This window comes from Acinetobacter sp. 243_ASPC (assembly GCF_001054715.1).
GTDB lineage: Bacteria > Pseudomonadota > Gammaproteobacteria > Pseudomonadales > Moraxellaceae > Acinetobacter > Acinetobacter soli.
This window is the reverse complement of record NZ_JVOR01000007.1, coordinates 1-57,671: the sequence shown is the minus strand read 5'-3', so window position 1 is coordinate 57,671 and position 57,671 is coordinate 1. Positions and strand designations below refer to the sequence as shown.

The following is a 57,671-nucleotide window of genomic DNA, read 5'->3' as shown; positions in this document are numbered from 1 at the left end:
CCGCTTCTAATACGGCCACATCCAACAGGTTCTTAAGCCCCGTTTGGTAATAACTGTTTAAGAATGCCTGCATTAATACGGAATGCGATTTTTTACCAAGCACATCAACATGATGCGAAAGAAAGATTTTATCTTGCGTTAATGTGCCTGTTTTGTCTGTACACAGCACATCCATGGCACCAAAATTTTGTATAGCATCTAGTCGTTTTACAATCACTTTTTTACGCGATAAAAACACTGCTCCTTTTGCAAGGGTTGACGTCACAATCATGGGAAGCATTTCAGGCGTTAAACCCACCGCAACAGATAAAGCAAACAGCACAGCCTCACCCCAATCCCCTTTGGTGAAGCCATTGATAAACAAAACAATCGGTGCCATTACCAACATGAAACGGATCAGTAACCAACTGACTTTATTTACCCCTAGCTGAAAAGAAGTCACTGCATAATCAGTTGCCGTCACGCGGTGCGCCAGCGCACCAAAATAAGTTTGAATGCCTGTACTCATCACCACTGCACGCGCTGTTCCAGAGACAACATTGGTGCCCATAAACAGTAAATTGTCGAGTTCTAAAGGAGAATTTATGTCTGATGTATGTGCAGTTGCATATTTCTCCACAGGCATCGATTCACCTGTCATGGCTGCTTGCGAAACAAATAAATCTTTTGCCGTCAAAATTCGACAATCGGCTGGAATCATATCGCCAGCTGAAAGTAAAATAATATCGCCAGGCACCAAATACTGAATCGGTATTTCAAATTGAATACTTTTTAATTGCTTCACCTCAACGCCATAACGTTGCTTGATCAAAATCTGATCTTGAGTATTGACGTTATGGCGCAGCACCATAGCGGTATTGGTCACCATTGCTTTAAGCGACTCAGCAGCCTTGTTGGATTTTGATTCCTGCCAGTAACGTAATAAGGTCGATAGTGACACCATAATAGTGATGATTAATCCACCAGTGAAATCATCAGTTAAAAAAGCAACAAGCGCTAAAAGACTAAGTAGCACATTAAATGGATTACGATAGCAATACCATACATGCTGCCACCAAGTAAGTGGCTTTTCCTGAGCAACTTCATTCAAACCATGTGTCTGTTGCTGTTGATACGCGTGCGCTTCTGTTAAACCATCTTGCGCTGTATGTAATTTTTCTAAAAGCTGACTCATTTCCATTTGAGCATTGGCCTTCAGCTGTTGCGATAAAGCCTGTCCAATTTCTTTGGCATAACTTGATTGATGCATTTCTTTAAAAGAACGATGTCGCTCAAAAAAACGCTTGAGATGAAATGTTTGCAAAAATCGAGTAAATAGACGTTGCCATAGATCATATTTCATAAAAGATCTCCTTTTTTCAGGCATACGAAGTCGTGACTTTTTTTATGTAAAAAAGCCGTTTGTTTAGAGATGTGTTTACAATGTAAAGAAAATAAAAATTAAGGCGTAAAGCTCAGGCCAAAGCCAAACCATCGCTGTCGAAAATCTTGTAAGCGCTGGCCAAATGAAAACTCTAAACTCAAAACATCTGAAAAAACATGATGTATAACAGCTTGAGTAAATGGCGCCTGACGGTCTTGATTAAAAAACTCTAAACTGATTCCTGTATTTTGGGTGAGCCCAATATCCATTGCTGTGCTCCAACGCATCAAATCGTCATGCGATTGCACCTTTTGATAGCCAATATTGCTATACAAGTGGATGTGTCCATCATTGAGTGAAACAGCAGAAGGAAAATTGAGAAACCAAGCTCGTTGGTCCCCTACCGGTGAATCATTTTTTGTTGTGCCAAGGCTTGCGGCAAGCCCCCAGCGTTGCATGGGCACCAATACCGATTTAATTTGCGCAGACCATGCTGTCGAGTTGGCTATGGCAGAGGTGTTCGCATATCCAAATGATGTTTCTACACCTTTCACTACTTGGCAGGCTGTATTGAATTGTGAAACAGTTGCTGATGGCTTAGATGCCACAACAGAAGTCTCAAGCTGGCAATGGGCATACGCTGTGATCTCAGGATCATCAGTATTTAAAAGCGGGCTTGCGTGTACATATTGCACAAACAAAATACATAGCCACGCACATAAGCATTGCATGCTCAAGAGTTTTAGTAACGAAGCATGTAACCACATAGGCTTCTCCCAGATCACAGGAGGCCTAAGCAAGAAGACGACATTCTGCCCAGCAAAAAATGCAGACGGATAAGAAGAACATGATGAAAAATGATAAACAGGCTATCTCATTGCAAGATAGCCACCCTAAATGTGTACTAACTTGCTCAGAGAATAACGCGCTTAACCGTTTGACAGCACAACCTCGAACAACTTCCCACTTAGGGTCTCCTCGTATTAAATTTGCACGTATTATATTTCTCTAAAATTAATTTACAAGACGTGCATTTAAAAATTTTAGCGGTCTATAGCTCGCGAACCACTACGGTTTTGGCCATTTTGTCATGCCAGCCTTGCTTCTTGCTATCAAAAGCGATCCAGAAAAAGCCCAAAAATAAAACCAAAGTAGATGGAAAATAACCAATATAGCGCAAAATAGCTTGCCCCCATGTTAAGGGATGTCCCGTTTGTTCATCGAGTACTTTTAAGCGCATCAGACGTTTTCCTGGCGTTCCTTTTAAAAAAATCCAAAACAAAATGGAATAAATAAATGGAAAAACGTAGTTGATGATTGCATCAAACCAAGGCGAAGATTGTCGATCACTTAATCCAGTCGAAAAGATCAAATCCATATCGCCATGGTAAAAAATCCAAGCCGCAGGAATCACTGCAAGCATAATAATCAAGGTATCAATAATTGTTGCACCTACACGCAACCAAAATCCCGCATATTCATATTTATAGGTCATGATGATGTCTCATTATTGTGTTTTAGATTTTTTAAACTAAAAATGATCATTATTTCTTATTTGTGCAGACCTCAAAATGCTTTAGACACATGTTGAGGTCTGTTTACAACTTATATTGATTGTACAATTTCAGGATAAATTCCGGTTCCTTCTGGCCACGGCGTGAGTAACTCAAAACCTGTCTCAGTCACCGCCACCATATGTTCCCATTGTGCAGATAAAGATTTATCTGTGGTTACCACAGTCCAGCCGTCACTCAATTCTTTCACATGCTGCTTGCCCGCATTCACCATCGGTTCAATGGTAAATACCATCCCCTTTTGCAATACCATGCCCTGATTCGGTTGACCATAGTGCAGAATATTCGGCTGTTCATGATAGACCTTTCCAATTCCATGACCGCAATATTCACGCACAATGGAATAACCTTCAGTTTCGGCAACTTTTTGAATGGCATGACCAATGTCGCCCAAAGTAGCGCCAGGTTTGACACTGAGTATTCCGGCACGCATCGCATTATAAGTGGTCATCACCAGTTTTTTTGCTTCTGGCTGTACATCTCCCACCAGATACATGCGACTGGTATCGCCAAAATATCCATCTTTAATAATCGCAACATCGATATTGATAATATCGCCATCTTGTAAAATTTTACTTGGCGATGGAATACCATGACAGACTACCTCATTGACTGAGGTACAGATGGTCTTGGTAAAGCCGTGATAGCCGACATTTGCTGGAATTACGTTCAGCGTATTTACAATAAAATCATGACAACGTTGATCAAGCTCATCTGTACTCACGCCAGGCTTTACAAATTGACCGATCATTTCAAGCACTTGAGCAGCCAAACGCCCAGATACACGTAGATGTTCTAAGTCTTGCTGGTCTTTAATCGTTACAGTTGATGCACGCATGTAATTACCCTCGGTCGTATCCGACTTATTATACTAGTTTTGAGAATCATTAACATAACTATCATGGAATGGTTCAATTTCCAATTCGGCACATCACAATAAAAACTCAAAATAGATCAATATTTGCACATTTAATGTAAATTTGATGAATAAATGAATAAAAATTTTATTCGCAATAAAAGTTTGAAATTAAAAATGTTGGCAAAGATATCAAGTATATAAATTAAACAGTGTGCTTTTTTACTAAACAATCAGGCAGCAAATAGGTGTTTTTATTAATTTTTAAGCCATTCGAATTGCACAAAAATGGCTCCTTTTGCTCTAAAATTCGCGCTTCTTTACTGCGTCTCACCTTTTTTATGACTAGTCTTCGTACTTCAGATATTATTGCATTGGGGTTTATGACCTTTGCTCTATTTATTGGGGCTGGCAATATTATCTTCCCACCGATTGTTGCACAACAAGCAGGTGAACACGTCTGGCTGGCTGCTGCAGGATTCTTGATCACCGCAGTGGGTCTACCAGTCATCACGATTATGGCCTTGTCTCGTATGGAGGGTTCAATCGCGATGATCAGCTCACCGCTTGGACGTGTTTTCAGCTTAATTTTGACCGTTGTGTGTTATCTGTCTGTCGGTCCACTTTTTGCTACTCCACGAACTGCCACTGTTTCGTATGAAATTGGCTTTTCATCGTTTTTTGGCACATCTGCAAGCAGTTTGCTGATCTACAGTATCGTGTATTTTGCTGTAGTAACTTTGGTTTCATTGTATCCAAACAAACTTCTCGATACCGTTGGCCATGTATTGGCACCTCTTAAGATTTTCGCGTTGGCGATTTTAGGTATTGCTGCGGTTGCAATTCCATCAGGTTATATCCCACCAGCCATCAACAACTACGTCACCAACCCGGTGTCGGAAGGTTTTGTAAATGGCTATTTGACTATGGATACTTTAGGTGCACTGGTTTTTGGTATCGTCATTATTCAGGCGATTTACTCGCGTGGTGTAAGTGATCCGAAACTGGTTACACGTTATGCTATCATTGCCAGCATTATTTCTGGTATTGGTTTAACACTGGTTTATTTAAGCTTGTTTAAACTCGGCTTAGGTAGTCATGAAGTTGCACCAAATGCGAGCAACGGTGCTGTGATTTTGCACGCTTATGTGCAGCATGCCTTTGGAAACCTAGGTACTTGGTTTTTATCTGGCCTGATTTTCCTTGCCTGTATGGTGACCGCGATTGGCCTCACCTGTGCATGTGCTGAGTATTTTGCGCAATTAACTAAACTTCCTTACAAATTATTTGTATTTGTGCTGGTCGGTTTCTCGCTCATTATCTCAAATCTTGGTTTGACTAAACTGATTGCGGTGTCGGTACCGGTACTGACTGCAATTTATCCACCTGCAATTGTGGTGATTATGCTGAGTTTCTTCTGGAAATTCTGGAAAAAACCATCCAACGTTGTAGGCTCTGTGACTGCATGCTCATTCTTGTTTGGTATTATAGAAGGCTTAAAAACAGCCGGTTTCACAGATGCACTTCCATCGTTTGTGCAGCATTTGCCACTCAATGAGCAAAATTTAGCATGGTTGATCCCATCTTTAGTGGTACTCGTCATTTCTATTGTGATCGATAAAGTGAAAAATTAATCGTTTTCACCCATCGTTAATGTAAGCGCGTGCTTTATCCAAGCCGCATCTTGCAATCAATAAAAATGCCGTCGTTTTTACCCAAAACAGGCATTTTTTATTTGATACTGATAAAAATTCTAAAACTGTCTTTTCTGGCTCATTTTTTGCTTAACAACAATGAAGCATCTACGTGACACTTTTGTCGAATATTGATCGCGTTATTCCTATCGTATACTGAAGCTACACTTTAAGATGCTTTTAATATTTTCGAGCTAAATATTATTATTTTTCTTGAATAATGATGCAGTGTATTATCATTTTTGTATATCAAGTGAAAAAATAATAGTATCAACTCTTGAAATAGAATCTAAATCGCAGTACAACAAATGATATAGCAATTCGCTACTGTGATTTAAACGTAAATAAACATGGGAGGGGTGGAGATGTCATCAATACATTTCAATAAGCAAGTCTTCATTAACACTCTGAAGACCTCAAATATGGTCGTATATGGAGTAACCACGTTTGCTCTAATGCTTACGATCATGTTTCAAGGCATGATTAAGGGTAACTTAAAGCCCGAATACTTTGGCTATGCCTTGATCGTATCTTTCGCCTTCTGTGTCTGGGCTTTCGTCGACCATAAGTTTCGAAAACTGGGTGCCGAAAGAGCCAAATCTAAATTAGAGAAAATGGATGAGTAATCATCCATTTTTTTCATCTGTTTGAACTTAAATTACTTACTCACTTTTATTATTTTTATTTTTTGACCATTTTTGCCAATTGCCCTTCTCTCTTATTTAATCTTATACGTTCTATTCAAAATATCATGACTTATCGCTTTAAAATACGTTCAATTACTCGCATCATTACTCCCGCTTAATACTTGCGTTTAAAGTCACCCACTTTTATAGCCGCATCCGCTTACTAAATCAATTTGACGAATTATATGTAACTTGCAGAAAAGTTTCTATTTTTGTTTGAGCTTTTGACTAAAAAATAAGTGAGTTGGTACTTTATCATATCGATAATTTTATGAAGTTCTGTTAAAGTTTCACCGGAAGCTAAGTCCTATTTTTAAGTTTAACTTGATTTAAAATGACGATGAATTGGCTTCTTTTTTATATCCTGAGCATTTCAAGGTCTTCATTAAAATTATCAAAGGAAGCTTTATGTTAGTACTTGAGCCCCAACATGTTCACATGCATCAACATGCTGGTGATAAAGCAGAAGCGCTACAATGTTTAATAAATATTCTGGTTGAAGACCAACTCGTAACTGCTGAATATCTTTCTGGACTTGAGGCACGTGAAAAGCAAAGCGCGACATATTTGGGTCAAGGGATTGCGATTCCACATGGAACACCACAATCACGAGAATTTATTTTAAGCACAGGTGTTCGTTTAGCACATTTTCCAGACGGTGTTGTCTGGGACGGTGAAAATGTTATTTACTTGGCTGTGGTTATTGCAGCAAAATCAGATGAACATTTGCAGGTTTTACAAATTCTGACGCGTGCGTTGAGTAAAGATGTACATGAGTTGGTTAAGTCTGCTACAACAGCAGAACAGATTATCGAAATTTTACAAGCACAGCCCCAATCATTGGTCTTGCATGAAAATTTAATTCAAACCGATACACAGGTTGACGATATCGAAGACTTCTTCTGGAATGCAAGTAAGCTTCTCAAACAACAAAAATTGGTTGAACCTGGTTTTATTAGTCAACTTAATCCTAAAAATACGATTCAAATTCAAGATGATCTTTGGTCAATTTCAGGTTCAGGTTATGTAAAACAACCTGCCGTGAGTATTGTGAAAGCTAAACAACCATTGGCTTTTCAAGGCAGTACCATCAAAACCCTGATTTGTATTGCTGAAAATGAACAGCTCGATACACAACAATTTAACCGCTTGATGGATGTGCTGTTTCAACCACAAGTACAACAACAGCTAGACGATGAGCAATCTAGCAATCAAATTGCCAAACTTGTTGGTGCAGAAACGATTCCAGACTGGCCTTCACGCAATATTTTACTTGCCAATGCCCATGGTTTACATGCACGCCCGGCAACACAACTGGTAAACCTCACCAAAACCTTTAGTGGTGATCTTCAGGTATCAGTTGATGGTGGTAGTTTTGTTTCTGCAAAAAGCCTGACTAAACTCCTGTCTTTGGGTTGTCAACGTGGTCAACGCCTAACCTTTATTGCAGAACCTGATACAGATGCAATTTTGGCACTCGATCAGATTGTCGAGGCTATACGTGATGGTTTAGGTGAAGAAGTTGAGCCAATTGAAGAAAATCTGTTTTTAAATTCAGTACTTGATCAGGACAGCTCGGCTGAAACCGAACAGTATGAAATTACCCATTGCGGTATTGCAGCCTCTTCTGGTTTAGCATTTGGCCCTGCGCATGTCATTAAGCCGAAAAAATTTAATTACGATCGTTATGCAGGCAGTTTAAAAGAAGAAAAAGAAAAGCTTGAAATTGCAATTCGTACGGTTAAAAACACCATTCACCAATACATTTCAAAATCTGCATCGAAAGACATCAAGCAAATTTTTCTTGCTCACCTTGAAATGCTTGATGACCCAGATCTGATTCAACAAGTTCATTTGGCGTTAAATCACAATTTAAGTGCGGCCGCTGCATGGCATGAACATATTGAAAAAGCAGCCAAGGCACAAGAAGGCTTGAAGGATAAACTGCTTGCAGAACGTGCTGCTGATTTGCGTGATATCGGCGATAAGGTTTTGGCCATTTTGTGTAATGAGCCTGAAGTGGAAGAGCCAGAGCAACCTTACATCCTGATTATGCATGATGTAGGTCCGAGCGATGTTGCCCGCCTAAACAAAGATCGTGTCGCAGGTATTCTGACGTCGATTGGTGGTGCAAGTGCCCACAGTGCCATTGTCGCTCGTGCTTTAGGTATTCCGGCTGTTGTGGGTGCAGGTGATGCCGTACTGAACATTGATTCGCATGCAGTTGTACTCATTAACGGTGACACAGGTGAATTCGAAGTGAATCCTTCACCTGAACAGATTGAACATGCAATTCGTGAACGAGAAGTACAGCGTCTACGCCGTGAAGAAGCTGAAAAATCTGCACACGAACCAGCGATTACCACAGACCAGCATCAAATCGAAATTGCTGCCAATGTTGGAAAAATTGTCGATACTGCTAAAGCTGTTCAAAACGGCGCAGAAGCCATTGGCTTATTGCGTACTGAACTGGTGTTTATGTCGCATAACAGCGCACCAGATGAATTAGCTCAAGAAAAAGATTACCGTCATGTACTTGATGCACTCGAAGGCCGTCCACTTGTCGTTCGTACACTTGATGTAGGTGGAGACAAGCCACTTCCATACTTACCGATTGCAGCCGAAGAAAATCCATTTTTGGGATTACGCGGTATTCGTTTGACTTTACGCAAACCAACATTACTGCGTCAGCAATTAATTGCATTGCTTAAATCGGCAGATAATCGCCCGCTGCGCATTATGTTTCCAATGGTTGGTCGAGTTGAAGAATGGCGCGCTGCTAAAGGCATCTTAGACGAAGTACTACAGCAGTATCCGTGTGAAAACCTTGAAGTCGGCATCATGATTGAGGTTCCTTCCGCAGCGCTCTTGACCCCTATTTTAGCTAAAGAAGTCGACTTCTTTAGTATCGGTACAAATGACTTAACGCAATACACCATGGCAATTGACCGTGGTCATCCGATTTTATCGGCTGAAGCAGACGGACTTCACCCAAGTATCCTGCTTTTAATTGATCAAACGGTACGTGCTGCACATGCCAATAACAAATGGGTGGGTATTTGTGGTGAACTTGCCGCAGATCCTAAAGCTGTACCCATTTTAATGGGACTTGGCGTTGATGAGCTCAGTATGTCAATTTCCAGCATTCCACTGGTTAAGGCTCAAGTGCGTCACTTAAATTATGCTGAGTGTCAAAAACTCGCGCAAAAAGCATTGCTTTGCGATAGTGCGATTGCAGTTCGTGAATTGGCGGAATAACAACCCATGGCAAAAATTTTAACGATTACTCTAAATCCAGCTATTGATATCACTATCGAACTTGAAACACTTCATGTCGGTGCAGTCAATCGTCAGCAGCATGTACAACTACATGCTGCAGGTAAAGGATTAAATGTTGCACAGGTCTTACATGATTTGGGGCATGATGTCATTGTTTCGGGCTTCTTAGGGGTAAGAAATCGAGAGATTTTTGATCGCCACTTTGAAGAAATGCACTTTGAAAATCAGTTTATCTATATTCCGGGCGAAACACGCCAGAATGTCAAAATTGCAGAACACTCTGGTCGCATGACGGATATTAACGGTAAAGGTTTTCTGGTTTCCGAAAGTGACAAGCAACGCTTGATGCTTCAGATTCATCAGGCTGCTCAAGAAGTTGAATGCGTTGTCATTGGTGGAAGTTTGCCACAAGGATTTTCAGTAGACGATTTAAAAGCATTGATGGATATGTTGCAAAAAGCCAATAAACTGGTCGCAATTGATACCAGTGGTGAAGCACTTGTCGCCGCGATTTCAATGCATCCTTGGATGATCAAACCCAATACCGATGAACTTGAAGAAAGTTATGGTAAGAAGCTCACCGAACTGTCTGAACAAATCGAATTGTTTAAAGCGCTCGATAGCCGTATTGAGCATGTTGTGATTTCGATGGGTGAAGACGGCGTGCACTGGCTCAACCCTGCTCAAGCATTAAAATCGTTGCCGCCTAAAGTAGAAGTGAAAAGTACAGTAGGTGCAGGTGATTCATTGTTGGCAGGAATGATACATGGTTTGGTCAGCAAGCTCTCTGCCGAAGAAACACTTCAAACGGCAACTGCAATTGCAAGTAATGCTGTGAGCCAAATTGGCTTTCGCGTACCAACAGAAGAAAAGCTGTTGAATCTTAAACAACAAACCACTATCAAATCATTGAGTTAATCTGATGCAGACAGTTCAATCCCTCTTATTTGTGATCAATAGTACGCAGCAGTACGTCAATGCTTCGATTTTGGCAAAAAAGTTGACTCAATCTGCAAACAAATTGGGCTATACCAGCACGACTATTGCATCAAAAGATGACATTCCACAGCATAATGTCGATGTTGTGGTGTTTCTGGGTGATCTACCGAGTAATGTTGCTGCGTACCCTGCAAACTTGGTCGCACAAATTCGTTTGGATGATGCCACAAAGAATACAGATGAATTACTCAGTCATGCCTTAAACAATGCTAAAGCTGCAAGTGAGTCTACCTCACTCACAGCTTCAACTGGCAATCAGGCAAAACGCTTTGTTGCAATCACAGCTTGCCCAACGGGTGTAGCGCACACCTTTATGGCTGCTGAGGCTTTACAACAAGGTGCGACCAAGCACGACTATATCATTGATGTTGAAACCCAAGGCTCTGTTGGCGCAAAAAACATTCTGACAGCAGAAGCGATTGAAGCGGCCGACATTGTCATTTTGGCAACAGATATTGAAGTGAATACCGACCGCTTTGTGGGTAAACGCGTTTATCGTTGCAGCACAGGCTTTGCCTTAAAACAAACTGACAAGGCGTTTCAACAAGCGATTAGCGAAGCGAAGGTTCTTGAATCGTCCAAGCAAGCTGCAACCGCAGCGTCTGGCTCAGCGACAAAAGAAAAGGCTGGCGTGTACAAACACCTACTGACAGGTGTTTCTTTCATGCTACCTATGGTGGTTGCGGGTGGCTTGCTTATCGCACTATCGCTATGTTTTGGTTTAAATGCTGCTGAACAAAGCGGAAGTTTAGCTTATGTTTTGAAGCAAATTGGTGTAACAGCTTTTACACTCATGGTGCCGATGTTGTCTGGCTATATTGCCTATTCAATTGCCGACCGCCCAGGCTTAACACCAGGACTGATTGGTGGCTTATTGGCGACCCAGTTACAAGCAGGCTTTTTGGGCGGGATTGTTTCAGGTTTCCTTGCTGGTTATATCGCGTTGTTTTTGGCCAAAAAAATCAAGTTGCCAACCAGCCTTGAGTCATTAAAACCAATCCTCATTGTTCCATTATTGGGAACATTATCGGTTGGTTTGATCATGTACTATGTTGTGGGTAGTCCAGTTGCTCAAATCTTTGAAATGATGAAAGACTTCCTGAACAACATGGGTACAACCAACGCTGTGTTGATGGGAATTGTTTTGGCATCGATGATGTGTATCGATTTGGGTGGGCCAATCAACAAAGCAGCTTATGCTTTTACTGTAGGCCTTTTAACCACCAATACGTATATGCCAATGGCTGCCACAATGGCGGGCGGTATGGTACCTGCACTTGGAATGGCGCTGGCTACATTCTTTGCGAAAAATAAATTTAATACGGGCGAACGCGATGCAGGTAAGGCTGCATTTGTTTTGGGCTTGTGTTTTATTTCTGAAGGTGCAATTCCATTTGCAGCAAAAGATCCAATGCGAGTAATTCCAACCTGTATCGCTGGTGGTGCAGTCACAGGTGCGCTTGTTGCACTATTTCATTGCGAGCTGGTTACACCGCATGGTGGCGTATTTGTATTGCTGATTCCAAATGCAATCAACCACGCGTGGCTGTATCTCATTGCGATTGCTGCGGGCAGCTTAGTAACAGGTCTGAGCTACGCTTTACTCAAGCGCCGTGAAACAGCACCTTTGGTTGCACAGAAAGCTTAAGTTATAGGTGTTATAAAAAAAGAGAGGTTATCCTCTCTTTTTTTATGTCATGATTTTTTGATTCGTCACGAATAAGCGAAATTGTCTGGATTTGTCATAAAGAATTGGTTATAAGTGATTTTTAAGATTTAATATGAATACTCAGCAAAACGCTTATGACATCTTTAGAACGATCTCTTGCTGAAATTCCAGCCTTCGCACCTATCCATGCACATCTTTTTAGTTCTGGTCAACCAAGCGCAGAACAGCTTAAGTGTATTAAAGAATATGGCTTTAGTACCGTCATTAATCTGGCCTTAAATGATGCCGATCCACACTTAGATCATGAAGATCGAATCTGTCTCGAACTTGGGCTCAATTATATCCATTTGCCTATGTTATGGGACATGCCAAATGCTGAACAAGGTTTGTTAATTTTAGACCTGATTGATCATCTTGTCGGTAATGAAATGGTCTGGATTCATTGTGCTAAAAATTATCGGGTCAGTTGTTTGATGTACCTATATCGTCAATATTATATGGATATTGATATTTCAGAGGCCCAAACACAACTTGAAGAAGTGTGGCAACCCAACGAAACTTGGACGGGCATTATTCATAGTATTGCTTTACAGCTTCAAGGCCGTAAAGCAACACGCGATATTCAAAATACCATGAATCAATCCGATCATTTTACCTGATGCGAGATCAATACGGTTGCTGTAGCCAGAATACCTTCCTGACGTCCCGTAAAACCCAGCTGTTCGGTTGTAGTGGCCTTGATACTAATCTGCGTCACATCAACCTCCAAAACATCAGCAATACTCTGACGCATGTCAAGATTATGCTTGGCTAGCTTAGGTCGCTCACAGGCAACCGTGATATCCGCATTATTGAGTACATAGCCACGATCCAAAATAAGCTGATAAATATGTTTAAGCAATACTCGGCTATCCACACCTTTAAATGCTGGATCTGTATCTGGAAAGTGCTGACCAATATCGCCTAATGCCAATGCTCCTAAAAGTGCATCGGACAATGCATGTAACACGACATCACCATCTGAATGCGCTTTTAAGCCATGTGAATGCGGAATCTTGACTCCAGCCAGTGTGACATGATCGCCCTCTTCAAAGGCATGCACATCTAATCCCTGGCCAATTCGAACTTGTACAACCACTATTCATTCCTTCTATAAATAAACAACTCATCTTGTATTCTGGCTTGCGGTTTCGCTATAGTACGTGAAGCAAAGTCAAATGAAAGTATAAGCGATCATGCCGTTTAATACAGATAGATTTCCTTTAAAAAACGTAGCTTATGTTCTAATGATTGGTGGATGGTGTACATTTGCCCAAGCTTTTCCATTGAGCAACTGTGATGCAAAATCTGATACACCGCTTGAGGGAAAGATCTGCTCAGGTACGTTTAAAAGCTCACGCCAAGCACTCGACAGCAAATTTTTAACCGCTTATCTGGTTTCAGATGCACCGGTTCAGTTGCTCAAAGACACTCACACGTTGTGGCTGAATCAAACCAAACTTTGCAAAACCTCTCAATGTATTAAGCAACAATTTGATGTTCGTTCCGATGAACTCAACACTTATACATCTTTAAATCAAACGCTTACACAGCATTTTCTCAAATATGACAATGGAACATTAGCCACATCGCCAGTTCATTTACAAGTTCATCAATTAAGCAAAGATAAAATCAAGATTGAAGGAATTGCATATCGAAATCCGAACAATCGATCTGAAACCCAAACTGTGCCATTTTTAGCTTATACCTCACCTGAGAAGAAAAATCAGATTGTCGATAACGAGCACGACTGTGCGTATACATTTAATTTTCAAAAAAGCCTTTTAGTTGTTAAAACCGAGCAAAAAGGCTGTGAGCGTTTTACAGGTATTTATCGGCTTTACGATTAAATCGGCATACACCTGAATGCATGCCGTGTGAATATGTTTAGGCAGGAACCTTCATCGCAATTTCTTGACTAATCATGGAAGCAGTTGCGGCCGAAAGTGTCCATCCTAAATGGCCATGTCCAGTGTTGTAAAATACACGTGGATGTCTGCCCTGTTTTACAACCGGCATCATGTTGGGCATCATAGGTCTTAAGCCTGCCCAAGGCACCACATGCTCGGTGGAAAGATCAAAGTTTTCATTCACCCAATTAATTAAAGGTTGAATACGATCTGCCCGAATATCTCGGTTATAGCCATTAAATTCGGCAGTCCCGGCCACGCGTAAGCGATCTTCTCCTAGGCGTGATGTCACGATCTTGGCACGTTCATCGAGTAAACTCACCCAAGGCGCGTTGGCAATGCTTTTCGTATCTTTCAAATGCACTGTAATCGAATATCCTTTGACCGGATATACATTTACTCGATCGCCCAGCATATGTGCAAGCTGATAACTTCCCACACCACCACAGACAATAACACCGTCGGCCTCAATACAAAGCGCTTCTTTTGATAATTGCGACATGTTTTCATCACTTGGCAAACACGTCACACGAACCATATGCTCATTTAACTGAACATCTTTGACATCCCAACCAAACTGGTAATTCACGCCATACGTTTTTGAGCGCTCGGCCAACCCCACACTAAATTTATGAATGTCGCCTGTTGCATCTCCAGGCGTGTAATATCCACCAAAATATTCACCTGCCAAAGTCGGCTCAATCTGCTTCATTTGTTCAGGCGTGACACCAAAGCGCTCAAGCTGACCTTTAACCAACAGATCATTCACATTTTTGGCAACGATATAGTCAGATTCATTGTGATAAATGTGCAAAATACCGCGCTTTTCCAGATTAAAATCAATATTTTCATCTTTAGCAATTTCAAACAGGCGTTGGCGGGCTAAAAGTGCCAATCGTACCGTATCGATGGTATTTTTTTCATAATTTTTGATTTGTGATAAAAACTCAAATAGCCAACTATATTTATGCAAATTAAATGAAGGATTTAACAGTAACGGTGCATCTTTGTGAGACATCCATTTGATGCCCTTGGCCACTGTAGATTTTTGATTCCAGACTTCTGCATTACAGGCTGAAAGCTGTCCACCATTGGCAAATGATGTTTCCATGGCTGGAAACAAATGTCGGTCAATCACCGTGACCTGATACCCCAATTTCGCCAGCTCATAGGCCGATGTAACACCTGTAATACCCGCACCAATCACAATAATATGAGACATAATTGCTCCTTTGAAATGTTACAACATTTCAGAAGTTGCCCCATCTGTCATGGTACCTGAGAGCTTCGATGCGACTAGATTTACCATAAATCTGTCGACCATCCCCTTCGGTGAGTATACTAAGATACTTCTCTCCAGATTACTTATCGATCACTACAGTCCTTTTGCCTGAGAGTTTCCGGGGTCGTTGCTCCTTCGGCGTATCCTAAAAGGACATCTCTCCTGCAATAATCGTTATGTTTATAAAAGCAATGTATATGCCAATTCAGTATAAAATCAACTTATTATCGTTAATGAATTGTAGTGTATAAAAAAAGCGCCTGTATCTTTTCAAAAACAAGCGCTTTAAAAAATATTGACCTAAATCAACTCTGCCGCTGTGCATTTAGAATCAGGCGAGCAAGTTGTAAATCCTCTGAATAAGTAATTTTAATGTTATCAGAACGCCCTTGAACCACATCTACAGTTTCACCCATATATTCTAATGCGCTTGCTTCATCTGTGATCGGAATTTGATTCATTAAAGCGTACTCAATACAACGCTTTAAAATACCCAGCTTTGCCATTTGTGGTGTTTGGGCCTGCCAGAGGAAACTCCGATCAACAGTTTTCTCAATTTTAGGCTGTTGTTGTACTCGTTTAAGCGTATCTCTGACAGGCGTTGCCAAAATGGCATGTACATCATGCGCTGTACAATGTGTCATTAGTGCCTCTAGGTTGGGCAAGCTCACACATGGACGAGCAGCATCATGCACCAAAACATAGTCATCTTCTGAAGCAAAGCGCAAAAGATGATTCAGCGCATTTAATACTGAGTCGGCTCGTTCTTTTCCGCCCAAACAAAAATGTGCTTTATGGCGATTCTTTAAAGGAAGTGTCTGGGCAATATTATCATCTTGACCAATCGCCAAAACATAACCATCGAGGGGTAAGCCATTTAATCGATCAACTGTGTGTTCTAAGACAGTTTTATCATCAATCAACTGGTATTGTTTTAACTCGGTTTTAGAAAAACGCGACCCGCTTCCAGCAGCAGGAATAATTGCCCATAACTTAGTCTGGAATGTCGGGTGTTGGTGGGGTTTCATTGGTTTGCATATCTACTTTAGCATTTGGATCGATATAAATCGGCTTGTACTGGGTACTAATCGTACTCATTTGAACAAAGGTTTCATGAGGCTTAATTAAACCCAAATCGAGACGTGCATGTTCTTCAATCGCCTCTGTGCCATTTTTCAGATCATAGACTTCAGCAGCAAGAATTCGATTTCGCTCTTTTAATTCTTGATTGATTTCAGCTTGTTGAGCAATTTGCTGTGTTAAGGCTTGATGCGGAAAATAACCACCCTCACCCCACCAGAAACTGTACTGAAGACCTGCAACCAAAATGATGACAAGCCCCAATATAAGTTTGCTCGAAGTAGACTTAAAAACTTCTAACATAGTCTTGGGCACTTCAATTAAAACATCCTTTAATGTTTTGTATGATATAACAATTTGAAACTTGGCATGCACAATTGTGGCCAAATCTAAATAAAAAAATTAAAAGCCAATCATAACGTTATTGACCTTTTTGACGCGTCTCATTTTGTCAAAGTTCATCTCAATTGAAAAGAGTCTATCGGGTATGATTTGAGTAATCTACTCAAAACTAAGGCAACTTTCTGCTATTAATTTTATGCTATTTTTTACAATTCTTCTGGGTGCTTGAAATGTGATTCAGCCACTTTTCATTGCTCAATAGAGAAATATAGTCAGTTTTCGCACTCTTTAAATTAGCAACTCATTTCAAAAACTGTTGTGCAGTGTATGAATCACTAAATGTGAAAATATCACTCTAAAATAAAAAAGGTGCTATTAAACATAGCACCTTTTATTGCCTGCAAATCTCTTCAATTCAAGACTGACGATGATTTGCAATTACATTCAAAGCTTAATTTAAACCTTTGAATTCCGCCTTACCACGGTAAGCCGCTTTAGTTAACTCTTCAATACGAAGCAACTGGTTGTATTTTGATACACGATCAGAACGGCACAATGAACCTGTTTTGATTTGACCCGCAGCAGTACCTACTGCAAGATCTGCAATAGTTGAATCTTCAGTTTCACCTGAACGGTGTGAAATCACTGTAGAATAACCATTGTCTTTCGCTAAATAGATTGCATCTAGCGTTTCAGTCAACGTACCAATTTGGTTGTACTTGATTAAGATAGAGTTACCTACTTTCTCATTGATACCACGTTGAAGGATTTTTGGATTGGTTACAAACAGGTCATCACCCACCAACTGGATTTTGTCACCCAGAATCGATGTCAAGTAAGACCAACCTTCCCAATCAGACTCATCTAAACCATCTTCAATTGAGATAATTGGATACTGGTTTACAAGACCTGCTAAATAGTCAGAGAACTGGTTGCTTGTGAATGCTTTATTGCCCTCACCAGCCAAGATGTACTGACCATTTTTATAAAATTCTGAAGATGCACAGTCAAGTGCAAGCATGATGTCAGAACCCGCCTTGTAGCCAGTTTGACCAATCGCTTCAAGAATAACAGTGATTGCTTCTTCATTAGAACGCAAGTTTGGCGCAAAACCACCTTCATCACCCACAGCAGTGTTTAAACCTTTTTTGTTTAAAACTGATTTTAGAGAATGGAAGATTTCAGCACCTGCACGCAATGCTTCAGAGAATGAAGTGAAGCCAACAGGCTCAATCATAAACTCTTGAATATCAACGTTGTTGTCTGCATGCGAACCACCATTGATGATGTTCATCATAGGTACAGGCATCGTCAAGATGGTTTGACCACGTAAGTCTGCGATGTATTGGAAAAGAGGGATTTTCTTTTCATCGGCAGCAGCGCGTGCAGCAGCTAGTGATACCGCCAAAGTTGCATTCGCACCTAATTTTTCTTTATTTTCAGTACCATCAAGCTCGATCATCGTGTTATCGATGTCTTTTTGTTCAAATACTGATTTGCCCACTAAAGCGTCACGGATAACGGTGTTGACGTTATTCACCGCAGTTTTAACGCCTTTACCCAAATAGCGTGCTTTATCGCCATCACGAAGTTCTAACGCTTCACGAGAACCAGTTGAAGCACCAGATGGTGCACAAGCACGACCAACTACGCCAGATGCTAAGATTACGTCTGCTTCGATGGTCGGGTTACCACGAGAGTCCAAAATTTCACGTGCACGAATATCAACGATTTGGCTCATGAACAATTCCTCAATTGAATGAAAAATAAGATGCAATCATTTGCATCAATCAGTATTTAACTTTTTGAATCCTTTAACTAAAGTATCCAATTCTTTTAATTGTGCCAAGAAAGGCTCAAGCTGTGATAGGCGTAACGCACAAGGACCATCACATTTGGCTTTTTCAGGATCTGGATGTGCTTCTAAGAACAATCCAGCCAATCCAGTCGCCATCCCTGCGCGAGCTAATGTCGTAATTTGTGCACGGCGTCCACCTGCCGAGTCAGCTCGACCACCAGGTGTTTGAAGTGCATGCGTGACATCAAAGAATACCGGCACATTCATCTCTTTCATGGTGTCGAAACCAAGCATATCGACCACAAGATTATTGTAGCCAAAAGAGGTTCCACGCTCACACAAAATCAGCTTGTCATTACCCGCTTCAAGGCACTTGTTCAAGATATGATTCATTTCACGCGGCGACAAGAATTGTGCTTTTTTAATATTAATAATGGCTTGGGTTTTTGCCATTGCCTCAACCAGATCCGTTTGACGGCTCAAGAATGCAGGCAATTGAATAATATCGGCAACCTCTGCAACAGGAGCAGCTTGATACGGTTCATGCACATCGGTAATAATTGGAACATTAAAATGTTTTTTAATTTCACCGAGCCATTCAATACCTTTTTCGAGGCCAGGACCACGAAACGAATGTAGGCTTGAACGGTTTGCTTTATCAAAACTTGCTTTAAAAACGTAAGGGATTTCAAGGCGTTTGCAGATATCCACATAGGTTTCTGCAATTTCAAATGCAAGATCTTTCGACTCAAGTACATTCATTCCGCCAAATAATACAAATGGCAAATGATTTGCCATTTGTATATCGCCTAAACGTACAATCTCTTGGGGTTTTAATTGTGACATTTAAACAGTCCTAGTTTATGCGTCGTATTATTTCGTTTTAAGGTGCTGTTTTTTCGCAGCATCGATAAAGCTAGCAAATAATGGATGTCCATCACGTGGCGAACTTGTAAATTCAGGATGGAATTGTACAGCAATAAACCAAGGATGTTCAGGAATTTCGACTGTTTCAACCAAATGTTGCGCAGTTGAATAGCCCGAAATTTTCATACCCGCTTTTTCAATTGGCTCAATAAAGCGGTCGTTCATTTCATAGCGGTGACGATGACGCTCTACAATCTCAGCCTTACCATACACCTGACGTGTTTTGGTGCCTTCGACCAGTTCAGATTTTTGCGCACCTAAACGCATGGTTCCACCAAGATCTGACTCAACGCTGCGCTGTTGAAGTTCACCACGCTCGTCTAACCACTCTGTGATCAGACCAATGATTGGGAACTTGGTCGAACGGTTAAATTCAGTCGATGTAGCTTCTGCCAAACCTGCAACATTACGTGCGTATTCAATTACCGCAAGCTGCATGCCCAAGCAAATTCCTAAAAATGGAATACCTTGCTCACGCGCATACTTAATCGCCAACATCTTGCCTTCTGTTCCACGCTCACCAAAACCACCCGGTACAAGGATAGCATCAGCCGTAGACAAAATAGAGATATCTTGGGTTTCAAGCGTTTCTGCATCGACATAGTCGATCTGAACTTTTACGCGATTTTGAATACCCGCATGAAGTAAAGCTTCATTGACAGACTTATAAGCATCTGGAAGTTCAACGTATTTACCCACCATTGCGACACGAACAATGTATTCAGGGTTAAATAATGCTTCGCATACCTGATCCCAATCTGAAAGATCAGCTTGTGGCAAATCGTTGTAGCCGAAACGCTCACAGATGAGGTCGTCTACTTTTTGCTCGTAGAAGTTACGCGGAATTTGATAGATGGTTTTCGCATCTTTACATACCACAACCGCACGTGCTTCAACATTGGTAAACAATGCGATTTTACGTTTGGTGTCGGCATCTACGTCATGCTCTGTACGGCAGATCAAAATATCCGGTTGAATACCAATTGACAATAATTCTTTCACAGAATGTTGAGTTGGTTTGGTTTTCAACTCTGCTGCTGAACGAATATATGGGAGGAGTGTCAAATGCATCAACATCGTACGCTTATGGCCAAGTTCGACCATTAACTGACGTACAGATTCCATAAATGGTAAAGATTCGATATCACCAACCGTACCACCGATTTCGACAATCGCGACATCATAGCCTTCACCGGCTGCAAGAACACGTTCTTTGATGTTATCGGTAATATGTGGAATAACTTGAACCGTACCACCTAAGTAATCGCCACGACGTTCTTTATTTAAAACGTCTTGATAAACACGACCACTGGTGAAGTTGTTCAATTTGGTCATTTTCGCACGACGTAAGAAACGTTCGTAATAGCCCAAATCTAAATCTGTTTCGGCACCATCTTCAGTAACAAAAACTTCACCGTGTTGGAATGGACTCATTGTCCCCGGATCAACATTAATATATGGATCCATTTTTACCATGGTTACTTTTAAACCACGGGCTTCTAAAAGTGCAGCAACTGAAGCAGCTGAAATACCTTTACCTAGTGATGAAACAACACCACCAGTTACGAAAATAAAATGGGTCATTGGGTTTCTCGTACAATCGAGCCTAAATCGGCATGCAATGCTGGGCAATTTTACTTTACTCTGCACCTATAAAGCAAAGTCATTCAGCATCAAATGTTAGAACAATAAACAATTGGCTATTCTAGCAGCATTTTTATCGGAAAATTAGACTTTGTAACGAGGATTTTCATAGCGATTTTTATTGTTATAATAGGCGCACCTATTTCTAGATTTAATTTGTACACACATGAATAAAAAATTCTTAATTTGTGGATTGATTGCTGCTGGCTTATTTTTAACGGCTTGTTCAAAAAAAGAACAACCAAAAGATGAAAATCAGTCTCAAATGGAAACAAGCACTCAGGAGCAGCAACCAACTGAGCTTAAACCGCTTCAAGAGGCACAAAACCAACAGTCGACCACAGAACAGACGGTCGTAATTGAGCGTATGGAAACACCAAATACCACAACAGAGATTCGTCGTGAGCAGCACCATGCCGCAAAACCTGTTGAAACGCCAGTGAAAGAAGAACCAAAAGCCGAACCGAAAACGGAAGTTTCAACGGCGAATACGGAAGAACAGCCAGCTCGTTCAACCACCAAACAAAACCGTAGTGAAGATGATGCGGTGGCGGATGCGATTGCAGCAGCAACACCTGCCCTTAAAAACTAATTGCGTTTTGCGCAGTAAAAGATGCCCGTTAAGGATTACTTGCGGGCTTTTTTTTGGATGTATATAACAAAACTTAGTGTTGGTAATTCGTGTTTAATTTGTTGATTATATGAAATTTTATCTCTAAAAAACTTCTAAATAGGCTTTATCTTTTAGACAGTATGTTAAGCTAAAAACGTAATTTAAGTTTTTAAATTTAAAAGAGTAATAAAGGAGAATAACATGAGCTACCAACACATTCTTGTTCCCGTTGATGATTCGGAACTTTCAGAAATTGCTACCCGGCATGCACTTTTTATTGCTCAAGCTTTTGGCAGTCGAGTTACAGTCATGAGTGTTGTGGCAGTCGATCCATTTGTTGGTGTCGATTTTTATAAGGTAGCCCCCGCTATTACCAATCACTTTATGGATGCCGAAGCACATGCTCAAAAGCATCTTGAGCAGATTCAGCAACAGTTTCTCGCACATCAAATCGACACGGACGTTAAAATCATTCGCGAAGAACCAACTGCGACTGGCATTTTGAATATTGCCGATGAAGTAAATGCCGATCTGATTATTATGGGTTCTCACGGCCGATCTGGGCTGAAAAAATTTGTTTTAGGTAGTGTCGCACAAAAAGTCGCCAGTGAAAGTGTGGTCCCTGTGATGATCGTAAAAAAATAATTTTTTTTTCAAACTTATAAAAGCGCTGATCAATTCAGGGCTTTTTCATTTTTGTTGTTTTAATTCGGCATCGTGCCATTGTTGAAATGGCACGTGTAAAGTGACCATACCTGAACCAATCGCATGATTTAAATCTTTATTGATTTTGACCTGAGATTTATTCATTTGCATTACATCTGGGCGATAATCCAGATTGTATGATTCATTCAACAGTAAAAGGATGGCATTTAAGTGATTCAACCTGCTGTGTAAGCATGCTTTATTACGCTCTCCTTGTTCAGGATTGGCGTTGAGTAAACCCAATTGTGCGCTATCTGATGCAATCTTTCCAATTTGATGACATTCCTCAGAAAGTTTTAACAGCAAAAACTGTAGATGATTCATCTGACCTCCAAAAAATTAATCACTTAGATAATTGTTGAAAGTGCATCCTATCGATAACAGCGCTGCGTCCTAGCTTATGTAACCTGTCACAGTAAAATTGAATATTCCTTTGGCAATGTTGCTATGCCTAATGGCGAAAAATTCATTTCAAAATGGCATATGCTTATAAGTTAAACAAGAAAGTAGTTGAGTCATTTGGTCATTCAATATAAACAACTCTGTCTAATCACTGTCAAATTATTAAATATAATGAAACATTTATTCTGAAACCAAGCATAGATTCGTAAAATATATCTATCTCTTTCTATCCACTATTCGAGTGAATAATTCAGGTCGATAGATTATAAACACCATGCAATCTTATATTTCAAAGATTGCATGACTATTTAATTATTTTTTAAAACATTAAAAAATAGGTCAAATCAACCACAACTTACCTTTACAATTTTTTTGGTTGAAGGATCAGTAACCACAGTGACACGATTTTCACGATAATCCATGGTCACTGGCTGCCCGGGTGCTATATTGCGTACAATTTGTGCACGTGATACCTGTTTAATCTGTTCATCAGTCAAACCCGACTGTCCAACAAGCTTTTGGGCTTCATCTGGCATACAGTTTTTTTGTTGAGAACGAAATAATGCCCACTCCTCAACGACTTGTCCATTTGGCAAGTGGCAATAACCCGTTTGCCCTTCTGGTCCATTGCGAATTTCCAGCTTTCCTTTTTGCTCAACACAATACTGGCTGGCCGGATTAGGCATACCGATTTTTGGCATTTTTTCACCTGAATGCGGATAAGACGAACATGCTGCTAATGGCAGCAGTAAAGCAGCCCATAAAATATTCTTTTTCATTGAATAATATCCTTTTGAATAAAAGTCGTTGTTGTTTATGAAAATCCAGCTTTCAAATTACAACGGGACCTCATAAGAATGGAAGTCCCGTTTATCATTTCACTGACAACTGATACGATCAGACACTCAAAATACTATTGAGTGTCTCCTTTACGTTCTTGGATTTAACTTTAGGTTGCAGTGCTTGAAGTGCTTCTTTTACACGCGTTTTATGCGGCTCGGCCAAGGTGTACCAGCGAGATAATACTTGTAAGAGGCGTGAGCCTAAAATCGGATTTTTTTCGTCAAAATACTGAGCCAAATCGATATAGTGCTCTACCCCATAACTCCATGCATTGACAGGATTATTACTTAAACCACCACTCACCGAGCGTACACGGTTTGGTGTTCCCAAATCATAATCTGGATGCTGAGTAAGTGTACGAATAGTCTCTGCTGTAGCATTAGGATTCGCCGCCTGAATCATAAACCACTGATCAAGCGATAGCGCCTCATCCTTATAACGGTTGTAGAAGTCATCAAGTGCCTGCTGTGCCTGAGGCGCATCGTTCCAGACCAGTACGCGTAACGCACCTAAACGCTCTGACATGTTGCCAGTTGTTTGATACTGAGTGTAAGCGAGCTCGAACACTTCATCGTCACCTTGGCGCGCCATCATGCTGAGCATGATATTTTTAAGCGCACGCTCTCCCATTGCTTGAGAGAAATCGTGTTGTAGTGCTGGATTCAACGCTAAATAGGTTTCTTTCCAGAACCCATTTAATGCACGTGCTAGGGTTTCTAAAACAGAATTACGCTTTTCCTGCACTTGCTCAGGCTGATAATCGTGATCGATACGACTTCCCAAATAACCCTCTGTTGGAACATCAAAAAGTCGTGACGCCAATAATGGATCCTGACGTACTAGCGTAGGTAACGTTTTTTGAATGGCGTCGATATAAGGTTCAACCGAGTGTTCTTGCAATAAAATGCGCTCAAGTAAGGTTTGACTCGCCTGCCACTGATTAAATCCATTGGTTTCGTGCTGAATTAAAAATGCCAGCTCTTCATCGGTATAATTAAAGACCAGATTCACCGGTGCAGAAAAGTTACGTAGTAACGAAACGACAGGCGGCTGATCGACACCTGAAAACTCAATACTTGCGTGATCTTGATCAAATAAATACACACCGTCTTTCACCTGATTTTCAAACAAATCTGGACTATTTAAGGTGTATTGTTCACCTGTTTGCGGGTTAAACAGCGCCAAAGCGACAGGAATGGGCACGGCCTTTAAATTTGGATATTTAGGATGTGCTTTAAGACTTTGCTTAAAGTTCAAACGATAGGTGCGCTGATCGGGGTGATATTCGCTCTCAACTTCGAGCTTTGGTGTTCCCGGTTGGTTGTACCAGATCAAAAAGGCGGATAAATCGACACCCGATCCAGATGAAAGTGCATCAATCCAGTCTTCAACCGTAACTGCTTGACCATCGAAGCGCTTAAAATACTCATCGGTGCCTTGGCGGAACTTTTCTTTGCCAAGAAGTGTCGCCATCATTCGGTTAATTTCGGCACCTTTTTCATACACTGTAGCGGTGTAAAAGTTATTAATTTCCACAAAATGATCTGGACGTGGTGGATGCGAAAGCGGACCAGCATCTTCTGGAAATTGATGCGCTTTTAACACAGCAACATCGTCAATACGTTGTACCGCAGCAGATTGAAGGTCTTCAGAAAATGACTGATCTCTAAAAACGGTTAAACCTTCTTTTAGGCACAACTGGAACCAGTCACGACAAGTAATACGGTTTCCAGTCCAGTTGTGAAAGTATTCGTGTGCAATCACGGACTGTACGCGCATAATCGCGGCATCGGTGGTGTATTCTTCATCGGCCAGCACACAAGAGGTATTAAAAATATTTAAGCCTTTGTTTTCCATAGCCCCCATGTTGAACTGGCTGACCGCTACAATCATATAATTGTCTAAGTCGTATGGACGGCCATAGTGCTCTTCATCCCAACGCATAGAATGCTTGAGTGCCTCCATGGCAATTTTGCATTTTGGAATATCTTTTTCGATGGCATATATTTCAAGTGCAACATCGCGGCCTTCGGAAGTCGTATATCGATCCTTCAGTACAGCCAAATCACCAATCACACAGGCAAATAAATAACTTGGTTTTTTAGTTGGATCTTGCCAGATGGCAAAGTGACGGTCTTCACCCACGGTACCTGTTTCAAGCAAGTTACCGTTAGCCAGTAATACAGGATATTTTTTATCGGCTTCAACACGTGTAGTGAATACTGACAATACATCTGGACGGTCAGGATAAAAGGTAATTTTGCGGAAACCTTCTGGTTCATTTTGCGTGACAAACAAATCACCGGCTTTGTATAGACCTTCTAGCTGGGTATTACTTTCTGGATGAATCACCACTTGGGTTTCAAGTGTGAGTTGATCTGGTGCATTGGTAATCACCAATTGCTCATCATCAAGCGTGTAATCTTCACTGTTAAGCGGCTCGCCATTTAATTTGATGGATACCAGTTCAAGATCACGCCCCAATAGTACCAAATCACCAGCAGCCTTTCGTTTCATCACCAGTGTAGAAAACACGTGCGTATGATCATCGTGTACCTGAATATCAAGGTTGATCGAATCGACCAAGAAAGATGGCTGTTGATAATCTTTAAGATAAACCGTTTGATCTGCCGAAATATGAGGGTTTGCCGCAATATTCATATATTTTCCTATTTTGCCCTTATGCATGGCATCAGTCATTATTGTGTATGCATTTGATCATACGCCAACTTAATCAATGTGTCTGCGAAGTTTCAATTTAAAATTAAGATGCGTCTTATCGAATTATTTTTCAATTGTAAGTACGTACAAATGTTCAAAAAACGTTTTGTTTGGCTAGAGTTTTTTAGCTCTTTCTTTTGCTTTGTTTAATTTTGACTGAAAGTAAGACAATCTATTTCATTGTAACGCCGACTTACATTTTTAAGTTTCGATTACATTTTGTGCACGTTTTTTGCTTGTATTAGTAAGACCAGGTTGGCCAATATAAAATAAATAATGTCGAAGAGGTGATCGATATGGAACTCACACAACACTTACATCGCGTTGAAAATATCAAAGCCATTCATGATTTGCACAGGGCTGGCGTTTGTCCCAATGTTATTGCGGTGTTCATGACCGCAGAAGGAATTGAACTTAGCGCACAAGATGTCACAGCCATTGTGAATACTTACGATGCTTTGGGTAAAGAAAAAGCACCTTCGCGCAAGGTCAAAGCCCTTATTGCAGCCAAAAAACTTAGCCAACACGACGAATCTTTGCCTTGCCCTGTTTAAATTTATGTAAAGTAGAAGGCTCAAAGATTTAACTTTGAGCCTTTTTTGTGTGTTCTATTTATAGAGAGCTTTGATCTGATCATTTGATCTGTAAATCTGGATGTCGCAATTTGAACAGACGCGATATAATTCAACTCTCGTTCTTTACCTGAGTGCTATTTTGAATATTCTGCAAAAACAACTTGATGAAAGTAGTCAGTGCCCACTGTGCCAAGCCGCTATGTTTTGGGTTGAGGCAGAAGAGTATGAGCAGGATGTTCAATTTCAAGAATGCAGCCATTGTCAGCATCGTGTATTTCAAGATCATAAACGTGTGTGCCATTGCATAAGCTGTACCGAACAACGCAAAAAAATGATTAAACAAGCTCGTCAACAAGAGCAGAAAAAAAACCAGATTAAAGATGACAAAGTGTTCAATCTTGAAGACTTGAGCTTGATGCACAAACTGTTTTTATTGGCTTTACTAGATGATCATGTGCAGGAAAATATTCCGCACGATGAATTTGTACATTGGCATGCCATTAAGTACCACAGCATCAGCCCACATTATCTTTTCAACAATGCATTGTATAAAGAGCTGCTGCATTTGGGTATTTTGGTTATTCCTGAACATCTTGATGAACAACAACAGATTGCTTATTTGAGGGTTCGACTCGATGGCTACTCCGACCCTAGCTTGTTTAGTATCGTACAACAGCTCAGACATTGGTTTTATGAAAATCTAAGTATGGGAATTCCTTATAAAACGACAGAAGACGTCAAAAACGTATTGTTTGAATTGTTGTATCAAGAAATTGTGCAATTTATGCAAATGTACTGTCGAACATGGAATATACAAATTGCAGGCAACCGTCATTTCCAGCAATTTTGTTATAAACTTCTTGATGGTTTGGCAGTGGGCCAAATTTACTATCTGATCCAAACTGCATTAGAGTATTTGTATACCCAAAAAGCGCTTCAGCCACGTAATGAAAGCTTCATCAATACGAATTTACTAAAAAAAACGCTAGAACAATATCGAGAGCGTGCCATTACAGAACGATGGGAAATCTCAACCTTACCTCGCCCCATAAATTTACCTTTAAGTAAAATGAGTCAGATATTTTTGTATCGGTTTTTATCTTATGATGAACGCATCTTTATACAACCGATATGGAAAGCATGGCGCAAAATTGAGCCGCGCCTTAACTTTTTTTCTTTAAAACGGTGTATGAATTGTGGTTCAAACGACCTTGAGGTCGATTATGATGCGACAGATTATGTGTCGTTAATTTGCCGAAACTGCAAACATCAAGATCATTATTTTACCAAGTAAGCTTTTTCTTTTTAGGGGTCAGCCATGTATAACTCATGCAACATTATTGAACATGTTATTGGTACTTGGGAAAAATTACAGGCACAAGCACCGCTGGTACAATGTATTACCAACAGCGTGGCAGCCAACTATGCGGCAAATGTTTTGCTGGCAGCGGGTGCCTCACCTGCAATGATTGACAATCCATTTGAGGCTGAGAGTTTTACCCAAATTAGTGGCGCACTTAGCATCAATACTGGTACCCCGACCACAGAGCAGATGCAGGCCATGATGATTTCAGCTCAAACGGCGCACAAACATCACATTCCTTGGGTGCTGGATCCTGTAGGATACGGGCCAATTCTCAAATGGCGAAGTGACGCTGTCGATGCGCTATTACAGTATCACCCCTCGGTTATTCGCGGTAATGCTTCTGAAATTAGTGCTCTTGCAGGGCGCCTGACCCAATCTAAAGGTGTAGACAGTACCCTCAAAAGCGATGAGATGTTTCATCACGCACAGCATCTTTTAACTAAAACCAGTTGTGTGGCGATTTCAGGTGAAACCGATTATATCCTGTCAAATGCGATGACCTGTATTGTCAAAATTCAAGGTGGTAGCCATTTACAGCCACGCATCACTGCAACAGGTTGTGCACTGGGTGCTTTAGTCGCAGCATACTGTGCTGTCGCACCTGTTCATTTGGCTGCAATTACTGCGCATGTGCATTTTGCAATTGCCGGAAAACTTGCTTTTGATCAAGCACAAACGGTGGGGAGTTTTAATATTATGTTTATGGATTATATCCATATGCTCGATGCAAACTTGATTGAACAGTATGCGCGTATTGAATTAATTTCTGATGATTGAAAATCTCAGTTCTATATTTTTAAAATATCTAGAGACGATTTTAATCGTCCCTAGATAGGTTTATTTCAGTAGCAAATAAATATCGGTGACCAAATCAGCTTCTTTCACTTCATGTACAAAATTATGATAATGAAAGAATACTGGATAATCGCCCGCTTCTTCCTGTTGCGCTGGTAACCAGTTTCTAAATAAAAAATAGACGCTATCACGTATATGATCATGACTTCCCAAATGCCGAACAATAGCATAGCGTCCCGCGGGAATTTCACTCATTTCGATGCCTTCATGATTAGGATCAATCGGCTTAGTGATTGATCCTGCAATATCGAAGCGAAATTCTTGTTCAGGCGTCTGCTCAGGATCCGAAAAAGGAATACCATAGGTTGCCGATGTTTTAACGGGAGACAACCCTGTTCTTTTACGCCATTCGATAAACTTGGCTGCAGTTTCAAATACTTTTTCAGGTGAACCTTGATGAGAAATATAAGCGATCTTCTCGACAGGTCGTTCAATAATGGTAACGTTGATTTCTAGCTCACTTTTAGGGGTGAAATAAACAAACTTCCTGTGCCAATTTTGCCAGTTTGGCTCAACTCTAAAGACACTGGGCGTTTGATCAAATGAACGTTTAAATGCTCTTGCAAATGCTTCTGGACTATCAAAACCAGCATCTAAAGCAATCTCGATCACTTTTACTTCTGGTTTAAATACAAGCTGAAATGATGCGCGTTTTAATCGCAACATTTGCGTATATTTCATTACATTCATGCCCAGATGTGCATAAAAAATACGATGAAAATGAAATCTGGATAATCCAGCAACTTCACTCAATTGTTGTAAATTTAAAGATTCATCCAAATGTTGTTGAATGTAATCACACACGCGTTTTAATTTCAGATCATAAGCCGTCATAGCTTTAATACATGTTCATTTGATAGATATATTATGAAATGATTAAACATGCCGATCCTGATCAAAATTGCGATTTAATCACTTGTTTGAAATAATCCTGTTTGGGCATTTCGACAATTTCAACACAGCTTTGGATCGGTTTTTTCTGATTCATCAAACTCTGATTGCTAGTTACTGTCTGTAATACCTTTTCACCTATCTCAGTCTTTTGTTGTTCGGTACGTCCAGAGAGCAAATAAACTTTGACATGCACATAGGCCTGATTATGATCTCCCTCTCCAATCAAAAAGATATCATCTTTTCGGGCACGGGATTTAATATCTATCGCATCGCAATAGCCTGTCTCGATGATGCTGATATTGATTTGAGACAACAGTTGCTTCGGATCGAAATATTCAATATTGGCCGAATAATCCACAATAATATGGGGCATACGGTTTGACTCCCTATTCTATAAATAACAGTGCAAGACGTACCTGATCATAGCCCATTCTCGGACTAGTGAGATCCACAATCGGTTTGAGTTTGATTGAACCATCGTCATTAAAATTTTCTGGCCGTTTGCTTTTTTGCACACGTTTAAACAATTTACGTACTTGCTCGACTACTTCATCACCCGGGTGGGCCACCGAAATATCCAGTCCTTGCTCACGGTGTAAACGCGCCAGATGATTAATAATGGTGGCCGGTGTGAGCCCTCGCTCTTGGGCGATATCCTGAATGTCGTACCCGCCCTCAAATAGCTCACGAGTTTCATCTAAGGTCGCAGAGCCATAATTTTGCTTTTCACCTTTGGCGAGTTTTTTCTCGTTACGGGCAATTTCGGTTTCATTGAGCGTACCGCCACAATGTCGAATAAACGCTTTGTGCTTATCGGTTAAATCAATTTCTGCAAAATGATCTTCTGCCTCTTGAGACAACTCTTGAAAACGTTTGTCTGCTTTAAGCGCAAGGGTATCAAGCTCCAAAGCTTGCTCGTTAAAACCAAGTAAACGCAAACCCGTTAACGACTTGAGCCGAGATAAAGCCACATAACCCTGACCTTTTTCAAACGTATGGGTTAGATTAATTTCTGCGGCTTCCAAAGTCATACCTTGGCTTTTATGAATGGTAATCGCCCAAGCCAAACGTAATGGAATTTGCTGGAAACTTGCAATCACCTTCCCGGCTTCGTTTTCGATCGACCATGTTTCAGGCTCTACCAGCAACGTGGTTCCATCTGTCATTTTGACTTTAGGCAGTAAGCCAAATTCGTCGTCTTCTTCAAATCCGATCACTTCGCCTAAACTGCCATTGATATATCCCATATCGAAGTTGTTTTTTACAAACATCACTTTGGCATGTTTTTTAAGCGTAAGCTCTTCGGGCGCGCGTACCGACGATTTTAATGTTTCAAGTAATTTTTCATTGCCATCTAATGTAGCATTGAACTGATGGCCATCATTTTCAATTTCATTCAAATGCTGAAAATTGATCGCGTCTACATCCATATTGTGGGTGTAAAGCCGTGTAAACGTATCCCCAATATCATGCTGACGCGATGACAATAAGGCTTGCTTATGATTTGGCTGTATATTTTGCGCTCGAATGGCATTTAAAATCTGATTTAAAATTTCATCGTCCTGACGGTGTTGCTCTGTCAAATAACAAACTCGAAATTTTGCCTCAACCCACGCATCCGACATAAAGCAAAATTTATCGCGGTTGCGTTCATCATTTTTACCAACAGGCGGCAACTGAAAAAAATCACCGGCCACAATGACTTGTATACCGCCAAATGCTTCGTCGCTTTCTTTAAAGTATTTCAGAACCTGATTTACCAGATTAAGCTGTTTGGCATGTAACATTGAAATTTCATCAATAATCAGCACTTGAGCGTTTTCAAGGTGTTCTTTTAAATACTTGCGCTCTTTCATACGTTTCAGATCATCATCGGATAGATGATCCTTAATGCCAATACCTGCCCATGTATGAATGGTCATGCCATTCATATGCGTCGCCGCGATACCTGTTGAGGCAGTAATGGCAACGGGCACCTTACGCGCCTTTAAATACTGAATGTACTGATTAAGTGTATAGGTTTTACCTGCACCGGCCGAGCCCGTTAGGAATACATTTTCTCCGGCTTTTAATAACTTCAGTGCAGTTTCTTGCTTCATAATCCAACGACTTCTAACAACGAGCACATAGCTTAACGACTTTGACATAAAAGTAAAATGCTAAAGCTCAATCGATTAAAATATCGCTTAAAATACAAAATCTTAACTCAAAAATTCTTGGTAGGTGTTTGGTAGGTACACATTATTTTACGCTCAGATAATACTAGTGACATGGTGAAGGACACCTAGATAACAAGACATAAACAGATTGAATAAGGAATATCTCAATGGCGTTTAAACAAATTGCAGATCAAACCAACGGTTTTTTCATCCCGAGCGTTTCACTTTTTGGTCCAGGATGTGCCAAAGAAATTGGAAATAAAGCAATTGATTTAGGAGCAAAAAAAGCTCTAATTGTGACCGATGAAGGCCTCTTTAAATTTGGTGTAGCCGACACAATTGCAGAATATCTACATAGCGCCGGTGTAAAAAGTCATATTTTTTCAGGTGCAGAACCTAATCCGACCGACATCAATGTACATCGTGGTGTAGAGGCCTATACTCACAATGACTGTGATTTTATTGTGTCTTTAGGAGGCGGCTCATCACATGACTGTGCCAAAGGCATTGGACTGGTGACTGCCGGCGGTGGTCACATCCGTGACTATGAAGGAATTGATAAAAGCAAAGTCCCAATGACGCCGCTAATTTCAGTCAATACTACAGCAGGCACCGCTTCTGAAATGACACGCTTTTGTATCATCACCAATACAGATACGCACGTAAAAATGGCAATTGTCGATTGGCGCTGCACACCATTGATTGCCATAGACGACCCTAAACTTATGATTGCAAAACCAACAGGCTTGACCGCTGCCACAGGGATGGATGCCTTGACACATGCGGTTGAAGCTTATGTATCGACAGCAGCCAATCCCATTACCGATGCCTGTGCAGAAAAAGCTATTAGCATGATCAGTCAATGGCTCAGACCCGCAGTAGCCAACGGTGAAGATATCGAAGCGCGCGATGCCATGAGCTATGCTCAGTATCTGGCAGGTATGGCATTTAACAACGCCTCATTGGGTTATGTACATGCCATGGCACATCAATTAGGTGGTTTTTATAATCTGCCGCACGGCGTATGTAACGCCATCTTATTGCCCCATGTTTGTGAATTCAACCTAATTGCGTGCCCTGAACGTTATGCCCGAATTGCAGAACTGATGGGTGTAAATACTCAAGGCTTGAGTACCACTGCCGCGGCATATGCAGCGATTAATGCGATACGTGAGTTGTCTTCTTCAATTGGTATACCATCTGGTTTAACAGAATTGGGCGTTAAACCAGAAGATTTGGCAGTTATGGCAGAAAATGCACAAAATGATGCCTGTATGCTTACCAATCCACGTAAAGCAACGCATGCACAAGTGGTCGAGATGTTTAAAGCAGCACTGTAACTGGCTTAAACAGTAAAAATCCTCTTCTGAGTAGGTTCTCTCCAACCAACTTACTCGGATTTTGGGAATATCTACATCATGGATATTCCCTTTTTTTATTCACATGTCGTAATTGACAAAGTTTAAATTTCAGATAACGATGAAGACATTATGATTCAATAGAAAAAACAAGAATGTCAGATTACAGCGCCGATCTCTTAGGTGAAGGCTATGAACAGCAAATCCTGAATTTTCCTGACGATTATGAAGGTCGAGTGATCGCCACACTGGTAAGAAAAAAAGCCAATCATACTACTGATAAAGCTGTGCTATATATTCATGGCTATATTGACTATTTTTTTCAAAAAGAAATGGCCGAGCAATTTAATCTACATAGTTATGATTTTTACGCCCTTGATTTACGCAAATATGGCCGCTCTAAACTCCCCCATCAAACATTTTTTAATGTGCACGATTTACGCGAGTACGATGCCGAAATTAGTCGGGCACTTGAGCTAATCGAGCAAGAATCTCATCATCAAGTGTTGCTTGCAGGACACTCTACTGGCGGGCTAATTGCCACTTTGTATGCTGCACATTATCGTCAGAATTCACTGATCAAAGCACTCTGGGTAAACAGTCCATTTTATGAGTTCAATTTGAGTCTTGCCGAAAAGAAACTGGGAATTCCGCTGTTGAGTCAGGTTGGTCGAGTATTGCCGCGTCAACCTTTTCCGAGCAAACTCAACCGATGGTACGTTACCAGTTTGCATCAAAGCCTAAAAGGTGAATGGGATTTTGATCTGAACTGGAAGCCAGTATCTGCACCGACCGTTTTACTTAGTTTTGTACATGCTATACATAGTGCCCAAAAAGAAATTCACAAAGGTGTGTATATTGATATTCCTGTACTGGTGATGCATTCACATCAAACTAAAAATCCGAAACGCTGGCATAAGAGCGTCACACAAAGTGATGTGATTTTAAATGTAAAAGACATTCGCAAATACGCTAAAAAAATCAAGGGCGATGTGACAATCCAGAGCATCCAAAATGGTGTGCATGATTTGGTCTTATCAGCGCCCGCTGTACGTGAAGCTGTCTATCAAAAGTTATTTCAATGGCTTAACAGCAAAATCAGTTCATACTGACCTTATCCTTCATAATATTTGACCAATAATTGGTGTGCCGGATGATCCAGTGGAAGCAGCTCGGTTAATCGTTGTACAGCATCTATGGCTTCTGGAAAGCGTGCTAGATGCTTAAGCAACATATCAGGCTCTTTTGCTTTGTAAATTGCATCACTCAGACGTGATTCAAGACAGTCACGCCATGTACAAATAAAAGGACTCTCCGAGCGGGATAACAGCACACCTGTATACAGTTGTAAGGCCATAGCGACATAACCTGCATTAAGCGCATCTTCTGCCTGTAAAAAATCTGCCTCTACATGTGCCAGTAAGCGATAAGGTCTCGATCCGAGTAAGCCACCCAAAATATCACGCAACTGAGACATTTCAGCTTTGAGCGTCCCTACACTGACCTTGCGCTCACCATAAAGTGCATGATGCAGTTTTTCCAGATTCAGCCCTTGTGGACATAAAGTTAAAATAGTTAAAATTTCAACTTGTCGTGGCGTTAATACGAGCGCTTTGCCGTTAAATAATATCTGCGGTGTAGAAAAAGCACGAATAAATAAGTGCTGTCGCTGATGCTCGATAAGCGCATTTTGAATGATGGCAGCACAACGCTCTGCCGCCAACATGCCTAAAGCATTGTGATTTTTCCAAGTGGCGGATAAATCGACAACACCCACAGGTTGTTGTGTATAAGGATCTAAAATTGGCGCAGCGTAACACACCCAATCATGCACAGAAGACATGTAATGTTCATTGGAAAAAACACAACTCGACTGCCGGGTTTTAAGTGACAAAGCCAAAGCATTCGTCCCTACAAGCTCTTCTTTCCACTGACCACCAGCAACAAAATGGACTTTCTCAGCAGCGCTTCGCATTTGCGCACTTGGCGCTGCCCATAAAATCGTGCTGCCTATATCTGCCACCGCAATCACCATCGATGATTGCTCAGCGACGTGTTTAAGATCATGTTGACACGCCTGAATCGCCACATCTAAAACACTGGGATTTTTGTTTGAGGCAGGTTTGAGCAAAGGTGCAGCTAAGCGCTCTTTAGGAATATCGGCAGATGCAGATCGCTGCCAAGAGCTCGCAATACTTTGTTCAATTTTTTCAGCATGTTGCGGCGTCAATACACTTTGATTTCTCAGTTTATCAATGGTATGCCGCTGGTGAATTAAATCCTGTTTTGTAAACATTTGTCGTTCCCTTGCAAATTCTCATTATTTCCAACCTTTCTCCAACCTTATTTCTTCTATGCTAATTAAATAATGTACAAAAGTACCTTATACCAAAGCTGTAGATGCTTCAATCATAGATGAATAATAAGCAAAGGAATACTGATATGCGATACATCGACCCAAACCAACCCGGTTCAAAAGTTCAATTTAAAGCACAATATGAAAATTTTATTGGGGGTCAGTGGGTACCTCCTGTTAAAGGCGAGTATTTTGGCAACAGTTCTCCCGTAGATGGCAAGGTATTCACTCAAATTCCACGCTCTAGTATTGAAGATATCGAGCTTGCTCTTGATGCGGCGCATAAAGCAAAAGCCGACTGGAACAGCTCATCACCGACCGTTCGTTCAAATTTACTACTTAAAATTGCAGACCGTCTAGAAGAAAATCTTGAGTTACTTGCCGTAGCAGAAACATGGGAAAACGGCAAACCGATTCGCGAGACACTGGCAGCAGATATTCCACTGGCGATTGACCATTTCCGCTATTTTGCAGGATGTATTCGCGCTCAAGAAGGTGGAATTTCTGAAATTGATGAAGATACCATTGCCTATCATTTTCACGAACCGCTCGGTGTGGTTGGACAGATCATTCCGTGGAACTTTCCAATCTTAATGGCAGCGTGGAAACTTGCACCAGCACTTGCAGCGGGTAACTGCATTGTATTAAAGCCTGCCGAGCAAACGCCTTCAAGTATCTTAGTATTAATGGAATTGATTCAAGATCTAGTTCCACCTGGTGTACTCAATATTGTAAATGGCTACGGTGCCGAAGTTGGTCGTCCACTGGCGACGAACCCGAGAATTGCAAAAATTGCATTTACCGGCTCAACAAAAGTTGGCCAGATGATTATGCAATATGCGACTGAAAATATTATTCCGGTTACGCTCGAACTGGGCGGTAAATCGCCTAATATTTTCTTTGAAGATGTGCTGGCACAGCAAGATGACTATCTTGAAAAAGCACTTGAAGGCTTTGCCATGTTTGCACTGAACCAAGGTGAAGTATGTACATGTCCATCACGCGCGCTGGTACAGGAAAGTATTGCCGATCAGTTTCTGGAATTGGCAGTCGAACGGGTTAAAAAAATCAAAACCGGTCATCCACTTGATACCGACACTATGATTGGTGCTCAAGCATCTAAACAACAGTTTGATAAGATTATTGGCTGCATCGATACTGGTCGAAACGAAGGCGCGCAATTGATGACGGGTGGCGATCCGCGTCACGATGTTGATGGTGGTTTTTATATTGAACCGACTATTTTTAAAGGTGACAACAGCATGAAAATTTTCCAAGAGGAAATTTTTGGGCCAGTACTATCGGTCACCACATTTAAAGATTTTGACGAGGCCATCAAGATTGCCAACGATACTATGTATGGCTTAGGTGCCGGTGTATGGTCTCGCTCTGCACACACTTCATATCGTGCGGGCCGTGCAATTCAGGCTGGCCGAGTCTGGACCAACTGTTACCATTTATACCCTGCTCATGCCGCATTTGGAGGATATAAGCAGTCTGGTATTGGACGGGAAAATCACAGAATGATGCTTGATCATTATCAGCAAACCAAAAACTTGCTGGTGAGCTACTCAACTAAACCAATGGGCTTCTTCTAATCACGTTGTAACGTACTCCAAAAAAGGCCCACGATGGGCCTTTCTTTTTAGCAATATCGAGGTATGGCTCTGCATTTTGTTCTATGCATACTTCAGGTATGATCGCATGAGATCTTTTTAATATTGTGTAATTTACGCCATGAAAACTATTTATGCAGTTCAACATTTGGCCTTTGAAGATCTCGGCTCGCTTGAAGATCTTTTTTATGAGCTCGGTTTTAGAGTGCGCTATTTTGAAGCAGGTGTAGATGACCTCAAGCCTGCCTTTGAGCATGATGGCCTTACCATCATTTTAGGTGGTCCAATCGGTGTGTATGAAGAAGCCGACTATCCATTTTTAAAACAAGAAACGGCACTTCTTAAAGCGCGCTTAGCGGCGAATAAGCCGACGATTGGAATTTGCTTAGGTGCTCAGCTTATTGCCAAAGCACTCGGTGCCAAAGTTTATGCTGGCGAGCACAAAGAAATTGGATGGAGTAAGCTAGACATCAAGGCCACACCAGAGAACCCATTACAGGGGCTGATCGATCAACCGGTTTTACACTGGCACGGTGATACCTTTGATTTACCTACGTCAGCGACGCTGCTGGCAAGTTCAGAACATTATCCGCATCAAGCCTTTTCATGTGGAACGAATGTACTTGCTTTACAGTTTCATTTGGAAGTGTGTGGTGATAACTTTGAACGCTGGCTCATCGGGCATACAGCTGAGCTTCGACAAGGAAATTTTTCAGTTCAAGCGCTTCGCGCCGATACCGCACGCTATGCTCAAGGTTTATCTCACGTGGCACGTTCGATTCTCTTAGATTATCTCAAGCAGCTTAACCTAGTATAAGTCAGCTTTATTTCTGATCTTTTATTCGTCACTGGAAAATTGATCGATCACTTGCTGCTCGGTCATTTGAGGTGACTTCGTTAGAAACTGATAATAATCTGGCTTGTGATCGGCATAAATCTCAAGATGGATTTTGGCATCGGAAGCTAAGTCGAATAATTCGGCATTAATGCTGTAATACTCTCGTTCGTTCAGCTTGTAAAACAAATTGGTGCCGCACTGCTGGCAAAAATATCGCGCTGCCCATTCCGATGAGTCATATTTTCGAACAAATTGCTGCCCAGTAAGCTTGATTTTTTGAGTCGATTCAACTGTCAAAGCTGGGCCTCCTCCCCATGTTCTACACATGCTGCAATGACACACTGTAATTTCCTCAGAATTGACCTCGACGTCAATCTGCACTGCACCACACAAACAAGCGCCTAACATTTCTTATTTTCCTTATTGGTTTAAGTCGGCTTTTATACTATCGAAAAAAAACATCACATGGCTAAATATTGCACTGTGATGCTTTAGATTTTGTAAACACTTATGCGCTTTTAATACTCAGCTTAATTGCAGCCAGCGTCGCTATTCAATTTTGAGCTGAAACTCATCTTGGCTAATTTTAATCTTGAGCTTTTTGTATTTACGCTTACTGGCATCGAGTGCTGAGTGCAAAACCTCATTAGAAAAAGTTGTATCATTCATCAACTCCGAATAGATTTTATATCCAATCACAATCTTGGATGGCTTTTCCCCATTATGTTTAAAATCTTCAATTAATTGATCAAGATATGCAACATTTGCTTTTTTCATCAGATTTATTCTTTCAGCCTTCATACTTATTTAAAGTACTTAGATTTCTTTACACTTTGATTAATTTTAAAAAATTAACGACTACATGATCATTTTTTATTGGAAATTTAAACTGAAAAGCAGCAATTTTGTTCTATAAACCACCATCACGTTTTATCATTCTCTACAGCATGCGTTACAGGTAAGTTTATTATGTCCCGAAGACCGCGTGAACAGGTTCATTATCTGCATCTTAAGGAGTTAGGTGGATTAGAAATGCTGAGCGCACAATACTATCAGCAAACATTTTCTCGTCATGTTCATGAAGGCTTTTGTATTGGTGTAATTGAAGATGGTGCGCAGCGTTTTTTCCGTACTGGTGCTCACCATGTTGCGCCCAAAGGCGATATTATTTTAGTCAATCCAGATGAAATTCATACAGGTTCTTCGGCTGTTGAAACTGGTTGGCGCTATCGAGCAATTTATCCAACCCCTGAACTATTGAGCCGTCTTACTCAGGATTTGGTTTCTACCCAGCGTTTCATTCCTTGGTTTACGCATGCTGTGGTTCATGATGAAGGTCTTGCCCAGCAACTCAGATTATTATTTGATCTTCTTGAGCAGCCACAGAATATTTTACTTAAAGAAACGCTTTTTCTATCTACCATGGCTTGGTTGACTACACGCTATAGTCAAACAAAGCCGTCATTGTTGAGCTTAAGTGATGCCAAAAGCAAAATACTTACAAGCAAAGAAATGATCGCAACACATCCCGAACATGATTTTTCACTGGGTGAACTCGCAGGCTTTGCACACTTAAGCCAGTGGCATTTTTTAAGACAATTTAAAAAACATGTAGGTTTTTCTCCGCATGCGTGGCTTGTTCAATGTCGTATTATGAAAGCACAAAAATTATTACGTGAAGATTTGACGATTTCAGATGTCTCACAACGTTGCGGTTTTTCAGATCAAAGTCATTTCACGCGACATTTTAAAAATGCACTCGGTATCACACCCGGCGGTTATATTCGAAGTTTAAAATAAGCAAGTTTATGCAATCAAGATCAATTTTAGGTGGCTAAAATCGTACTGTTATTTTCAGATGTAAAATCCAATCATGATGAATAATGTAATATCGAATTATTTTAACTTGGCCCATATACGTGATTTAGTTACGGGCGCCTTAAAAATTACTCCCTTGTGCATTGCTGTTTTGCCATGGGGATTACTGGCCGGTTCGATGGCGATTCAGGCTGGACTTTCCCCTGCTCAAGCCATCGGGATGTCTGCTTTTGTATTTGCTGGTGCAGCTCAGTTGGTTTCACTTGGTATGATCATGGCGGGCGCTCCACTCATTAGTATTGTTTTGTCTGTATTTCTGATCACCTCACAACATTACCTATACGCGCTCAACTTACGTTCATCTGTGAAAAATGAATCTTTCGGCAAACGTGTATTATTTGGATTTGTTTTAACCGATGAGCTCTTTGCAATCAGTAGCACTCAACCACATTACAACTACCGTGTACTACTCGGTGCAGGAATCTGGTTTTATCTCTGCTGGCTTGTGTTTAGTTTTTTTGGTGTGCTACTGACCTCATCATTTTCACAACTTGAACACATGCATCTGGATTTTTCTATTGTTGCGACGTTTATAGCCATTATTGTGCCTCTCATTCAAAACCGACATGCTCTGATCGGGGTGATCACCACGCTTGTTCTGACAGCACTAAGCCTATATTTAAATATCTTGATGGGTGGATTAATTGCTGCACTGATTGGGATGTGCGTAGCGGCATGGTCTGAATCTAAGGAGAAAAAAGAATGACATGGACATTTATGCTTTTACTGGCGGGAATTGTCTTTTTAAATCGTTATATTTTTTTAGAACCTCGTTTTCCGATCAAAATTCCCGACTGGCTTAATCGTGCCTTGCGCTATTCTGCACCTTGTATTCTTTCATCGATTTGCGTTCCGATTATTCTGATGGATAATCATGTCTTTCGAGAGCACATTATAAACCCCTACTTTATTGCCACACTGATTACCATATTGGTTGCCTATGTTATTCGACATACACTAGCCACAATCTGTATAAGCCTGAGCAGTTTTTATCTTCTGGTGTATTTAATGGCCTGATTTGGTTTCAGTTAAAACGCTGACTTGGGCGTATGTTTTTCCGTGTCGGTTTGTTCAATATTCTCATCATATCGAAATTCTTATCATATCGAATCAATGAGGATGCGCAAGATGTGTAGCTTATCCGACATGCCAATACAGGCTAAATTTTAGTGACAAATATCATAGTCGATAGCCAATAAGTTGAACTCATGCAGCCCAAGTGAATTAAAAACTTACTTTTTGTAATTAAACTCGTTTTTATTGCCTAAATCGAGTACATTCAGGACAACAGACTGCGTAATTAAACGCAGATCGTACATTAAATTTTAATTGAAAATTAACGCATTCTAAAAATTATAGTTTGAATTAAAGGACAAAATTATGTTCAAGCACATACTTTTGAGTTCTGTTATTGCATCTTCGACCTTTCTTTTATCTTACACTGCTCAGGCGTGTACTCGTGTGGTATATCAAGGTAACAATCAGAATATTCTCACTGCCCGATCCATGGATTGGAAAAGTGATGTAGGTACCAATCTGTGGATTCTACCTAGCGGTATCAAACGCAGTGGCAATTCAGGTAAAAACTCCATCCAGTGGACGTCCAAATACGGAAGCGTTGTTGCTACTGGTTATGATGTTGCAACCACAGACGGTGTCAACGAAGCAGGACTCAACGCCAATCTATTGTGGCTGGTGGAATCACAATATCCAGACGAAAAAACCTCGAACAAGCCTAAATTAACCATTGCCGCGTGGGCACAATATGCGCTCGATAATTTTGCAACCGTAAATGAAGCGGTTACAGCTTTAGAAAAAGAGCCGTTTATTATTGTCAGTGATGCAGTTCCCGGAGAACAAAGACTAACCACATTACATTTGTCACTTTCCGATGCCACGGGCGACAGCGCTATTGTTGAATATATCAATGGCAAGCAAGTGATTCATCACAGTAAGACTTATCAGGTGATGACCAATTCCCCTATTTTTGAAGAGCAGCTTGCCTTAAATGAATATTGGAAAAAAATAGGGGGAACAACATTTTTACCGGGAACCAATCGTGCAGCTGACCGATTTGCTCGGGCATCGTTTTATATCAATGCCATTCCCAAAACTGAAGATCCAAAAGCCAGTCTTGCTTCTGTATTTGGCGTGATTAGAAACGTATCTGTTCCTTATGGCTTAAATACTGAAGAAGAACCGAATATTTCATCGACCCGATGGCGAACAGTGGTTGACCATAAACATAAAATGTACTTTTTTGAATCGGCTCTTTCACCCAATATTTTTTGGATAGATTTAAAAAAGATTAACTTTAAAGATGGTATAACAAAGAAACTGAATTTAGGAAAAAATCAGGAAAATGTCTATGCGGGAGATGCAACCAGTCAGTTTAAAGCATCAACCCCATTTCATTTTTTAGGTAAAGACGATTAAGTCGAAAGTTTCTCAAAATTGGATGAACGAGGAAAAACATGAAAAGAATTTTTGGGTGGTGTACAGCACTCTTTTTATTGCATGGTTGTGCAACTGTTCCTCAAGATACGGCTCCACCGGATGATGTGGCAACGGCGGGACTGCTTTTGTGTCAACCGACCGAACAGTGCCCGATTATGAGTGCACGCTGGAATCCGGAAAATAAGAGCCAATTAAGAATCGATGTTCGCCTCAATAGCTCGTATTTGTATTACGACATCAAAAAGGTGACTTTTATTGTTGATGGTAAGCATTTATCTTACAAACCAAAACAGCCTACCGTCTTACGTTATGTGAATCGTTTAGAGCCTAGACGTTCGAGTAACTATATTGTGGTACCAAGTAGCTTTTTATCTGAATTTAAAAACGCAAAATCGATTGAAGTACAAATCAATACCGATCATGGCCCAATCAAACGTGCCATGTATAAAGATGGACAACAATCAAGCGCCTATAAAAACTTTATCGAAGTGTATAACAAGTCATAAAAAAACACCTCACGCCATCGATGGTGTGAGGTGTTTTTTTAAAGTAGCGTCTTAAGGCGCGATTGGCTCAAAAGGCGGAATCACATCTGCATTTTGTGCACGATGGCGCATAAAATGATCCATTAACACAATCGCAAGCATTGCTTCTGCAATTGGCGTTGCCCGAACCCCAACACACGGATCATGGCGACCTTTGGTTAAAACATCGATATTTTCACGATCGATATTAATGGTTTTACCCGGCGTAGTGATACTCGCAGTTGGCTTCAAGGCAATCGCAACGCGAATATCCTGACCGCTTGAAATTCCGCCTAAAATACCCCCTGCATGATTCGCCAAGAATCCATCAGCGCTCAACTCATCACGGGTTTCATGCCCAAACTGGCCAGCGACAGCAAAACCGTCGCCAATTTCGACACCTTTTACTGCATTAATGCTCATCATCGCATGTGCAATATCGGCATCAAGTCGATCAAATACAGGTTCACCCCAACCAACTGGAACATTTTCCGCTACGATTTCGAGTTTGGCACCACAGCTTGTACCTTGTTCACGTAAAGACGTAACTAAAGCTTCAAAACGTGGAACGGCATCAACATCACCACAGAAAAATGGATTTTGAGAAACTTCATTCCAGTCGAGTTTTTCTGTTACTTCAGTTCCGATTTGTGTTACGTGCCCGCGAATGACAATACCAAACTTCTCTGCAAGAAACTTTTTCGCAATCGCGCCAGCAGCGACACGCATAGCCGTTTCACGTGCACTTGAGCGTCCGCCACCGCGATAATCGCGAAAACCATACTTTTGCGTATAGGTATAATCGGCATGTCCAGGACGGAAAGTTTGCGCAATATTGCCGTAATCTTTCGACTTTTGATCCGTATTTTCAATGTACAGACCAATCGATGTACCCGTAGTTTTACCTTCAAACACACCCGAAATAATTTTAACCTGATCGGGCTCTTTGCGCTGTGTTGCAAACTTTGAAGTACCTGGTTTACGTCGATCAAGATCCTGTTGTAAATCCGCTTCAGAAAGTTCAAGACCCGGCGGAACACCATCTACAATTGCCATCAAGCCGACGCCATGCGATTCCCCACAGGTGGTGACTCGAAACAGCTGTCCAATACTATTCCCTGCCATAACGTTTCTTCCTTATCCCTCTAATGATGCTTGAAATAATTTCTGATGACGACGGCACTGTTCAGCAGTCAATGCAAAGATTCCCGAACCACCTTTTTGGAATGTCAACCAGTGGAAATCAACCGTATTAAAGTTTTGACGCATCGCCCACTCAGAATTACCCACCTCAATCACAATCAGACCGTTTTCGCTTAAGTAATCAGCCGCTTGAGCGAGCATTTTACGCACTAAATCTAGTCCATCCTGACCTGCTGCCAAAGCCAGTTCAGGCTCATGTAAAAACTCTTCTGGCAAGTCAGCCATATCTTCGGCGTCAACATAAGGCGGATTGCTGACAATCAAATCGTACTGATTTTCGGCAGGAATTTTTGCGAAAAGATCCGACTCCATTAGTGCAATTTGATATTGCTTATTGTGATGTTCGACGTTCAGCGCAGCCACTTCAAGTGCTTCTTTTGAAATATCTGTTGCATCTACTTCTGCATCTGGATAGGCATAAGCCAATGCAACAGCGATACATCCTGAACCTGTACACATATCTAGAATTCGATGCGGTGTTTTTGGCGCAGCATTTTCTGGCAGATTGTTTTGTGCCTCTCGCATTTGACCATTTTCATCGAGGCAATACGGCGCAAAACGTTGTTCGATCAGCTCTGCTACCGGTGAGCGAGGGATTAAAACACGCTCATCAACATAAAACGGTTTATTGGCAAAATAAGCAAGATTGAGCAAATATGAGGTTGGCGTACGCTCATTGATACGGCGTTCGAGTAAACTCAAAAATTCGGCTTTTTCACTTGGCAGCAATTTGGCATCTAGAATTTCTGAGTCTGCCGCCCATTCAAGTGACAACGTTTGCAATACCAATGCTGAGCTTTCAGCAAAATAATCTTCTGTCCCTTGTCCTAAATGAGCATCATATTGACGTAATGCAGTCACACCAAAACGAATAAAATCACGAATTGTGCTTAAACTTTCTGCTGCTTCCTGTAAATGTTCAGGGCTGATTGTCGGTCGCTCCACTCAGGGATCTCCAAAAGGTTGTTATGCAAAACGCGTTATCATACCTTGTTTTGCCAAGCTTTATAAGATCAAGATGGTATGCATTTAAAGGAACTGTGATCACGAGGTGCGATCATGTCATTCAAATCATTCTGTGTTAAAGATTCAAAAGCCTACTCATCATGAGTAGGCTTTTATTTTTTGTAAAACTAAATAGTATTAAAAATCTTGCTGTGTTGGACGTAGCACAATTTCATTGATATCGACATCTTTAGGCTGTTCAATTGCATAGGCAATTGCACGTGCAACACTGTCGGCAGGAATTGCCATTTTATAAAATTCTTTCACAGTTTCTGCGCTTTGCTCATCGGAACTTCCAAATTTTAGTTCACTATCGATAGCACCCGGACAAATCGTGGTGGTACGAATATCGCCACCCACTTCATGTCTTAAGCCTTCAGAGATTGCTTTTACTGCAAATTTAGTTCCACTATACACTGTGCCGCCTGGGCTAAAGACTTTGATTCCTGCCACAGAAGAGATATTGATAAAATGGCCTGATTTTTGTTTTTGAAATACTGGCAAGGCCGCTGCGATACCATACAAAACACCTTTGATATTGATGTCGATCATCCGATCCCACTCATCAGTTTTGGTCAAACTCATTGGTGCAATCGACATAAGCCCAGCATTATTCACCAAAACATCAATACGACCATAGGTATTCATAGCAGTATCAATGAGCGCTTGTACTTCAGTTTGAACTGTAACATCAGCTTTGACAGCAATTGCTTGGCCTCCATTTGTAACAATGGTATCGACCAGTTGATCTAAACGGTCTTTTCGGCGTGCAGACAACACCAGTGTTGCACCTTGTTTTGCTAGGTGCAACGCTGTTGCTTCACCTAAGCCACTACTGGCACCTGTAATAACGACCACTTTATTTGCAATGTTGTTCATGCTCATACCTTTTATGTATTCGTTTGATCAGAGGATTTAAGTATTTCAAGATTATCGATTAAAATAAATGAAGATAAAGTGCTTTCAGAATTCCATAATTTGGAATTAACTAATAAAGGATGCTCATTTACGTGCAAAACAAATTAGAAATGTTGCGTATTTTTTGTACGGCAGCCGAGTCCAGAAACTTTAAGGAAGCAGCCAAAAGCTTGGGAATTTCACCTCAGGCTGTCACACGTGCTATTAAAGAACTCGAGCAACAACGTGGTGAAATTCTGTTTTATCGAAATACCCGTCAAATTAAAATCACGACCGATGGAGAACGGCTAGCATTGTCTGCGCGAGAAGCAATTGATCGTGTCGAAAGGATTTTAAATGAAAAGACAAGCACGCCGCCTGATGAAATGAGCGGTTTGATTCGTATTACTGTTGCTCCATCATTTGGTCGTCGATTTATCATTCCTGCGGTCACAGCTTTTTCAAAACTCTATCCAGAAATTCGCATAGATTGCATACTCACTGATACGCATAGCGATGTGATCGATGAACGAATTGATATTGGTATACGATTTGGTTTTTTGCCCGATAGTCGTTATGTTGCACGAGAAGTCAGCAAAATCCATTTTTTTGCTGTGGGTACCCCTGAACTCATCGAAGAAGTTGGCGCACCAGTGACCATTGAGGAGCTTGATCACTTTCCACTCACCGCTCTAATTGATTATAACTCAGGACGCTATTGGCCTTGGAGTTTTAGCCATGGTCGTAATTATATTCCAAACAAGCCACGTTTTAGTACCGATGATTTAGATACAGAATTTCAAGCCGTATGCGATGGCGTTGGCTTTGGCTATATGCCCGGTTATCTGGCGATTCCTCATTTGAGAGATGGCCGATTGGTTCAAATTTTAGAAAATGATCTGGCATCCAACTGGCATGTATATCTATATAGGCCGCAACGTGGTCCAACCGCGCTACGGATTAGACGACTATTTGACTATCTGGTCGATGCCTTATCTGACATTGAAACATAGCCAAAATGCAATAAACTTTAAGATATACATACCGTTATCAGTGATTGAAGATACAATTAGTCAAAATGATCGATATCAACCACAACCTTAATTGAAGCTGAGCCATCCTTGACAGCATTTTGAGCCTCAATCGCCTGTTCCATACTGAAGCTTCTGGCATCCACAACTGGACGAACCTTATTTTGTTCAATCAATTGGGTGGCCTGCGCAAGTATGGCACCATGCCGCGCACGGTCAAGTCCTGTTAGCATAGGTAAAAGAACAAACACACCAGACAACGTGGCACAGCGAAGTGAACTTATAGCAAGATTTTGTTCACTAAACGCGGCACAACTGGTGATATGACCGTAATATTTGCTCATACCAAGTGAATCTTTGAGTACATTAGCACCGACTGTGTCATAGACAATATCAAAGCCTTCTCCGGCGGTATATTCATCTAAAATTTGATGAGCTGTGAATTGATTATAATCAATCGCTTGGGCACCCAATGAAGTAATTAACTCCTGATTTTGAGCAGAACCCGTAGCCCAGACTTTGGCACCGAAAGTTTTGGCAATTTGAATGGCCATACTGCCTACACCACCAGAGCCACCTTGTACCAATACTCTGTGATCAGCTTGTACTTTGGCATTGTCAACCAATCCTTCCCATGCAGTTAAAAAAGTTAAAGGAACCGCTGCTGCTTCACGCATTGTCAAGTTTTTAGGTTTATGTGCAATCAATCGTGCATCGACTGCCATATATTGCGCCAGTGAACCTTGCAGACCACGTACACCACCCGCCAGCCCATAAACATCATCACCAATTTGAAAGTTTTGAACATCTTCGCCCACAGCCACCACAGTACCCGCCATATCCGTACCAATGACAGCAGGCAATGTTGGCATGGCATACGGTGCCAGACCCTCTCGAATTTTATAGTCAATCGGATTTACACCACTAGCTTTTACCTGAACCAGTACCTCGCCTCTCTCTGGCTGTGGAATCGCTAATTCAGTATTTACAAATTTTGTATCACCAAAATTTTGCAGTACCAGCGCTTTCATGGTGTTTTTCATTTTCATGTCCTGTATCAAGCAAACAAACGTTGTAGTTTTACAATAACATAGTGATTTCAATCACATAATGATGGGAATTGGATTTAAATCTTCCAATTTATGGAATAATTAAAATATTTAAAAATAAGTCTTTATAAATATGAATTTAAATAAAAAAAGAGACACCGCAGCATCTCTTTTTGAATGATTTATTGTGTTATTACTTATTTTTTAGCAGCAGTTGCTTCAGTGGTGATGTTGACTGTGATCTTATCTCCCACATTTGGTACGTAGTTGCCGATACCGAATTCTGAGCGGTTAAACGAAGTGGTTGCATTAAAGCCAATCGCTGGAACTTTTGCCATTGGGTGCTCACCTTGCTTGTTAAGTACAGCATCAAGCACCACAGGTTTGGTAATGCCTTTAACGGTTAAATTACCTGTAATTTTGAAGTGTTTTTTGTCCTTGGTTTCAACTTTAGTACTTTTGAAGGTAATGTTTGGATACTTGGCTGCATTAAACCAGCCTTCTTGCTGGAATTCTTTATCTAGAGCTGGCACATTGGTGTTTACGCTACTGACTGGAATCGTCACGTCTACCGATGAGTTTGCAGGTTTAGCGTTATCGACTTTAATGACACCTTGGATGTCACTGAAGTTCGCACTTGGTGTTGAAAAACCAAAATGGTTCCAGCTAAATACGGTTGCTGTATGCGTTGGATCAATTTTATAATCTACTGGCGCTGCAAGTGCCAATGTACTGCTGATCGCAACCGCCAAACCTAAAGATAATGATTGAAGTTTCATTCGATGTTTTCCTTTTAAATCATGTTATTTAGTCTATACATTCAACAATTTAAATCATTCTGATTTATAAAACGATATGTTGCATGGATGAAACACCACACTTTAAATTTAATTTTTCTTAATAATTTTGAATTTTATTTATTTAAATTATACATTTAGAGAATGCAATAAAAGTTGCTCTAAAGAATTTATCTTATTTTAAAAGACAAAAAGCTACATTATTGATTCAATCGATCACAATTACAGGCAAAAAAAAAGCCCTTGCAAACAAGGGCTTTTCTTTTAAAGCGCTAAAACTTAGTAGCTTTGTACCGCTTCAATTACAGCTTGGCTAGTAATACCAAAGTGCTGGAACAAATCTTTTGCAGGTGCAGATTCACCATAAGTGGTCATTCCGATCACTTTACCGTCGAGACCTACGAACTTCCACCAGTAATCGACATGCGCCGCTTCAACCGCAACACGAGCACGAATGCTCGCAGGCAATACCGCTTCACGATATGCTGCATCTTGAGTCATGAACAACTCTGCACAAGGCATAGATACCACACGAACGCCTTCAAGCTGTGCATAGGCATCCATCGCGATAGATACTTCAGAACCTGTTGCAATAATAATCGCTTTCAATTCGCCTTTTTCTTGTGCCAATACATAACCACCTTTCGCGGCATCTTGAATTTGTGCTTCAGAACGTGACTGGAATGGTAAGTTCTGACGAGACAAGATCAATGCGGTTGGACCATCTTTACGCTCAAGCGCAGATTTCCATGCAATTGCTGTTTCAACTGTATCAGCAGGACGCCATGTATTGAGGTTTGGCGTACCACGAAGAGACGCGATTTGCTCGATTGGCTGATGTGTTGGACCATCTTCACCCAAACCAATTGAATCGTGGGTATATACATGAATCACACGTTGCTTCATTAATGCAGACATACGTACAGCATTACGCGCGTATTCCATAAACATCAGGAACGTTGCAACATAAGGAACAAAACCACCGTGCAGCGCAACACCGTTAGCAATGGCTGTCATACCGAATTCACGTACGCCATAGTAAACGTAGTTTCCTGCCGGGTTGTCCTGCACACCTTCACACCCTTTCCAAAGTGTCAGGTTAGAACCTGCTAAATCTGCTGAACCGCCTAGCATTTCTGGCAATAACGGACCAAACGCTTGCAAGGTGTTCTGGCTCGCTTTACGGGTTGCAATTGTTTCTGCTTTCTCATTCACCTGCGCAATAAATGCATCGGCTTGTGCAGTAAAGTCTGCTGGCAAATCACCATTTACACGGCGCAATAATTCTGCTGCTTCAGTTGGATATTTTGCTTGATACGCGGCAAATACATCATTCCATGCAGCTTCAGAAGTTTGACCTTTTTCATTGGCATTCCAAGCGGCATAAATATCTTGCGGAATAACAAATGCTTCATCGCTCCAACCCAGTGCTTCACGGGTAAGTTTGATTTCTTCTGCACCCAATGGCGCACCGTGACAGTCTTCTTTACCTTGCTTGTTTGGAGAACCTAAACCAATAATTGTCTTACAGATAATTAAGGTTGGTTTAGTAGTTTCTGCTTTTGCTTCAATCGTTGCCTGACGAATTGCAGCGGCATCATGACCATCTACACGAAGAACTTGCCAACCGTAAGCCTTAAAACGTTGCTCAGTATCATCACTGAACCAACCTTCAACCTCACCATCAATCGAGATGCCATTATCGTCATAGTAAGCAATGAGTTTGCCTAGACCCAATGTACCCGCCAATGAACACACTTCATGTGAAATGCCTTCCATCAAACAACCATCGCCCAAGAAGCAATAAGTGAAATGATCAACGACTGTTAAGTCGTCTTTATTGAATTGAGCCGCTAGTGTTTTTTCAGCCAGTGCGAAACCAACAGCATTTGCAATGCCCTGACCTAAAGGACCTGTTGTTGTTTCGATACCTGGTGCATAACCATATTCTGGGTGACCCGGTGTTTTTGAATGAAGCTGACGGAACTGTTTTAAATCGTCAATTGAAAGATCATAACCAGTTAAATGCAACAAAGCATAATGCAGCATTGATCCATGACCGTTAGACAGTACAAAACGGTCGCGGTTGGCCCATTGCGGGTTTGCTGGATTATGGTTTAAAAATTCACGCCACACCACATCAGCAATATCTGCCATCCCCATTGGTGCACCAGGATGCCCTGAGTTTGCTTGTTGCACAGCATCCATAGCCAATACACGAATTGCGTTTGCAATACGACGTTCGTTTAAAGGGGTCGTCATAGGTCAGTATCCAAATTAAAGCTGATAAGGAAGAAGAAATGAATCAGAATTCAAACTGTGAGTATTGTCTTAAAAAAAACTGAATGGGTAAAGCCTAGAGTGACGTTTCATGTTTGTTTTTTTGAATTCAGCTACAAAATGTCTAAAAATTAACTGATTCTCGATGATTTTTAAATTACTCAAATCTGATGAACGAATCTAAAGGCAATAAATTTAAACACTCAATCTTGTTTAAAGTGAATTTGATTCATCTTTATATACATCTTTGTTAGCTTCAATCAGTTATAGAGTTTTCGATTTAATACACTTCGGTGAAAAGAATTGGATGATTTCACATAAATTTCATCTGAGATTGATTATTGTATAACTGAAACTTAGACAAAACACTATGCTTTATAAGTTCTATTGATATAAATTAAAATTTATATGAATTGAAATAAATTCATTGATTTTAGTCAGCTTAAGCTAGTCCTGAAGTCTAAGTCGATGTAACATATCCCGTCTTTTGAATTAACTGTGATAGGACTTTCATGCGCGAGTACGCTGTTTTTACTTCGGAATCTGTAAGCGAAGGTCATCCCGATAAAATGGCAGATCAGATCAGTGATGCTATTTTGGATGCGATCTTAAAAGAAGACCCATACGCACGGGTTGCTTGTGAAACACTCGTAAAAACAGGTGCTGTGGTTCTGGCTGGTGAAATTACCACAACAGCGAATGTTGATTTTGAAGCGATCGTTCGTCAAACCGTAAATGGTATTGGCTACCATCACTCTGATCTCGGATTTGATGGTTCAACCTGTGCGGTCATTAACATGATCGGCAAGCAATCACCTGAAATTGCACAAGGTGTAGATCGTCAGAAACCTGAAGATCAAGGCGCTGGCGACCAAGGTTTGATGTTTGGTTATGCAAGCCGTGAAACTGACGTGCTTATGCCTGCACCAATCTCTTATGCGCACCGCTTAATGGAACGTCAAGCCGAGCTTCGTCGCTCTGGTGTTTTGCCATGGTTACGACCAGATGCAAAAAGCCAAGTCACATTCGCTTATGAAAATGGCAAACCTGTTCGCTTGGATGCGGTTGTTTTATCGACTCAACACGATCCTGAAATTTCTCAAGCACAGCTAAAAGAAGCCATTATTGAAGAAATTATCAAGCCAGTTATTCCAGCAGACATGTTCCATGCCGCTACTAAATTCCACATCAATCCAACGGGTTTGTTTGTGATTGGTGGCCCAGTGGGTGACTGTGGCTTAACAGGTCGTAAAATCATTGTAGATACTTACGGCGGTATGGCACGTCACGGTGGTGGTGCGTTCTCTGGTAAAGATCCATCGAAAGTTGACCGTTCTGCTGCTTATGCAGGGCGCTATGTGGCAAAAAATATTGTCGCGGCTGGCTTGGCGGACAAATGTGAAATTCAGGTGAGCTACGCGATTGGTGTGGCTGAGCCAACTTCGATTTCAATCAATACGTTTAATACTGGAAAAGTAGATGACGAATTGATCGTGGCCTTGGTGCGCGAACACTTCGACCTTCGTCCATTTGGTATTACCCGTATGCTTAACCTGCTTCAACCGATGTATAAGCAAACTGCTGCTTACGGCCATTTTGGTCGCGAAGGATCAGATACTGCCTTTACTTGGGAAAAAACAGATAAAGTACAAGTGCTCAAAGATGCATCTGGCCTTTAATTGCTAAGTAATTGATTAAAAAAATGTCCGACACATGTCGGACATTTTTTTGGTTTTAATTACGCGTTATTGATTCGATTTAGTCGGTTTATCATGATTAAAAATGTCCAGCAAAGTATGCTGATTAGGTGTGTCATCTTGCGCCTCGACATAGAAATGAAAGGTTTTAACCACCATCACTACGGCTAGACAACCCACTAAGCAAAATACCCACCACCCGTAAGGACTACGGATATGATGCGAACCACAGTGAGGACATTCTTTGTCTGTTGATGCAACGACCTTGTCACAACACGCACAACGATATTGATACAGCATGGGCTTCCCCCTGTCTTAGTGCTGATTTATTTTTCTAGTTTCGTTTGCATAATTAAGAACCAAATATGGATCTTTAATTGCATACTATGACAATGTGTACGATATTTCAACAGCAAACCATTTCAATCAAATGACTCAATAATGCCAAAATTGTTACATTTTTGGCACGGCTAGTGAAAAAAAGTTTCAACTGTTAAAATGTGAAATGTCATGCAGCAATTAACCTCATCATATGGCTCAACTTATTAACAAAGGTGGTTTCCGTGAACGCGCGAATCGCAGCCGTGGATATCAGCAGTCTGAAAATCGCCAAACTGCGCTCCTTCCCAACAAATATCAACCCAATCACGGTACTGAAGCTTCTGGTCTCACATTAGATCAGGAGACTTCTGATAAAACTGATGACAATAAAAAAGCTGAATGAAAATATCATTCAGCTTTTTTTCAACTCAGAAAATCGTTTATTTCTGATCTTTGTGCTCGATTTGTTTCTGATCTGGCTTCACTTCGCGCGCTTCACCATCAATTACATTTGAATCTTGAAATGGAGATCCACCACCCTGATGATTCTGCATATTTTGCATTTGACGCATGAGATCTTCAAATGGGTTTTGGCCATTCGCTCCGCCAGCACCTCCCATCATGCCACCCATCATTTTGTTCATCATGGCTTCTTGACGCTTAGCGAGCGTTTTCATTAAGGCATTACGGAAGAATGTTTGTACCCCTGGAATTAAAATCAATAACGCTAAAATATCGGAAATCACACCCGGTATCATTAGTAAAAAGCCAGCCATCGCCGTTGCAAGCTTCTTGCTGACCGCTGGATCGTTACCAAGCTGACCTGACATCTGCATTTGTTGTAATTGTGGCATGATGGTGGATGCACTTGAACGTAACATGTTCAAACCAATGAAAAAAGCGATAATAAACCAGAAAAACACGTACCAGCCGCTAATGAATTGAGCAATGCCAATCCATACAGCAATTTCCAGAATCGCGCCAAGAACAACAATAAGAAGTAAATTCATTTAAAACTATGTCTATCTCAAAAAATTAAAGGTTTTATGCAGTATCAAGACCGACTCAAAGAGAATCAAGCTTTTTTCATGCGCTTATGTAAAAATATGGGCATTATTTTATTTTTAAAGTCTTTTATGCCATTAATCATCGGAATTGATCCAGGTTCGCGTTTAACCGGTTATGGAATCATTGAAAAAAATGGAAATGACCTACGTTTTATCGATGCCGGTACGATTCGCACCGAAACCCAAGGAATGCCAGAGCGATTAAAACGAATTTTTGCTGGCGTTGAACGCATTGTAAAGTTTCATGGCCCAACCGAAGCTGCGGTTGAGCAAGTATTTATGGCACAAAACCCTGATTCTGCTTTAAAACTCGGTCAAGCACGTGGCGCTGCGATTGCTGCATTGGTCAATTTAGATTTAGACGTGGCTGAATATACCGCACGTCAGATCAAACAATCGGTGGTTGGATATGGCGCAGCCGACAAAGAGCAAGTGCAAATGATGGTCATGCGTATTTTGAGCTTAACCATCAAACCACAAGCAGATGCTGCGGATGCCTTGGCTGCTGCAATTTGCCATGCCCATGCATCGGGCAATATGAGTAAATTTGCAGTGCTCAATGCACTTGGCGGTATGGCCAGAGGCCGCAGCAGATACAGTAGCCGACGTCGTTAAAATGAAATCTAAGGATTAACGACCTGATAGATCACATCAAGCATTTGGTGCGCCTGAATCCCTCGTTGGCCCGATTGCGCCAGTCGATCACCTGCCTGTCCGTGTAAAGTCACAATATCCGATAACGAAATATGTGTATCGAGTTGTGCTTTCAGGCTGGCAATCATACCTGCCAGTACATCCCCCATACCCGCCGTGCCCATGCCGGCATTGCCAGTTGTACAGATCCAGAGCTGATCTGGCTCCAAAATAAGACTACCAGCACCTTTAAGTACCCATTGTCCGGAAAATCGCTGATAAAGCTGCTCAATGGCAGTCACTCGATCTTGTTCGATCTCTTTAGCAGAAGTATTTAGTAATCTCGCCGCCTCGCCAGCATGAGGGGTGAGATATACGTTTTGTGAAAATGTGAAACTGTGTTCAGCTAAAAACCAGAGTGCATCGGCATCGATGACTAGATGTAATTCAGTGCGTTTCAGTAATACAGAACACCATTTCATAAACTGTTTTTCTGACCATTCATCACGGCCAAGCCCCATACCAAAACAAACCGAATCGATTTGCTGAAGTAAAGTCAGAATTTCATCTGAAGTTAAAGCTTGAATGTCTTTAATCATGATGTTGGGCGCTCGTGCCAAAATAGCAGCATGATGAGTCGCATCACAAACCACAGTCACTTTTCCGGCGCCAGCATGAAAGGCTGCTTCTGCTGCCATAATCACCGCGCCGCCCATATCACGATGGCCACCAACAACCAGTACATGGCCATATGTTCCCTTATGTCCAAAGGCTTGGCGTTTAGGCAATATAATCTTGGCAGGCTTTAAAAGTGCGGTCGCTCGCAACGAAATGTCAGGTGGAAGCAAGTCAATCAGTTCAACTTGTCCAGAGAACTCAGAACCTTGCCCTGTATGCAGTCCTATTTTGTGGGCAAGCACGGTATAGGTGATATCGGCTTTAATTGCTATAGGTAAGCACTGCCCCGTATTTGCATTTAAGCCACTAGGTAAATCAATCGCCACTTTAAACCCCGAAAGCTGATTAAAGTGCTTAATCACCGTCTGCCAGTCTGAGTCGAGGTTACGATTTAAACCATGACCAAATAGCGCATCGACATGACAATCATATACATCGGGTACATCGAAAGATGAATGAATATTAAGCTGATGCCTACGCGCAGTTTGTACGGCCTGCGCAAGATCTGGAGATTCACCTGCCGGGGCAGCAAAAATAGTAACCTGATAACCCGCTTGCTGAAGATAAGCCGCCAGAAAATAACCATCACCTGCGTTATTCCCCATTCCACACCAAACCGCGATCTTACGAACACTTAGGCTATTTTTTTGAATGAAATGATCTAATTTATTGTAAATTGACCATGCAACCTGTTGCATAAGCCCGAGCGATGAATTTTGCTTTTGGAACCATCGTTGTTCCCATGCTCGGATCTCTTGGCTGTGATAAACTGCTGCATGCATTTTGAATTCTCCGTTATTTTTTAATTTATGCCACTTGATCAGCCGCATGGCAGCATTCCCCTTACCCAAGATGATCCAGAAGAACTCAAAAGCTGGATTAAATCGCAGGCCTTAGCGCTGGGTTTTTCTGATTGTGTCATCGCTAAACCAGATGCTCAAGACCAAATGCCACGTTTTAAAGAGTATTTAAAACGTGGTTATCATGCCGATATGCATTATTTGGCAGAAAATCTCGATAAGCGTGCCGACCCAACCCTACTGGTGCCGGGCACCAAAAGCATTATTTGTGTGCGCATGAATTATCTGGTGGAAAGCCCCAAGCCTCGATATGTGCCCGATCAACCCAATTCGGCCATTATTGCGCGTTATGCACGTGGGCGCGATTATCATAAGGTCATGCGTGGGCGCCTTAAAACATTGGCCGGAATCATTAAAGCGCGCGTTGGTGAGTTTGAATCTCGGCCGTTTGCCGATTCTGCTCCAATTTTTGAAAAATCACTGGCGGAGAGTGCCGGAATGGGCTGGACGGGCAAGCACACCCTACTCATTCATAAAAAATCTGGCTCTTTTTTTGTGCTAGGTGAACTATTTACCTCTTTGGAATTACCCTTTGATCAGCCTGCCACAGCACATTGTGGCTCATGTACCGCCTGTATCGATATTTGTCCAACCCAAGCGATTGTCGAACCGTATATGCTGGATGCACGCAAATGTATTGCCTATTTAACCATTGAATATAAAGGCATCATTGCTGAAGAATTAAGAGCTGGTATTGGTAATCGTATTTTTGGATGTGACGATTGCCAGCTCATTTGCCCGTGGAACAGTTTTGCAAAAATAGCTTCAATTCCGGACTTCAACCCGCGACATGGATTAGATAATATTTCACTACTTGAAATATGGACATGGGATGAGGCCACATTTTTGGC

55 protein-coding genes and 1 riboswitch (1 of these 56 running past the window's edge) are annotated in these 57,671 nt (G+C 41.2%); of the genes, 26 read left to right on the top strand and 29 right to left on the bottom strand.

Annotation, left to right across the window (positions count from 1 at the left end; translation table 11 throughout):
- From mgtA to map, 4 genes are all read right to left on the bottom strand, one after another.
- A protein-coding gene (gene mgtA, locus ADA42_RS00785; RefSeq protein WP_048763087.1) for a magnesium-translocating P-type ATPase crosses the window boundary here: on the bottom strand, positions 1 to 1,342 show its 5' end (the start). The gene continues 1,421 nt to the left of window position 1, outside the view; the window shows 1,342 of its 2,763 coding nt (coding positions 1-1,342); its start codon is at positions 1,340 to 1,342; its stop codon lies beyond the left edge, outside the window.
- A gap of 98 nt (positions 1,343 to 1,440) precedes the next feature.
- Complete coding sequence (locus tag ADA42_RS00780; protein WP_048763086.1) at positions 1,441 to 2,130, bottom strand: hypothetical protein; 690 nt, start codon at positions 2,128 to 2,130, stop codon at positions 1,441 to 1,443.
- A gap of 284 nt (positions 2,131 to 2,414) precedes the next feature.
- Positions 2,415 to 2,858, bottom strand: coding sequence for an RDD family protein (locus ADA42_RS00775; RefSeq protein WP_048763085.1), 444 nt, complete (start codon positions 2,856 to 2,858; stop codon positions 2,415 to 2,417).
- 110 nt (positions 2,859 to 2,968) lie between these two features.
- On the bottom strand, positions 2,969 to 3,775 hold the full coding sequence (map, locus tag ADA42_RS00770) for a type I methionyl aminopeptidase (protein ID WP_048763084.1): 807 nt from the start codon (positions 3,773 to 3,775) through the stop codon (positions 2,969 to 2,971).
- Between the two features lie 359 nt (positions 3,776 to 4,134).
- On the opposite strand from map, the gene brnQ reads away from it, so the two are divergent.
- The 6 genes from brnQ to ADA42_RS00740 all read left to right on the top strand — a co-directional run bounded on the left by brnQ (position 4,135) and on the right by ADA42_RS00740 (position 12,779).
- On the top strand, positions 4,135 to 5,427 hold the full coding sequence (gene brnQ, locus ADA42_RS00765; RefSeq protein ID WP_048763109.1) for a branched-chain amino acid transport system II carrier protein: 1,293 nt from the start codon (positions 4,135 to 4,137) through the stop codon (positions 5,425 to 5,427).
- A gap of 425 nt (positions 5,428 to 5,852) precedes the next feature.
- The gene (locus ADA42_RS18690; RefSeq protein ID WP_004937288.1) at positions 5,853 to 6,113 is read left to right on the top strand and encodes a hypothetical protein; all 261 of its coding nucleotides are present in this window, start codon (positions 5,853 to 5,855) and stop codon (positions 6,111 to 6,113) included.
- Positions 6,114 to 6,581: 468 nt separating this feature from the next.
- On the top strand, positions 6,582 to 9,431 hold the full coding sequence (gene ptsP, locus ADA42_RS00755) for a phosphoenolpyruvate--protein phosphotransferase (RefSeq protein WP_048763083.1): 2,850 nt from the start codon (positions 6,582 to 6,584) through the stop codon (positions 9,429 to 9,431).
- 6 nt (positions 9,432 to 9,437) lie between these two features.
- Entirely contained in the window at positions 9,438 to 10,370 is a 933-nt protein-coding gene (pfkB, locus tag ADA42_RS00750; RefSeq protein WP_004947086.1) for a 1-phosphofructokinase, read from the top strand.
- 4 nt (positions 10,371 to 10,374) lie between these two features.
- Positions 10,375 to 12,099, top strand: coding sequence for a fructose-specific PTS transporter subunit EIIC (locus ADA42_RS00745; RefSeq protein WP_048763082.1), 1,725 nt, complete (start codon positions 10,375 to 10,377; stop codon positions 12,097 to 12,099).
- A gap of 155 nt (positions 12,100 to 12,254) precedes the next feature.
- Positions 12,255 to 12,779, top strand: coding sequence for a protein tyrosine phosphatase family protein (locus tag ADA42_RS00740; protein ID WP_048763081.1), 525 nt, complete (start codon positions 12,255 to 12,257; stop codon positions 12,777 to 12,779).
- Here the strand turns inward: ADA42_RS00740 and ispF are convergent.
- Complete coding sequence (gene ispF / locus ADA42_RS00735; RefSeq protein WP_048763080.1) at positions 12,767 to 13,258, bottom strand: 2-C-methyl-D-erythritol 2,4-cyclodiphosphate synthase; 492 nt, start codon at positions 13,256 to 13,258, stop codon at positions 12,767 to 12,769. The two genes, ADA42_RS00740 and ispF, sit on opposite strands and share 13 nt — an antisense overlap.
- Positions 13,259 to 13,355: 97 nt before the next feature.
- Between ispF and ADA42_RS00730 the strand changes: the two genes are divergently transcribed.
- Positions 13,356 to 14,009 carry an A1S_1983 family putative colistin resistance protein gene (locus ADA42_RS00730; RefSeq protein WP_004937277.1) on the top strand — a complete coding sequence of 218 codons (654 nt, stop codon included), beginning with the start codon at positions 13,356 to 13,358 and terminating at the stop codon, positions 14,007 to 14,009.
- Between the two features lie 37 nt (positions 14,010 to 14,046).
- On the opposite strand, the gene ADA42_RS00725 is transcribed toward ADA42_RS00730, so the two are convergent.
- The 6 genes from ADA42_RS00725 to ADA42_RS00700 all read right to left on the bottom strand — a co-directional run bounded on the left by ADA42_RS00725 (position 14,047) and on the right by ADA42_RS00700 (position 21,082).
- On the bottom strand, positions 14,047 to 15,291 hold the full coding sequence (locus tag ADA42_RS00725; protein ID WP_048763079.1) for a D-amino acid dehydrogenase: 1,245 nt from the start codon (positions 15,289 to 15,291) through the stop codon (positions 14,047 to 14,049).
- A gap of 146 nt (positions 15,292 to 15,437) precedes the next feature.
- Positions 15,438 to 15,526, bottom strand: a riboswitch (glycine riboswitch).
- A gap of 130 nt (positions 15,527 to 15,656) precedes the next feature.
- Entirely contained in the window at positions 15,657 to 16,379 is a 723-nt protein-coding gene (gene ispD / locus ADA42_RS00720; RefSeq protein ID WP_004937274.1) for a 2-C-methyl-D-erythritol 4-phosphate cytidylyltransferase, read from the bottom strand.
- Positions 16,345 to 16,734, bottom strand: a complete 390-nt coding sequence (gene ftsB, locus ADA42_RS00715) for a cell division protein FtsB (RefSeq protein WP_004937272.1) — start codon at positions 16,732 to 16,734, stop codon at positions 16,345 to 16,347. The genes ispD and ftsB overlap by 35 nt, the downstream gene beginning before the upstream one ends.
- A 490-nt stretch (positions 16,735 to 17,224) precedes the next feature.
- A complete protein-coding gene (gene eno / locus ADA42_RS00710; RefSeq protein WP_004937269.1) occupies positions 17,225 to 18,514 on the bottom strand; it encodes a phosphopyruvate hydratase in 1,290 nt (429 codons plus the stop codon).
- A 45-nt stretch (positions 18,515 to 18,559) separates the two neighbouring features.
- Positions 18,560 to 19,417, bottom strand: a complete 858-nt coding sequence (kdsA, locus tag ADA42_RS00705; RefSeq protein WP_004937268.1) for a 3-deoxy-8-phosphooctulonate synthase — start codon at positions 19,415 to 19,417, stop codon at positions 18,560 to 18,562.
- A 27-nt stretch (positions 19,418 to 19,444) separates the two neighbouring features.
- The gene (locus ADA42_RS00700) at positions 19,445 to 21,082 is read right to left on the bottom strand and encodes a CTP synthase (RefSeq protein WP_004927357.1); all 1,638 of its coding nucleotides are present in this window, start codon (positions 21,080 to 21,082) and stop codon (positions 19,445 to 19,447) included.
- Between the two features lie 226 nt (positions 21,083 to 21,308).
- Here ADA42_RS00700 and ADA42_RS00695 point away from each other — a divergent pair, with 226 nt between their 5' ends.
- Both ADA42_RS00695 and ADA42_RS00690 read left to right on the top strand, forming a co-directional pair.
- On the top strand, positions 21,309 to 21,734 hold the full coding sequence (locus ADA42_RS00695) for a hypothetical protein (RefSeq protein ID WP_004947060.1): 426 nt from the start codon (positions 21,309 to 21,311) through the stop codon (positions 21,732 to 21,734).
- A gap of 222 nt (positions 21,735 to 21,956) precedes the next feature.
- A complete protein-coding gene (locus tag ADA42_RS00690; protein ID WP_004937265.1) occupies positions 21,957 to 22,400 on the top strand; it encodes a universal stress protein in 444 nt (147 codons plus the stop codon).
- Positions 22,401 to 22,445: 45 nt separating this feature from the next.
- Here ADA42_RS00690 and ADA42_RS00685 read toward each other — a convergent pair whose 3' ends face one another.
- The 3 genes from ADA42_RS00685 to pepN form a co-directional block, all read right to left on the bottom strand.
- On the bottom strand, positions 22,446 to 22,784 hold the full coding sequence (locus tag ADA42_RS00685) for a hypothetical protein (protein ID WP_025095164.1): 339 nt from the start codon (positions 22,782 to 22,784) through the stop codon (positions 22,446 to 22,448).
- A 422-nt stretch (positions 22,785 to 23,206) separates the two neighbouring features.
- Positions 23,207 to 23,641, bottom strand: coding sequence for an I78 family peptidase inhibitor (locus tag ADA42_RS00680; protein ID WP_025095165.1), 435 nt, complete (start codon positions 23,639 to 23,641; stop codon positions 23,207 to 23,209).
- A 118-nt stretch (positions 23,642 to 23,759) separates the two neighbouring features.
- Positions 23,760 to 26,366 (bottom strand): aminopeptidase N, encoded by a 2,607-nt coding sequence (gene pepN / locus ADA42_RS00675; RefSeq protein WP_048763078.1) that lies wholly within the window; start codon positions 26,364 to 26,366, stop codon positions 23,760 to 23,762.
- Between the two features lie 356 nt (positions 26,367 to 26,722).
- On the opposite strand from pepN, the gene ADA42_RS00670 reads away from it, so the two are divergent.
- The 3 genes from ADA42_RS00670 to thiM all read left to right on the top strand — a co-directional run bounded on the left by ADA42_RS00670 (position 26,723) and on the right by thiM (position 29,144).
- Positions 26,723 to 26,980, top strand: a complete 258-nt coding sequence (locus ADA42_RS00670) for a hypothetical protein (protein WP_048763077.1) — start codon at positions 26,723 to 26,725, stop codon at positions 26,978 to 26,980.
- A 100-nt stretch (positions 26,981 to 27,080) separates the two neighbouring features.
- Positions 27,081 to 28,295: a TFIIB-type zinc ribbon-containing protein gene (locus ADA42_RS00665; RefSeq protein ID WP_048763076.1), complete on the top strand. Its 1,215-nt coding sequence runs from the start codon at positions 27,081 to 27,083 to the stop codon at positions 28,293 to 28,295.
- A 24-nt stretch (positions 28,296 to 28,319) separates the two neighbouring features.
- Entirely contained in the window at positions 28,320 to 29,144 is an 825-nt protein-coding gene (thiM, locus tag ADA42_RS00660) for a hydroxyethylthiazole kinase (RefSeq protein ID WP_048763075.1), read from the top strand.
- Between the two features lie 60 nt (positions 29,145 to 29,204).
- Here the strand turns inward: thiM and ADA42_RS00655 are convergent, their stop codons facing one another.
- The 3 genes from ADA42_RS00655 to ADA42_RS00645 all read right to left on the bottom strand — a co-directional run bounded on the left by ADA42_RS00655 (position 29,205) and on the right by ADA42_RS00645 (position 32,215).
- A complete protein-coding gene (locus ADA42_RS00655) occupies positions 29,205 to 30,056 on the bottom strand; it encodes an AraC family transcriptional regulator (protein ID WP_048763074.1) in 852 nt (283 codons plus the stop codon).
- Between the two features lie 61 nt (positions 30,057 to 30,117).
- On the bottom strand, positions 30,118 to 30,489 hold the full coding sequence (locus ADA42_RS00650; RefSeq protein ID WP_048763073.1) for a 5-carboxymethyl-2-hydroxymuconate Delta-isomerase: 372 nt from the start codon (positions 30,487 to 30,489) through the stop codon (positions 30,118 to 30,120).
- 13 nt (positions 30,490 to 30,502) lie between these two features.
- Entirely contained in the window at positions 30,503 to 32,215 is a 1,713-nt protein-coding gene (locus tag ADA42_RS00645; RefSeq protein ID WP_048763072.1) for an AAA family ATPase, read from the bottom strand.
- A 227-nt stretch (positions 32,216 to 32,442) separates the two neighbouring features.
- On the opposite strand from ADA42_RS00645, the gene mdh reads away from it, so the two are divergent.
- Positions 32,443 to 33,615 carry an iron-dependent methanol dehydrogenase gene (mdh, locus tag ADA42_RS00640; protein WP_004937247.1) on the top strand — a complete coding sequence of 391 codons (1,173 nt, stop codon included), beginning with the start codon at positions 32,443 to 32,445 and terminating at the stop codon, positions 33,613 to 33,615.
- Positions 33,616 to 33,788: 173 nt separating this feature from the next.
- Entirely contained in the window at positions 33,789 to 34,745 is a 957-nt protein-coding gene (locus ADA42_RS00635) for an alpha/beta hydrolase (protein ID WP_048763071.1), read from the top strand.
- A 2-nt stretch (positions 34,746 to 34,747) separates the two neighbouring features.
- Here the strand turns inward: ADA42_RS00635 and ADA42_RS00630 are convergent, their stop codons facing one another.
- Positions 34,748 to 35,929: a transcriptional regulator gene (locus ADA42_RS00630; RefSeq protein ID WP_048763070.1), complete on the bottom strand. Its 1,182-nt coding sequence runs from the start codon at positions 35,927 to 35,929 to the stop codon at positions 34,748 to 34,750.
- A 146-nt stretch (positions 35,930 to 36,075) separates the two neighbouring features.
- On the opposite strand from ADA42_RS00630, the gene ADA42_RS00625 reads away from it, so the two are divergent.
- Together ADA42_RS00625 and ADA42_RS00620 are read left to right on the top strand one after the other, a co-directional pair.
- Positions 36,076 to 37,587: an aldehyde dehydrogenase family protein gene (locus ADA42_RS00625; RefSeq protein WP_004937243.1), complete on the top strand. Its 1,512-nt coding sequence runs from the start codon at positions 36,076 to 36,078 to the stop codon at positions 37,585 to 37,587.
- Between the two features lie 139 nt (positions 37,588 to 37,726).
- Complete coding sequence (locus tag ADA42_RS00620; RefSeq protein ID WP_048763069.1) at positions 37,727 to 38,422, top strand: glutamine amidotransferase; 696 nt, start codon at positions 37,727 to 37,729, stop codon at positions 38,420 to 38,422.
- A gap of 21 nt (positions 38,423 to 38,443) precedes the next feature.
- Here ADA42_RS00620 and ADA42_RS00615 read toward each other — a convergent pair whose 3' ends face one another.
- Both ADA42_RS00615 and ADA42_RS00610 read right to left on the bottom strand, forming a co-directional pair.
- Positions 38,444 to 38,851 (bottom strand): GFA family protein, encoded by a 408-nt coding sequence (locus tag ADA42_RS00615; protein ID WP_048763068.1) that lies wholly within the window; start codon positions 38,849 to 38,851, stop codon positions 38,444 to 38,446.
- A 141-nt stretch (positions 38,852 to 38,992) separates the two neighbouring features.
- On the bottom strand, positions 38,993 to 39,220 hold the full coding sequence (locus tag ADA42_RS00610) for a hypothetical protein (protein ID WP_004937238.1): 228 nt from the start codon (positions 39,218 to 39,220) through the stop codon (positions 38,993 to 38,995).
- A 192-nt stretch (positions 39,221 to 39,412) separates the two neighbouring features.
- On the opposite strand from ADA42_RS00610, the gene ADA42_RS00605 reads away from it, so the two are divergent.
- The 5 genes from ADA42_RS00605 (at position 39,413) to ADA42_RS00585 (ending at position 43,284) form a co-directional block, all read left to right on the top strand.
- On the top strand, positions 39,413 to 40,243 hold the full coding sequence (locus tag ADA42_RS00605) for an AraC family transcriptional regulator (RefSeq protein WP_048763067.1): 831 nt from the start codon (positions 39,413 to 39,415) through the stop codon (positions 40,241 to 40,243).
- A 73-nt stretch (positions 40,244 to 40,316) separates the two neighbouring features.
- Positions 40,317 to 41,027, top strand: coding sequence for an AzlC family ABC transporter permease (locus ADA42_RS00600; RefSeq protein WP_025095178.1), 711 nt, complete (start codon positions 40,317 to 40,319; stop codon positions 41,025 to 41,027).
- A complete protein-coding gene (locus ADA42_RS00595; RefSeq protein WP_004937233.1) occupies positions 41,024 to 41,338 on the top strand; it encodes an AzlD domain-containing protein in 315 nt (104 codons plus the stop codon). The genes ADA42_RS00600 and ADA42_RS00595 overlap by 4 nt, the downstream gene beginning before the upstream one ends.
- A 363-nt stretch (positions 41,339 to 41,701) precedes the next feature.
- Positions 41,702 to 42,757, top strand: coding sequence for a linear amide C-N hydrolase (locus ADA42_RS00590; RefSeq protein WP_048763066.1), 1,056 nt, complete (start codon positions 41,702 to 41,704; stop codon positions 42,755 to 42,757).
- Between the two features lie 38 nt (positions 42,758 to 42,795).
- The gene (locus tag ADA42_RS00585) at positions 42,796 to 43,284 is read left to right on the top strand and encodes a hypothetical protein (protein WP_025095180.1); all 489 of its coding nucleotides are present in this window, start codon (positions 42,796 to 42,798) and stop codon (positions 43,282 to 43,284) included.
- Positions 43,285 to 43,335: 51 nt separating this feature from the next.
- Here the strand turns inward: ADA42_RS00585 and aroC are convergent, their stop codons facing one another.
- The 3 genes from aroC to ADA42_RS00570 all read right to left on the bottom strand — a co-directional run bounded on the left by aroC (position 43,336) and on the right by ADA42_RS00570 (position 46,389).
- Entirely contained in the window at positions 43,336 to 44,427 is a 1,092-nt protein-coding gene (aroC, locus tag ADA42_RS00580) for a chorismate synthase (RefSeq protein WP_004947003.1), read from the bottom strand.
- Positions 44,428 to 44,439: 12 nt separating this feature from the next.
- Positions 44,440 to 45,450, bottom strand: coding sequence for a 50S ribosomal protein L3 N(5)-glutamine methyltransferase (gene prmB, locus ADA42_RS00575; RefSeq protein ID WP_048763065.1), 1,011 nt, complete (start codon positions 45,448 to 45,450; stop codon positions 44,440 to 44,442).
- Positions 45,451 to 45,648: 198 nt separating this feature from the next.
- Positions 45,649 to 46,389, bottom strand: coding sequence for an SDR family oxidoreductase (locus ADA42_RS00570; protein WP_048763064.1), 741 nt, complete (start codon positions 46,387 to 46,389; stop codon positions 45,649 to 45,651).
- 131 nt (positions 46,390 to 46,520) lie between these two features.
- On the opposite strand from ADA42_RS00570, the gene ADA42_RS00565 reads away from it, so the two are divergent.
- Complete coding sequence (locus ADA42_RS00565; protein ID WP_048763108.1) at positions 46,521 to 47,420, top strand: LysR family transcriptional regulator; 900 nt, start codon at positions 46,521 to 46,523, stop codon at positions 47,418 to 47,420.
- Between the two features lie 56 nt (positions 47,421 to 47,476).
- Here the strand turns inward: ADA42_RS00565 and ADA42_RS00560 are convergent, their stop codons facing one another.
- From ADA42_RS00560 to tkt, 3 genes are all read right to left on the bottom strand, one after another.
- Entirely contained in the window at positions 47,477 to 48,481 is a 1,005-nt protein-coding gene (locus ADA42_RS00560; protein ID WP_048763063.1) for a zinc-dependent alcohol dehydrogenase family protein, read from the bottom strand.
- Between the two features lie 203 nt (positions 48,482 to 48,684).
- A complete protein-coding gene (locus ADA42_RS00555) occupies positions 48,685 to 49,266 on the bottom strand; it encodes a YceI family protein (protein ID WP_004937223.1) in 582 nt (193 codons plus the stop codon).
- Between the two features lie 297 nt (positions 49,267 to 49,563).
- The gene (gene tkt, locus ADA42_RS00550) at positions 49,564 to 51,546 is read right to left on the bottom strand and encodes a transketolase (RefSeq protein WP_048763062.1); all 1,983 of its coding nucleotides are present in this window, start codon (positions 51,544 to 51,546) and stop codon (positions 49,564 to 49,566) included.
- A gap of 530 nt (positions 51,547 to 52,076) precedes the next feature.
- Between tkt and metK the strand changes: the two genes are divergently transcribed.
- Positions 52,077 to 53,243 carry a methionine adenosyltransferase gene (gene metK / locus ADA42_RS00545; protein ID WP_004937219.1) on the top strand — a complete coding sequence of 389 codons (1,167 nt, stop codon included), beginning with the start codon at positions 52,077 to 52,079 and terminating at the stop codon, positions 53,241 to 53,243.
- Positions 53,244 to 53,309: 66 nt separating this feature from the next.
- On the opposite strand, the gene ADA42_RS00540 is transcribed toward metK, so the two are convergent.
- The gene (locus ADA42_RS00540) at positions 53,310 to 53,561 is read right to left on the bottom strand and encodes a hypothetical protein (protein ID WP_004937217.1); all 252 of its coding nucleotides are present in this window, start codon (positions 53,559 to 53,561) and stop codon (positions 53,310 to 53,312) included.
- Between the two features lie 232 nt (positions 53,562 to 53,793).
- Here ADA42_RS00540 and ADA42_RS00535 point away from each other — a divergent pair, with 232 nt between their 5' ends.
- Entirely contained in the window at positions 53,794 to 53,985 is a 192-nt protein-coding gene (locus ADA42_RS00535; protein ID WP_048763061.1) for a hypothetical protein, read from the top strand.
- Positions 53,986 to 54,022: 37 nt separating this feature from the next.
- Here ADA42_RS00535 and ADA42_RS00530 read toward each other — a convergent pair whose 3' ends face one another.
- The gene (locus ADA42_RS00530; protein WP_048763060.1) at positions 54,023 to 54,592 is read right to left on the bottom strand and encodes an FxsA family protein; all 570 of its coding nucleotides are present in this window, start codon (positions 54,590 to 54,592) and stop codon (positions 54,023 to 54,025) included.
- A 126-nt stretch (positions 54,593 to 54,718) separates the two neighbouring features.
- Between ADA42_RS00530 and ruvC the strand changes: the two genes are divergently transcribed.
- Positions 54,719 to 55,264, top strand: a complete 546-nt coding sequence (gene ruvC / locus ADA42_RS00525; RefSeq protein ID WP_025095186.1) for a crossover junction endodeoxyribonuclease RuvC — start codon at positions 54,719 to 54,721, stop codon at positions 55,262 to 55,264.
- 8 nt (positions 55,265 to 55,272) lie between these two features.
- Here ruvC and ADA42_RS00520 read toward each other — a convergent pair whose 3' ends face one another.
- On the bottom strand, positions 55,273 to 56,742 hold the full coding sequence (locus tag ADA42_RS00520) for a bifunctional ADP-dependent NAD(P)H-hydrate dehydratase/NAD(P)H-hydrate epimerase (RefSeq protein WP_048763059.1): 1,470 nt from the start codon (positions 56,740 to 56,742) through the stop codon (positions 55,273 to 55,275).
- Between the two features lie 27 nt (positions 56,743 to 56,769).
- Between ADA42_RS00520 and queG the strand changes: the two genes are divergently transcribed.
- A partial coding sequence (queG, locus tag ADA42_RS00515; RefSeq protein WP_048763058.1) for a tRNA epoxyqueuosine(34) reductase QueG occupies positions 56,770 to 57,671 on the top strand: 902 nt, incomplete at its 3' end.

Bases quoted from the DNA above. Each gene is read 5' to 3' on its own strand.
- ADA42_RS00780 (WP_048763086.1), bottom strand. From the start codon at position 2,130: ATGTGGTTACATGCTTCGTTACTAAAACTCTTGAGCATGCAATGCTTA.
- ADA42_RS00775 (WP_048763085.1), bottom strand. From the start codon at position 2,858: ATGACCTATAAATATGAATATGCGGGATTTTGGTTGCGTGTAGGTGCA.
- map (WP_048763084.1), bottom strand. From the start codon at position 3,775: ATGCGTGCATCAACTGTAACGATTAAAGACCAGCAAGACTTAGAACAT.
- brnQ (WP_048763109.1), top strand. From the start codon at position 4,135: ATGACTAGTCTTCGTACTTCAGATATTATTGCATTGGGGTTTATGACC.
- ADA42_RS18690 (WP_004937288.1), top strand. From the start codon at position 5,853: ATGTCATCAATACATTTCAATAAGCAAGTCTTCATTAACACTCTGAAG.
- ptsP (WP_048763083.1), top strand. From the start codon at position 6,582: ATGTTAGTACTTGAGCCCCAACATGTTCACATGCATCAACATGCTGGT.
- pfkB (WP_004947086.1), top strand. From the start codon at position 9,438: ATGGCAAAAATTTTAACGATTACTCTAAATCCAGCTATTGATATCACT.
- ADA42_RS00745 (WP_048763082.1), top strand. From the start codon at position 10,375: ATGCAGACAGTTCAATCCCTCTTATTTGTGATCAATAGTACGCAGCAG.
- ADA42_RS00740 (WP_048763081.1), top strand. From the start codon at position 12,255: ATGACATCTTTAGAACGATCTCTTGCTGAAATTCCAGCCTTCGCACCT.
- ADA42_RS00730 (WP_004937277.1), top strand. From the start codon at position 13,356: ATGCCGTTTAATACAGATAGATTTCCTTTAAAAAACGTAGCTTATGTT.
- ADA42_RS00725 (WP_048763079.1), bottom strand. From the start codon at position 15,291: ATGTCTCATATTATTGTGATTGGTGCGGGTATTACAGGTGTTACATCG.
- ispD (WP_004937274.1), bottom strand. From the start codon at position 16,379: ATGAAACCCCACCAACACCCGACATTCCAGACTAAGTTATGGGCAATT.
- ftsB (WP_004937272.1), bottom strand. From the start codon at position 16,734: ATGTTAGAAGTTTTTAAGTCTACTTCGAGCAAACTTATATTGGGGCTT.
- eno (WP_004937269.1), bottom strand. From the start codon at position 18,514: ATGAGCCAAATCGTTGATATTCGTGCACGTGAAATTTTGGACTCTCGT.
- kdsA (WP_004937268.1), bottom strand. From the start codon at position 19,417: ATGTCACAATTAAAACCCCAAGAGATTGTACGTTTAGGCGATATACAA.
- ADA42_RS00700 (WP_004927357.1), bottom strand. From the start codon at position 21,082: ATGACCCATTTTATTTTCGTAACTGGTGGTGTTGTTTCATCACTAGGT.
- ADA42_RS00695 (WP_004947060.1), top strand. From the start codon at position 21,309: ATGAATAAAAAATTCTTAATTTGTGGATTGATTGCTGCTGGCTTATTT.
- ADA42_RS00690 (WP_004937265.1), top strand. From the start codon at position 21,957: ATGAGCTACCAACACATTCTTGTTCCCGTTGATGATTCGGAACTTTCA.
- ADA42_RS00685 (WP_025095164.1), bottom strand. From the start codon at position 22,784: ATGAATCATCTACAGTTTTTGCTGTTAAAACTTTCTGAGGAATGTCAT.
- ADA42_RS00680 (WP_025095165.1), bottom strand. From the start codon at position 23,641: ATGAAAAAGAATATTTTATGGGCTGCTTTACTGCTGCCATTAGCAGCA.
- pepN (WP_048763078.1), bottom strand. From the start codon at position 26,366: ATGAATATTGCGGCAAACCCTCATATTTCGGCAGATCAAACGGTTTAT.
- ADA42_RS00670 (WP_048763077.1), top strand. From the start codon at position 26,723: ATGGAACTCACACAACACTTACATCGCGTTGAAAATATCAAAGCCATT.
- ADA42_RS00665 (WP_048763076.1), top strand. From the start codon at position 27,081: ATGTCGCAATTTGAACAGACGCGATATAATTCAACTCTCGTTCTTTAC.
- thiM (WP_048763075.1), top strand. From the start codon at position 28,320: ATGTATAACTCATGCAACATTATTGAACATGTTATTGGTACTTGGGAA.
- ADA42_RS00655 (WP_048763074.1), bottom strand. From the start codon at position 30,056: ATGACGGCTTATGATCTGAAATTAAAACGCGTGTGTGATTACATTCAA.
- ADA42_RS00650 (WP_048763073.1), bottom strand. From the start codon at position 30,489: ATGCCCCATATTATTGTGGATTATTCGGCCAATATTGAATATTTCGAT.
- ADA42_RS00645 (WP_048763072.1), bottom strand. From the start codon at position 32,215: ATGAAGCAAGAAACTGCACTGAAGTTATTAAAAGCCGGAGAAAATGTA.
- mdh (WP_004937247.1), top strand. From the start codon at position 32,443: ATGGCGTTTAAACAAATTGCAGATCAAACCAACGGTTTTTTCATCCCG.
- ADA42_RS00635 (WP_048763071.1), top strand. From the start codon at position 33,789: ATGTCAGATTACAGCGCCGATCTCTTAGGTGAAGGCTATGAACAGCAA.
- ADA42_RS00630 (WP_048763070.1), bottom strand. From the start codon at position 35,929: ATGTTTACAAAACAGGATTTAATTCACCAGCGGCATACCATTGATAAA.
- ADA42_RS00625 (WP_004937243.1), top strand. From the start codon at position 36,076: ATGCGATACATCGACCCAAACCAACCCGGTTCAAAAGTTCAATTTAAA.
- ADA42_RS00620 (WP_048763069.1), top strand. From the start codon at position 37,727: ATGAAAACTATTTATGCAGTTCAACATTTGGCCTTTGAAGATCTCGGC.
- ADA42_RS00615 (WP_048763068.1), bottom strand. From the start codon at position 38,851: ATGTTAGGCGCTTGTTTGTGTGGTGCAGTGCAGATTGACGTCGAGGTC.
- ADA42_RS00610 (WP_004937238.1), bottom strand. From the start codon at position 39,220: ATGAAAAAAGCAAATGTTGCATATCTTGATCAATTAATTGAAGATTTT.
- ADA42_RS00605 (WP_048763067.1), top strand. From the start codon at position 39,413: ATGTCCCGAAGACCGCGTGAACAGGTTCATTATCTGCATCTTAAGGAG.
- ADA42_RS00600 (WP_025095178.1), top strand. From the start codon at position 40,317: ATGATGAATAATGTAATATCGAATTATTTTAACTTGGCCCATATACGT.
- ADA42_RS00595 (WP_004937233.1), top strand. From the start codon at position 41,024: ATGACATGGACATTTATGCTTTTACTGGCGGGAATTGTCTTTTTAAAT.
- ADA42_RS00590 (WP_048763066.1), top strand. From the start codon at position 41,702: ATGTTCAAGCACATACTTTTGAGTTCTGTTATTGCATCTTCGACCTTT.
- ADA42_RS00585 (WP_025095180.1), top strand. From the start codon at position 42,796: ATGAAAAGAATTTTTGGGTGGTGTACAGCACTCTTTTTATTGCATGGT.
- aroC (WP_004947003.1), bottom strand. From the start codon at position 44,427: ATGGCAGGGAATAGTATTGGACAGCTGTTTCGAGTCACCACCTGTGGG.
- ADA42_RS00570 (WP_048763064.1), bottom strand. From the start codon at position 46,389: ATGAACAACATTGCAAATAAAGTGGTCGTTATTACAGGTGCCAGTAGT.
- ADA42_RS00560 (WP_048763063.1), bottom strand. From the start codon at position 48,481: ATGAAAAACACCATGAAAGCGCTGGTACTGCAAAATTTTGGTGATACA.
- ADA42_RS00555 (WP_004937223.1), bottom strand. From the start codon at position 49,266: ATGAAACTTCAATCATTATCTTTAGGTTTGGCGGTTGCGATCAGCAGT.
- tkt (WP_048763062.1), bottom strand. From the start codon at position 51,546: ATGACGACCCCTTTAAACGAACGTCGTATTGCAAACGCAATTCGTGTA.
- metK (WP_004937219.1), top strand. From the start codon at position 52,077: ATGCGCGAGTACGCTGTTTTTACTTCGGAATCTGTAAGCGAAGGTCAT.
- ADA42_RS00540 (WP_004937217.1), bottom strand. From the start codon at position 53,561: ATGCTGTATCAATATCGTTGTGCGTGTTGTGACAAGGTCGTTGCATCA.
- ADA42_RS00535 (WP_048763061.1), top strand. From the start codon at position 53,794: ATGGCTCAACTTATTAACAAAGGTGGTTTCCGTGAACGCGCGAATCGC.
- ADA42_RS00530 (WP_048763060.1), bottom strand. From the start codon at position 54,592: ATGAATTTACTTCTTATTGTTGTTCTTGGCGCGATTCTGGAAATTGCT.
- ruvC (WP_025095186.1), top strand. From the start codon at position 54,719: ATGCCATTAATCATCGGAATTGATCCAGGTTCGCGTTTAACCGGTTAT.
- ADA42_RS00520 (WP_048763059.1), bottom strand. From the start codon at position 56,742: ATGCATGCAGCAGTTTATCACAGCCAAGAGATCCGAGCATGGGAACAA.